The organism is Amycolatopsis circi, assembly GCF_003385235.1.
Lineage (GTDB): Bacteria > Actinomycetota > Actinomycetes > Mycobacteriales > Pseudonocardiaceae > Amycolatopsis > Amycolatopsis circi.
On sequence record NZ_PQIA01000030.1, the window covers coordinates 1 to 54,089 of the forward strand.

The 54,089-nt window shown below is 67.2% G+C and carries 68 protein-coding genes and 1 pseudogene (1 of these 69 running past the window's edge); 14 read left to right on the forward strand and 55 right to left on the reverse strand.

The window, feature by feature from the left end:
* Positions 1-146: 146 nt before the first annotated feature.
* From D0D37_RS15680 to D0D37_RS15725, 9 genes are all read right to left on the reverse strand, one after another.
* Positions 147-1,175, reverse strand: a complete 1,029-nt coding sequence (locus tag D0D37_RS15680) for a VG15 protein (RefSeq protein WP_116201277.1) — start codon at positions 1,173-1,175, stop codon at positions 147-149.
* The gene (locus D0D37_RS15685) at positions 1,153-2,622 is read right to left on the reverse strand and encodes a phage portal protein (protein WP_116201278.1); all 1,470 of its coding nucleotides are present in this window, start codon (positions 2,620-2,622) and stop codon (positions 1,153-1,155) included. The genes D0D37_RS15680 and D0D37_RS15685 overlap by 23 nt, the downstream gene beginning before the upstream one ends.
* On the reverse strand, positions 2,619-4,421 hold the full coding sequence (locus D0D37_RS15690) for a terminase large subunit (RefSeq protein WP_116201279.1): 1,803 nt from the start codon (positions 4,419-4,421) through the stop codon (positions 2,619-2,621). Before D0D37_RS15690 ends, D0D37_RS15685 begins: the two co-directional genes overlap by 4 nt.
* Positions 4,393-4,875: a phage terminase small subunit P27 family gene (locus D0D37_RS15695; RefSeq protein WP_116201280.1), complete on the reverse strand. Its 483-nt coding sequence runs from the start codon at positions 4,873-4,875 to the stop codon at positions 4,393-4,395. The genes D0D37_RS15690 and D0D37_RS15695 overlap by 29 nt, the downstream gene beginning before the upstream one ends.
* An 18-nt stretch (positions 4,876-4,893) precedes the next feature.
* Entirely contained in the window at positions 4,894-5,079 is a 186-nt protein-coding gene (locus D0D37_RS15700) for a hypothetical protein (RefSeq protein ID WP_116201281.1), read from the reverse strand.
* Between the two features lie 209 nt (positions 5,080-5,288).
* A complete protein-coding gene (locus D0D37_RS15705) occupies positions 5,289-5,540 on the reverse strand; it encodes a hypothetical protein (RefSeq protein WP_162834256.1) in 252 nt (83 codons plus the stop codon).
* A 408-nt stretch (positions 5,541-5,948) separates the two neighbouring features.
* Positions 5,949-6,158, reverse strand: a complete 210-nt coding sequence (locus tag D0D37_RS15715; RefSeq protein WP_116201284.1) for a hypothetical protein — start codon at positions 6,156-6,158, stop codon at positions 5,949-5,951.
* A 376-nt stretch (positions 6,159-6,534) separates the two neighbouring features.
* Positions 6,535-7,092, reverse strand: coding sequence for a hypothetical protein (locus tag D0D37_RS15720; RefSeq protein WP_116201285.1), 558 nt, complete (start codon positions 7,090-7,092; stop codon positions 6,535-6,537).
* Positions 7,092-7,490 carry a hypothetical protein gene (locus tag D0D37_RS15725; RefSeq protein WP_116201286.1) on the reverse strand — a complete coding sequence of 133 codons (399 nt, stop codon included), beginning with the start codon at positions 7,488-7,490 and terminating at the stop codon, positions 7,092-7,094. Before D0D37_RS15725 ends, D0D37_RS15720 begins: the two co-directional genes overlap by 1 nt.
* A gap of 177 nt (positions 7,491-7,667) precedes the next feature.
* Here D0D37_RS15725 and D0D37_RS15730 point away from each other — a divergent pair, with 177 nt between their 5' ends.
* On the forward strand, positions 7,668-8,267 hold the full coding sequence (locus D0D37_RS15730; protein ID WP_162834257.1) for a GNAT family N-acetyltransferase: 600 nt from the start codon (positions 7,668-7,670) through the stop codon (positions 8,265-8,267).
* 6 nt (positions 8,268-8,273) lie between these two features.
* Here the strand turns inward: D0D37_RS15730 and D0D37_RS15735 are convergent, their stop codons facing one another.
* The 35 genes from D0D37_RS15735 to D0D37_RS15895 form a co-directional block, all read right to left on the reverse strand.
* Positions 8,274-8,645, reverse strand: coding sequence for a hypothetical protein (locus D0D37_RS15735; RefSeq protein ID WP_116201288.1), 372 nt, complete (start codon positions 8,643-8,645; stop codon positions 8,274-8,276).
* Between the two features lie 55 nt (positions 8,646-8,700).
* Positions 8,701-9,162 (reverse strand): hypothetical protein, encoded by a 462-nt coding sequence (locus D0D37_RS15740; protein WP_208719971.1) that lies wholly within the window; start codon positions 9,160-9,162, stop codon positions 8,701-8,703.
* A gap of 98 nt (positions 9,163-9,260) precedes the next feature.
* On the reverse strand, positions 9,261-9,569 hold the full coding sequence (locus D0D37_RS15745) for a hypothetical protein (protein WP_116201290.1): 309 nt from the start codon (positions 9,567-9,569) through the stop codon (positions 9,261-9,263).
* Positions 9,562-9,741 (reverse strand): hypothetical protein, encoded by a 180-nt coding sequence (locus D0D37_RS15750; protein WP_116201291.1) that lies wholly within the window; start codon positions 9,739-9,741, stop codon positions 9,562-9,564. The genes D0D37_RS15745 and D0D37_RS15750 overlap by 8 nt, the downstream gene beginning before the upstream one ends.
* The gene (locus tag D0D37_RS15755; protein WP_116201292.1) at positions 9,734-10,432 is read right to left on the reverse strand and encodes a FliH/SctL family protein; all 699 of its coding nucleotides are present in this window, start codon (positions 10,430-10,432) and stop codon (positions 9,734-9,736) included. The genes D0D37_RS15750 and D0D37_RS15755 overlap by 8 nt, the downstream gene beginning before the upstream one ends.
* Positions 10,429-11,442, reverse strand: coding sequence for a DNA-methyltransferase (locus tag D0D37_RS15760; RefSeq protein ID WP_162834259.1), 1,014 nt, complete (start codon positions 11,440-11,442; stop codon positions 10,429-10,431). Before D0D37_RS15760 ends, D0D37_RS15755 begins: the two co-directional genes overlap by 4 nt.
* Entirely contained in the window at positions 11,435-12,451 is a 1,017-nt protein-coding gene (locus D0D37_RS46620; protein WP_162834260.1) for a hypothetical protein, read from the reverse strand. Before D0D37_RS46620 ends, D0D37_RS15760 begins: the two co-directional genes overlap by 8 nt.
* Positions 12,448-13,320 (reverse strand): hypothetical protein, encoded by an 873-nt coding sequence (locus tag D0D37_RS15765; RefSeq protein ID WP_116201294.1) that lies wholly within the window; start codon positions 13,318-13,320, stop codon positions 12,448-12,450. Before D0D37_RS15765 ends, D0D37_RS46620 begins: the two co-directional genes overlap by 4 nt.
* Positions 13,317-13,538: a DUF6011 domain-containing protein gene (locus tag D0D37_RS48820; RefSeq protein ID WP_116201295.1), complete on the reverse strand. Its 222-nt coding sequence runs from the start codon at positions 13,536-13,538 to the stop codon at positions 13,317-13,319. Before D0D37_RS48820 ends, D0D37_RS15765 begins: the two co-directional genes overlap by 4 nt.
* Positions 13,535-15,430 carry a DNA cytosine methyltransferase gene (locus D0D37_RS15775; RefSeq protein ID WP_116201296.1) on the reverse strand — a complete coding sequence of 632 codons (1,896 nt, stop codon included), beginning with the start codon at positions 15,428-15,430 and terminating at the stop codon, positions 13,535-13,537. The genes D0D37_RS48820 and D0D37_RS15775 overlap by 4 nt, the downstream gene beginning before the upstream one ends.
* Entirely contained in the window at positions 15,427-15,804 is a 378-nt protein-coding gene (locus D0D37_RS15780) for a hypothetical protein (RefSeq protein ID WP_116201297.1), read from the reverse strand. Before D0D37_RS15780 ends, D0D37_RS15775 begins: the two co-directional genes overlap by 4 nt.
* 155 nt (positions 15,805-15,959) lie before the next feature.
* Positions 15,960-16,343 carry a hypothetical protein gene (locus tag D0D37_RS15785; protein ID WP_116201298.1) on the reverse strand — a complete coding sequence of 128 codons (384 nt, stop codon included), beginning with the start codon at positions 16,341-16,343 and terminating at the stop codon, positions 15,960-15,962.
* Positions 16,340-16,633: a hypothetical protein gene (locus D0D37_RS15790; protein ID WP_116201299.1), complete on the reverse strand. Its 294-nt coding sequence runs from the start codon at positions 16,631-16,633 to the stop codon at positions 16,340-16,342. Before D0D37_RS15790 ends, D0D37_RS15785 begins: the two co-directional genes overlap by 4 nt.
* A complete protein-coding gene (locus tag D0D37_RS15795; protein ID WP_116201300.1) occupies positions 16,630-17,433 on the reverse strand; it encodes a hypothetical protein in 804 nt (267 codons plus the stop codon). The genes D0D37_RS15790 and D0D37_RS15795 overlap by 4 nt, the downstream gene beginning before the upstream one ends.
* On the reverse strand, positions 17,430-17,681 hold the full coding sequence (locus tag D0D37_RS15800; protein ID WP_116201301.1) for a hypothetical protein: 252 nt from the start codon (positions 17,679-17,681) through the stop codon (positions 17,430-17,432). Before D0D37_RS15800 ends, D0D37_RS15795 begins: the two co-directional genes overlap by 4 nt.
* Positions 17,678-17,890 (reverse strand): hypothetical protein, encoded by a 213-nt coding sequence (locus tag D0D37_RS15805; protein WP_116201302.1) that lies wholly within the window; start codon positions 17,888-17,890, stop codon positions 17,678-17,680. Before D0D37_RS15805 ends, D0D37_RS15800 begins: the two co-directional genes overlap by 4 nt.
* Positions 17,887-18,693 (reverse strand): hypothetical protein, encoded by an 807-nt coding sequence (locus D0D37_RS15810; RefSeq protein WP_116201303.1) that lies wholly within the window; start codon positions 18,691-18,693, stop codon positions 17,887-17,889. The genes D0D37_RS15805 and D0D37_RS15810 overlap by 4 nt, the downstream gene beginning before the upstream one ends.
* Entirely contained in the window at positions 18,694-19,047 is a 354-nt protein-coding gene (locus D0D37_RS15815) for a hypothetical protein (protein ID WP_116201304.1), read from the reverse strand.
* Between the two features lie 134 nt (positions 19,048-19,181).
* Positions 19,182-19,457 carry a hypothetical protein gene (locus tag D0D37_RS15820; protein ID WP_116201305.1) on the reverse strand — a complete coding sequence of 92 codons (276 nt, stop codon included), beginning with the start codon at positions 19,455-19,457 and terminating at the stop codon, positions 19,182-19,184.
* The gene (locus D0D37_RS15825) at positions 19,457-20,020 is read right to left on the reverse strand and encodes a hypothetical protein (RefSeq protein WP_208719972.1); all 564 of its coding nucleotides are present in this window, start codon (positions 20,018-20,020) and stop codon (positions 19,457-19,459) included. The genes D0D37_RS15820 and D0D37_RS15825 overlap by 1 nt, the downstream gene beginning before the upstream one ends.
* The gene (locus tag D0D37_RS15830; protein ID WP_116201306.1) at positions 20,021-20,698 is read right to left on the reverse strand and encodes a lambda exonuclease family protein; all 678 of its coding nucleotides are present in this window, start codon (positions 20,696-20,698) and stop codon (positions 20,021-20,023) included.
* Positions 20,695-21,054 carry a response regulator transcription factor gene (locus tag D0D37_RS48825; protein ID WP_116201307.1) on the reverse strand — a complete coding sequence of 120 codons (360 nt, stop codon included), beginning with the start codon at positions 21,052-21,054 and terminating at the stop codon, positions 20,695-20,697. Before D0D37_RS48825 ends, D0D37_RS15830 begins: the two co-directional genes overlap by 4 nt.
* Positions 21,051-21,269 carry a hypothetical protein gene (locus D0D37_RS15840; protein ID WP_116201308.1) on the reverse strand — a complete coding sequence of 73 codons (219 nt, stop codon included), beginning with the start codon at positions 21,267-21,269 and terminating at the stop codon, positions 21,051-21,053. Before D0D37_RS15840 ends, D0D37_RS48825 begins: the two co-directional genes overlap by 4 nt.
* Positions 21,266-21,895 carry a hypothetical protein gene (locus D0D37_RS15845; protein WP_116201309.1) on the reverse strand — a complete coding sequence of 210 codons (630 nt, stop codon included), beginning with the start codon at positions 21,893-21,895 and terminating at the stop codon, positions 21,266-21,268. The genes D0D37_RS15840 and D0D37_RS15845 overlap by 4 nt, the downstream gene beginning before the upstream one ends.
* A complete protein-coding gene (locus D0D37_RS15850) occupies positions 21,895-22,899 on the reverse strand; it encodes a DUF5131 family protein (RefSeq protein ID WP_116201310.1) in 1,005 nt (334 codons plus the stop codon). Before D0D37_RS15850 ends, D0D37_RS15845 begins: the two co-directional genes overlap by 1 nt.
* The gene (locus D0D37_RS15855) at positions 22,896-23,153 is read right to left on the reverse strand and encodes a hypothetical protein (protein WP_116201311.1); all 258 of its coding nucleotides are present in this window, start codon (positions 23,151-23,153) and stop codon (positions 22,896-22,898) included. The genes D0D37_RS15850 and D0D37_RS15855 overlap by 4 nt, the downstream gene beginning before the upstream one ends.
* On the reverse strand, positions 23,153-23,929 hold the full coding sequence (locus D0D37_RS15860; RefSeq protein ID WP_116201312.1) for a hypothetical protein: 777 nt from the start codon (positions 23,927-23,929) through the stop codon (positions 23,153-23,155). The genes D0D37_RS15855 and D0D37_RS15860 overlap by 1 nt, the downstream gene beginning before the upstream one ends.
* The gene (locus D0D37_RS15865; RefSeq protein WP_116201313.1) at positions 23,929-24,366 is read right to left on the reverse strand and encodes a hypothetical protein; all 438 of its coding nucleotides are present in this window, start codon (positions 24,364-24,366) and stop codon (positions 23,929-23,931) included. The genes D0D37_RS15860 and D0D37_RS15865 overlap by 1 nt, the downstream gene beginning before the upstream one ends.
* On the reverse strand, positions 24,363-24,500 hold the full coding sequence (locus D0D37_RS46625; protein WP_162834261.1) for a hypothetical protein: 138 nt from the start codon (positions 24,498-24,500) through the stop codon (positions 24,363-24,365). The genes D0D37_RS15865 and D0D37_RS46625 overlap by 4 nt, the downstream gene beginning before the upstream one ends.
* Positions 24,500-24,871, reverse strand: coding sequence for a hypothetical protein (locus tag D0D37_RS15870; protein WP_162834262.1), 372 nt, complete (start codon positions 24,869-24,871; stop codon positions 24,500-24,502). Before D0D37_RS15870 ends, D0D37_RS46625 begins: the two co-directional genes overlap by 1 nt.
* Positions 24,868-25,173, reverse strand: a complete 306-nt coding sequence (locus D0D37_RS15875; protein WP_116201315.1) for a hypothetical protein — start codon at positions 25,171-25,173, stop codon at positions 24,868-24,870. The genes D0D37_RS15870 and D0D37_RS15875 overlap by 4 nt, the downstream gene beginning before the upstream one ends.
* Entirely contained in the window at positions 25,170-25,472 is a 303-nt protein-coding gene (locus D0D37_RS15880) for a hypothetical protein (protein ID WP_116201316.1), read from the reverse strand. Before D0D37_RS15880 ends, D0D37_RS15875 begins: the two co-directional genes overlap by 4 nt.
* 262 nt (positions 25,473-25,734) lie before the next feature.
* The gene (locus tag D0D37_RS15885; protein ID WP_116201317.1) at positions 25,735-26,472 is read right to left on the reverse strand and encodes a phage antirepressor; all 738 of its coding nucleotides are present in this window, start codon (positions 26,470-26,472) and stop codon (positions 25,735-25,737) included.
* A gap of 15 nt (positions 26,473-26,487) precedes the next feature.
* Positions 26,488-26,739 (reverse strand): excisionase family DNA-binding protein, encoded by a 252-nt coding sequence (locus D0D37_RS15890; protein ID WP_116201318.1) that lies wholly within the window; start codon positions 26,737-26,739, stop codon positions 26,488-26,490.
* Positions 26,736-27,068: a helix-turn-helix domain-containing protein gene (locus D0D37_RS15895; protein WP_162834263.1), complete on the reverse strand. Its 333-nt coding sequence runs from the start codon at positions 27,066-27,068 to the stop codon at positions 26,736-26,738. The genes D0D37_RS15890 and D0D37_RS15895 overlap by 4 nt, the downstream gene beginning before the upstream one ends.
* Positions 27,069-27,277: 209 nt before the next feature.
* On the opposite strand from D0D37_RS15895, the gene D0D37_RS15900 reads away from it, so the two are divergent.
* The 3 genes from D0D37_RS15900 (at position 27,278) to D0D37_RS15910 (ending at position 29,525) form a co-directional block, all read left to right on the forward strand.
* Positions 27,278-27,703: a helix-turn-helix domain-containing protein gene (locus D0D37_RS15900; protein ID WP_162834264.1), complete on the forward strand. Its 426-nt coding sequence runs from the start codon at positions 27,278-27,280 to the stop codon at positions 27,701-27,703.
* A gap of 135 nt (positions 27,704-27,838) precedes the next feature.
* Positions 27,839-28,246, forward strand: a complete 408-nt coding sequence (locus D0D37_RS15905; protein ID WP_116201321.1) for a hypothetical protein — start codon at positions 27,839-27,841, stop codon at positions 28,244-28,246.
* 31 nt (positions 28,247-28,277) lie between these two features.
* On the forward strand, positions 28,278-29,525 hold the full coding sequence (locus D0D37_RS15910) for a site-specific integrase (protein WP_116201322.1): 1,248 nt from the start codon (positions 28,278-28,280) through the stop codon (positions 29,523-29,525).
* A 1,849-nt stretch (positions 29,526-31,374) separates the two neighbouring features.
* Here D0D37_RS15910 and D0D37_RS15920 read toward each other — a convergent pair.
* On the reverse strand, positions 31,375-31,983 hold the full coding sequence (locus tag D0D37_RS15920; protein ID WP_116201324.1) for a DUF3558 domain-containing protein: 609 nt from the start codon (positions 31,981-31,983) through the stop codon (positions 31,375-31,377).
* A gap of 495 nt (positions 31,984-32,478) precedes the next feature.
* On the opposite strand from D0D37_RS15920, the gene D0D37_RS46630 reads away from it, so the two are divergent.
* The gene (locus D0D37_RS46630; protein ID WP_162834266.1) at positions 32,479-32,688 is read left to right on the forward strand and encodes a hypothetical protein; all 210 of its coding nucleotides are present in this window, start codon (positions 32,479-32,481) and stop codon (positions 32,686-32,688) included.
* A gap of 78 nt (positions 32,689-32,766) precedes the next feature.
* On the opposite strand, the gene D0D37_RS15930 is transcribed toward D0D37_RS46630, so the two are convergent.
* Positions 32,767-33,744, reverse strand: a complete 978-nt coding sequence (locus D0D37_RS15930; RefSeq protein ID WP_116201326.1) for an amidohydrolase family protein — start codon at positions 33,742-33,744, stop codon at positions 32,767-32,769.
* A 70-nt stretch (positions 33,745-33,814) separates the two neighbouring features.
* Between D0D37_RS15930 and D0D37_RS15935 the strand changes: the two genes are divergently transcribed.
* Positions 33,815-34,735 carry a LysR family transcriptional regulator gene (locus D0D37_RS15935; protein WP_116201327.1) on the forward strand — a complete coding sequence of 307 codons (921 nt, stop codon included), beginning with the start codon at positions 33,815-33,817 and terminating at the stop codon, positions 34,733-34,735.
* Between the two features lie 37 nt (positions 34,736-34,772).
* On the opposite strand, the gene D0D37_RS15940 is transcribed toward D0D37_RS15935, so the two are convergent.
* The 3 genes from D0D37_RS15940 to D0D37_RS15950 all read right to left on the reverse strand — a co-directional run bounded on the left by D0D37_RS15940 (position 34,773) and on the right by D0D37_RS15950 (position 39,703).
* Positions 34,773-36,242, reverse strand: coding sequence for an aldehyde dehydrogenase family protein (locus tag D0D37_RS15940; RefSeq protein WP_116201328.1), 1,470 nt, complete (start codon positions 36,240-36,242; stop codon positions 34,773-34,775).
* The gene (locus D0D37_RS15945; protein WP_116201329.1) at positions 36,242-37,306 is read right to left on the reverse strand and encodes an amidohydrolase family protein; all 1,065 of its coding nucleotides are present in this window, start codon (positions 37,304-37,306) and stop codon (positions 36,242-36,244) included. The genes D0D37_RS15940 and D0D37_RS15945 overlap by 1 nt, the downstream gene beginning before the upstream one ends.
* A gap of 1,197 nt (positions 37,307-38,503) precedes the next feature.
* A complete protein-coding gene (locus D0D37_RS15950) occupies positions 38,504-39,703 on the reverse strand; it encodes a citrate/2-methylcitrate synthase (RefSeq protein ID WP_116201330.1) in 1,200 nt (399 codons plus the stop codon).
* Between the two features lie 64 nt (positions 39,704-39,767).
* Here D0D37_RS15950 and D0D37_RS15955 point away from each other — a divergent pair, with 64 nt between their 5' ends.
* A complete protein-coding gene (locus D0D37_RS15955; RefSeq protein ID WP_116201331.1) occupies positions 39,768-40,976 on the forward strand; it encodes an MFS transporter in 1,209 nt (402 codons plus the stop codon).
* A gap of 399 nt (positions 40,977-41,375) precedes the next feature.
* Here D0D37_RS15955 and D0D37_RS15960 read toward each other — a convergent pair whose 3' ends face one another.
* Positions 41,376-42,674, reverse strand: a complete 1,299-nt coding sequence (locus tag D0D37_RS15960) for an exonuclease domain-containing protein (protein WP_116201363.1) — start codon at positions 42,672-42,674, stop codon at positions 41,376-41,378.
* A 421-nt stretch (positions 42,675-43,095) separates the two neighbouring features.
* On the opposite strand from D0D37_RS15960, the pseudogene D0D37_RS48830 reads away from it, so the two are divergent.
* The 3 genes and pseudogenes from D0D37_RS48830 to D0D37_RS15970 all read left to right on the forward strand — a co-directional run.
* Positions 43,096-43,272, forward strand: a pseudogene (locus D0D37_RS48830) (helix-turn-helix domain-containing protein); the annotation flags it as partial.
* 69 nt (positions 43,273-43,341) lie between these two features.
* Positions 43,342-44,034, forward strand: coding sequence for a DUF4291 domain-containing protein (locus tag D0D37_RS47925; RefSeq protein WP_425266943.1), 693 nt, complete (start codon positions 43,342-43,344; stop codon positions 44,032-44,034).
* A 367-nt stretch (positions 44,035-44,401) separates the two neighbouring features.
* The gene (locus D0D37_RS15970) at positions 44,402-44,827 is read left to right on the forward strand and encodes a hypothetical protein (protein ID WP_116201333.1); all 426 of its coding nucleotides are present in this window, start codon (positions 44,402-44,404) and stop codon (positions 44,825-44,827) included.
* 49 nt (positions 44,828-44,876) lie between these two features.
* Here D0D37_RS15970 and D0D37_RS15975 read toward each other — a convergent pair whose 3' ends face one another.
* Entirely contained in the window at positions 44,877-45,770 is an 894-nt protein-coding gene (locus D0D37_RS15975) for an NADP-dependent oxidoreductase (protein WP_116201334.1), read from the reverse strand.
* Positions 45,771-45,862: 92 nt separating this feature from the next.
* Here D0D37_RS15975 and D0D37_RS15980 point away from each other — a divergent pair, with 92 nt between their 5' ends.
* Together D0D37_RS15980 and D0D37_RS15985 are read left to right on the forward strand one after the other, a co-directional pair.
* Positions 45,863-47,572: a CocE/NonD family hydrolase gene (locus D0D37_RS15980; RefSeq protein WP_162834267.1), complete on the forward strand. Its 1,710-nt coding sequence runs from the start codon at positions 45,863-45,865 to the stop codon at positions 47,570-47,572.
* Between the two features lie 17 nt (positions 47,573-47,589).
* Positions 47,590-47,925: a putative quinol monooxygenase gene (locus tag D0D37_RS15985; protein WP_162834268.1), complete on the forward strand. Its 336-nt coding sequence runs from the start codon at positions 47,590-47,592 to the stop codon at positions 47,923-47,925.
* A gap of 88 nt (positions 47,926-48,013) precedes the next feature.
* Here the strand turns inward: D0D37_RS15985 and D0D37_RS15990 are convergent, their stop codons facing one another.
* The 4 genes from D0D37_RS15990 to D0D37_RS16005 are packed head-to-tail and all read right to left on the reverse strand — an operon-like array spanning position 48,014 to position 51,434.
* Entirely contained in the window at positions 48,014-49,072 is a 1,059-nt protein-coding gene (locus D0D37_RS15990) for an alpha/beta hydrolase (RefSeq protein WP_208719974.1), read from the reverse strand.
* Between the two features lie 56 nt (positions 49,073-49,128).
* A complete protein-coding gene (locus D0D37_RS15995; RefSeq protein WP_116201338.1) occupies positions 49,129-49,980 on the reverse strand; it encodes a hypothetical protein in 852 nt (283 codons plus the stop codon).
* Between the two features lie 23 nt (positions 49,981-50,003).
* Positions 50,004-51,164 carry a serine hydrolase domain-containing protein gene (locus D0D37_RS16000; RefSeq protein ID WP_244223527.1) on the reverse strand — a complete coding sequence of 387 codons (1,161 nt, stop codon included), beginning with the start codon at positions 51,162-51,164 and terminating at the stop codon, positions 50,004-50,006.
* A 30-nt stretch (positions 51,165-51,194) separates the two neighbouring features.
* A complete protein-coding gene (locus D0D37_RS16005) occupies positions 51,195-51,434 on the reverse strand; it encodes a hypothetical protein (protein WP_116201339.1) in 240 nt (79 codons plus the stop codon).
* 169 nt (positions 51,435-51,603) lie between these two features.
* On the opposite strand from D0D37_RS16005, the gene D0D37_RS16010 reads away from it, so the two are divergent.
* Together D0D37_RS16010 and D0D37_RS47930 are read left to right on the forward strand one after the other, a co-directional pair.
* The gene (locus D0D37_RS16010) at positions 51,604-53,859 is read left to right on the forward strand and encodes a helix-turn-helix domain-containing protein (protein WP_116201340.1); all 2,256 of its coding nucleotides are present in this window, start codon (positions 51,604-51,606) and stop codon (positions 53,857-53,859) included.
* A gap of 18 nt (positions 53,860-53,877) precedes the next feature.
* On the forward strand, positions 53,878-54,089 hold the 5' portion of the coding sequence (locus D0D37_RS47930; protein ID WP_116201365.1) for an ankyrin repeat domain-containing protein. It continues 730 nt past the right edge of the window; 212 of the gene's 942 nt are visible here — the first part of the coding sequence; it begins with the start codon at positions 53,878-53,880; its stop codon lies off the right edge, out of view.

Genomic DNA, 54,089 nt, shown 5'->3' on the forward strand with positions numbered 1-54,089 from the left:
GACGATGCCGACAGCACGCAGCGGATCGCCCGTCCGCGGGTCGACGATGCTCGGGTGGGTGGGCAGGGTGTTCGTGCGCATCGCGCGGTCCTCCGGTGGTCGTCCTCGCGCGTCGCGCGTCGAGGATGCGCCCTGCACGTCGCATGTCAGAGCAGGTAGGCGAAGCGCCGCAACTGGCGCAGCACTTCCGCCCGGTCCCAGCCGAATTCCTCGGCCAGGCGGTAAATCTCGTCCGGCATAAGCCGGGGAGCTTTCGGCCGCCAATAGCGGCTTCCGCGGTCGCCTTCCCGGACCTTGCGGCGCAACTCGCTGTCCGCGCGCTTCCGGAACCGGCCGTCCTCGAGGACTTCGTAACCGCCGAACACGGCGCGCCGGGTCGTCCCGACGGTCGTGACCTGGACTTCGCGGCCGTAGGCCATGCCGCTGGTGACGCCTTGGCGGACGTTGACGACCTGCGAGATGTCCGCGCCGTCGCGAATCGCCTGCGCGCCCGCGGCGGTGAACACCCGGTTCTGGGCCTCTGTGGACAGCGACCGGAAGTAGTCCTTCGGGTCGACCGCCCAGCTTTCGGCCGGTTCCTCCGCGGCGGGCACCATCCGGCAGTCGCACCGCGGATGCCGCTGGAACGCCGACACCCGGTACCGGCGGCCGGCGAGGACCGCGCATCGGGCGCAGGTGACGCCGTTCAGCACACGCACGTAGTGAAGCGCGCCCTGCGACCACATTGCTGCGCCGATCGCGGCCCTGCCGGTGTCGCGGATCCCGGACAACACGATCGACGTCGCGACCAGCTGCGCCCGCCGTTGCGCCTCGACGACACCAAGGCTGCGGTTCGCCGCCCGCGTCGAGATCGGCGCGTAGATCAGGTTCCGCATCCACGACCCGCCGCCGTCGGTGAGGTCGGCGAACCCCGCCGCATTCACCTCGACGGCACCCGCCGCGGGCCCGGCACCTTGTGCCTTCAACGCTTTCGCGACGTAGGTGTCCGCGACCCCGGCCACATCAGTCTGGAGCTGCAGCAACTCCGGTGCGATTTTCGCGATGGCGTCCCGCCACGCCTCCGGCGAGACCGTTCCGCGAGTGGTGTCGGCTACCGCGGCGAGAGCGGCGCGGGTCGCGTTGTCGGTGACGGCCCCGTACCGGTTCGCGAGGTCAGAGAGCGGGGACGGGAGCACTGGGCACCGCCGGGTTCACGCCGGCACCGCCGCCGACGTCGAGGTTGCGCAGGTCGTTTGCGGTCTGGACGAACGTGGTCCGGTTCAGGCCCATGCGTTCGCGAAGACGCTTCTGCCGTTGGGGCGAGAATCCGAGGATGTCCCAGGCTTCTTCGGCGTCGAAGATGTTGCCCTGCACGCCCTTCACGGCCGCGTCCATCGCGGACGCGATCGTCGGCATCGCCGCGGACTTCCACTTCGATTCCATGCCGATGAGCTGCTTCGGGTCCTTGCCCATGATCGCCCATGCAAGGCGGGCCGATCGCTGGGCCGATCCGCCGTACCAGGTGTGGTGTGCCTCGGTACGCAGGATCAACCGCTCCAGCGAATAAAGGATCGACTCCGCAGACGGCGGGTTGTCCGAGCTGTAGCCCATGTACGCCGGCGGCATCCCGTACTTCGACGCGACGAACTGCGCGAGAGTTTTCAGGCTCTCGTGGAAGTTCCGCAGGTCACTGGCCGCGAACTGCCCGACCTGAGTCGGCGGCACGCTCTGGTTCGGTTTCGACGGCTGGTTCGGGATCGCCCACACATCGCCCATGGCGACTTTCCACAGCGGGATCTGATTCCCGTTCTCGTCCTTGAAGTCGCTGGCGGTCGCGCCGACGATCCACTTGCGGCCGACCGCGTGGTGCTCGCCAGCACCCATCAGGTTAGTCGCGAACTGGTTGGCGCCGTCGACCAAGTGCTTCGCCTGCTTGAGATCGGAGCAGCCGACACCGCGGCGCGGACGGGTCAGGATCGGCACGAACGGCACCGACGGCAGACTTGGGTCGTTCGCGATCTCAGCCGACCATTTCTCCAGCCTGCGGAATCTCACGAGTTCGCCGTTCTCGAACTCGTAGACAGTACCGAGACCGAACTTGCGATCGGTAACCCCGGGCCAGCCGGGCAAGTAGAGCGCACCGTGCGTGGTTTCGCTGGTGTCGCTCTCTTCCTCTTTCCACAGTTTCAGCCCCGCGAGAGGCTGCCGAGTCCGCGGATCGAGTTCCACCGCGACCTGGTCTGCGTACTCGGTCGTCAGCATCGGCATCCCGGCCGGACCGTCCGGCCCGACCATGAAGAAATGCTCGCCTCCGACGCTGGCCGCCGTCCATGCTTCGGGCGAATCCTCCGGCATGTTGTTCGCCGTCCACCACGTGCCGAGTTCGTCGACCGGGTTCTCGTCGGCCAGCAAAAACGCTTCGAGCTTCATCCGCTCGACGACGGTTTCGACGATGAGTTCCGGCCACGGCAGCAGCAGCGGCGGGAACCGGTCGTCCTGCTCGGCGAGGATCCGTGCCACGTAGATGAGCGGCTGATCGAGATCCATGTACTGCCACCAGTCGAGAGCCTTGTCCCGCTGGCGACCGGTCTTCGCGGCGAGCCGGTCGTACCACTGCTTCGGGGTGAGGTCGGAGAGCTTCACGCGGTCCTCCCTCGACTCGACACGACGATCTGGGCTTTCTGCGGTTCTTCGTCCTCGACCGGTGCGCGGAGCATCGCGTTGCACGCCATTGCCATCGCAGGCACGGCGTCGATCCGGCGCCCGGTCCGGTCACGGGCAGGTTTGTCCGGCCGGATCAATTCCGGGTCGTACGGCGCTTTCCGCACCTCGACGTTGTCGAAACAGAATTCGGCGACCGGATTCCCGTGATGCAACAGACGGCCCTTTTTCACGAGCCCCATCAGCTCGTTCATGCCGAGCGTCATCGACTGGAAGTCGTTCTTGTACGACTCGATGTTCCAGTACCCGGTTTCGTTCTCGATGCGTTGGATCACCGGCGGCGCGGACCACCTGTCCGCATCGACCGCGAGGAGGTCGAAGTCGGCGATTTCCTCGGCGACGTCGCTATAGAGCCGTTCGTAGTCGACGACCGGGCCCTCAGTGGCGACGATCCAGCCTTCCTTGACCCAGCGGGAGAACTTGCCGTCGTTCTGCTTGTCCAACTCACGCAGCGCGGGCTCCGGGATCCAAAACCGCCACAGCGCATGTACCCACCGGTCTTCGGGGATGAGTGTGCACCAGGCGGTGAGGTCGGAGTGCGACGCGAGGTCCATCCCGGCCCACGCTTGCCGACCGAGGAGCCGGTCGCGGTGGTAGTCCGGGCGCAACCAGACGTCGTTGGCGTCGCCGCCGCTCGCCCGGTACAGGTGCATCGGCATCCACCGGAACTTCTGCTGCACCCGCTGGTTCATCTGGAACTGCTTGAAGCCGTTTTCCTTGGCCGGGTCGTTTTTCGCGTCCAGCGCTTGCCGTCGCAACGCGTCGCGAGACTTGAACTGGTCGAGCGCCGGGTTGGGCCACTTCCAGTTCCGCTCGTCGAACGCGTCCAGGTTGACCGGCAGGTGCGGGTGGCCGGGGAACGTCGAGCGCAGCCGCTCGAGTTCGTCGTCCGAGTTCGGCAGCTTCCGCACGAACGAAAACACGTGCGGCGCCCGGCTCGGATCCTCCTGCGTCTTCTCCGCTTCGTCGATCAGGTCCGCGCCGAACGAGCTGTCGTCGTCGGTTTCGGTCGTCGTGGCGTACATCAGTTCCTGCAGCCTCGCGCCGGCCGCGGTCGTCATGGCTTCCCACATCGACCCGTCCGGCTGCGACAGCACCTCGTCGAGGTTGAACGCATGCGGGTTGTGCCCCAACTCGCCCTCGGCGTCCGCGGTGAGGATCTCGTAGTGCGACCCGGACTGTTCGTCCACGAGGCGACGCGCGTTCTTGATGTGCTTGAGCCGTTTGGAAAGCCTCGGCGACAGCTGCACCATCCGCAGCGCGGGCTCGAACACTTTCCCTGCCTGCTTGGTGTCCTTGGCCGCGCAGTAGATCTCGGCGCTCTCCTCGTCGTCGCCGACGAGCATGTACAGCTGGATCGCCGCCGCGATCTCGGACTTGCCGTTCTTGCGGGCGACGACGATGTAGGCGATGCGGTAGCGGCGCGCGTACGTGCCCCACTCGCTCGACCACTGCACTTCCCCGAACAGTGGCCGGATGATCTCGAATTCCTGCCAGTCGAGCAGCAGGAACGGGGTGCGCTTCAGCGGGCCTTTGACGTGGACCAGCATCCGCGCGAAGAACGTGACGACGCGGTCGGCGCGCGGCTCGCAGTAGTGCGCACCGTTTTTCGGGCACTGCTTGCCGCGGAACGTGTACCCGCAGAGCGGGCCCGAATCGTCGTCCGGGCGCCAGCGTGTTTCGAGGTCGTAGTCAGCCGGTGAGGAGGTCGTCGTCTGCATCGCGGGACGCCTCCCCGATGGACAGGCCAGCCCGGTCGGACGGCGTCAATCCAAAGCGGGCGGCGTACTTCTGGACCTGCGCGTCGGCTTCGTTGAGCACGAGCGTCCACGGGTTCTTGCCGATCCGGAACCCGGCCTGCTCGCCGTTCTTGTTGAACACCGGCAGCTCGATCACTTCGCCTTCGACCTGCAGCCGCTTCGAGGCGTGGCGGCGGCGGACGACGGCGTCGCACCAGGCGGCGAACGCTTCGCAGTCCCACGCGGTCAGCACGCCCTTGGCCTTCAGGTCGGGGGCGAGGTGGTTCCACACCTCGATGGCCTGCTCGCCGAGCCACGACGGCGGCTCAACAACTAGAGCGGACGGCTTCGGCTCGGAGGTGTTGATCCGGTCCTTGCGGTCGCCGTGCAGGACGGCGATGTTCGTCGGCTTCTTCGGCCGGCCAGTGGTGCCCATGCGATCGCCACCTCCGAGCTACTCGCGGCCGTCCCAGGCGTGGTGAACCACCATCCAGCCCGCCGAGCTATCGCCCGGCACGAACTCGACGTACGGCAGACAGGCGCAGTCATCGCCAGGCGTGTGGCCGACGACGTCGTCGATCGGCGTGACTTCGGAACCGGTCTCGGTCGGGCCGACGAGCCAACCAGCTCGAACTGCCATGAGCGCCCTCCGCGTCCTGCCCGTGGACGGGCCTGGGCCGAGGGCTGTACCGGGCTCCGTCCGGCACCCGATCATGGCCCGGTTACGACAACCCTGGAGTTTCGTCCGCGCGCGATCCGGCCTTGCCCGGGGCGAGGAGCGCGTTGACCGGGGGGTGGGGGCTCTCCCCGGGGTGGTTGATCATGCACATGTTGATCACTTGTTGATCTTTATGTGATCGACTTCTGATGATCGACGACGCTGGTGGTGCCTGCCTGTGCCCTGCTGTCCTGCTCGGCCCTGGTTGCTGGTCGGCGGATGATCTCGTACGCGTCGCCGTGCTGGTCGACCACGTGCAGGATGTCGTCGCCCTGGTCGTCGCAGCTGGGCGTGTAGCCGGTGACGCGGTACGTGACCGTGTCGGCCTCGCCGGTCTCGCGGTTGATGGTGACCATCGCGAGGTGTCCGTCGGTGGTGATCACTGTCAGCTCCTCCGTCAGCATGCGGCCTTGCGTCCGTTGCAGGATCGGCAGAGGACGGCGAGCGGGCCGTCGGGTGGGCCGTGTCGTGCGACTGGGGTGACGTGGTCGGCGGTGAGGTCGGTGGCCGCGTGGGCTGGCACGAGGTAGCCGGGGCACCAGTCGCCGTGCTGTTCGCGCCAGGCTCGGACGGCCGCGCGTCGCCGGTTGGTCTCGGTCCAGTCGCGGGTGCGTTTGGTGGGGATGGTTCGTGCGCGGTGGCGTTGGTCTTGCTGGGTGTGGCGTTGGCAGGGGCCGCGGCGTCCGGGTGTGGCGGATGGCTGAGGGCAGCCTGGTCGGGTGCAGGTCCAGGTCGGCATGGGGTGGGCCTGTTCCGGATGGGGTGGGGGTTCCTGGAATCGGCCAGGGGGGTCAGGCTTCGCGGTCGGTTGCCAGCTGCCGTGAGATGCGGCGGATCGTGGCGAGTCCGTTGCGTCGGGTCGCGATGAGGATGGGCCAGCGTCCGGTGCTGCGGCGCATGGCACAGGCGTCGACCAGGGTGTCGCGCTGCCACGGCGTGAGCTGGATGTCGAGGTTGGCTGCGAATTGGTCGACGTCGGCTGCGGTGATCGGTGCGGGCATGGGGCGAACTCCGTTCGGGGCGGGAGTGTCGCGGTGGTGGTGGGAGCTACTGCTCGACCGACCCACTGATCCGCATGATGACAAATCATTGCGTTCGCGCTGGTCGAGCGCAATCACCCGAGGTGATGATCTCTCGGCGGGCTGGGCTCGTGTGCGGGCGTCGCGCGCTCGCGTACGCGTGTGGGCGTGCGTGTGCGCGACCCAGAAACTCAACCATCTACGAGACGTAAGAGAACCACTTCCCCTACCACTACCACTCAGGGTTCGCCGAATCCTTCCAACGGGTGACGAAATCGAAGGGTTCGGCGAAGGGTTCGCCATACCCTTCGCGTAGGGTCCGCGAAGGGTTCGACACCACAATATGTTGTGGTCAGGGTCACCCGTCCGAAGGATTCCCGGAAGGGTTCGGCGAAGGGTTCGCGAAAGGGTTCCGCAACTTCGCCGGGTCCATCGTCGAGTTCGGGTCCGCGAGCATGACCGCGGCATCGATATCCGCGAATCTGGCGTCCAGCATGGCCATCCTGCGCGTTGCGTCTCGGAGATGCCCGACTTCGACCGGACGCCTGCGATACGGCCGATCGGGTTTTCCCTGCCTGCCCTTGCGCGGCATGACCCCAAAGCTCCGCACGTATTCTCCAGTGTCTGGATTGATCAACGCTTCAGGAGTCGCGTGCAGAATCTGGTTTCGCTCCTCATCGAGCGCCGTCTCAGCGTCGTGCAGCCACGTCAACACCTCGGTAAGGTCAGCGCTCGACGGCCAGCCCTTGAGGACATCTCGCGCCTCCGCTAGGTACTGCGACACCAGCCCTCCGGAGATCAGCGGCCCCGGGGCGATCACTCGACACAGGCTGATGACTGCGTCCTCGAGCAACATTGCCGCCCAGGTGAATCTACCGAGTTCGCGCAAGGTGTGGTTGTCAGGTGCGTACACCATCACTTACCCACCTTGCAGGTCGCCCGGGACATCGCGGCAAGCCCGGTCGTCCCGGCTGCGGGCAGTCCGCCGTCCTCGGCGACCACCTTCCCGCTCACGTCCTTGATCACGCAGGATGCGCCGTTCGGCAGCGTCGACTCGACGTTCACAGTGATGCTGGAGCCGTGGACGGTCTCCGTGGCGGTGGCGGTGCTGATGTCGAGGTCGTGGGTCTTCGCGGTCTCGTCGTACCAGGACGCGGAGACGTTGCCGTAGACGGTGACCTGGTAGTCGGTGGGCGCGGGGTCGCTGTTGGCGCGGACGAGCCAGATGACGCCGGCGACGGCGGCGAGGACGATTACGGCGGTCGCGGCGATGATCGGCTTGCTGAGCGCGGGTTTGCCGGTGGTCTCGGTCATGCGTCTGTCCCCTCGGCGTGAGTCTGGGGGTTGAGTCGCGGGGGTGGTTGCGGCTGTTACCGCAGTGTCCGGATTGTGATGGGGTGTCGGGCCCGCCTCGGGGTTGGAGCAGACCCGACTCACCCGAACGTAGAACATGTGTTCGACTGTTGGCAACCTGTCAGGCATACTCCGAACGTGCACGACCGCCCCAACGCACCAGCTGCCTCGCGCCTTGACCTGCCCGTTCGTCCTGCGCGACGGCACGAGTACTGCCTGAACGGCCACCGGCTCGACGTAGCCGGCCGGAACTCTTCGTTCAACCCAGACCTGTGGACGCACCACCACTCGTGCAACCTCTGCGGCGAGCTGCGGCTGCCCCGATCGATGTGGATCGACGTCGACCTAGCCCTGCGGCACGAGCAGGTCACGAAAGGCGAGTCGCGGCTGCACCTGACCGCTCGGCCGCCGTCCACTCCGGCCGGTGTCGGGCAAATCGTGCTCGAGGTACGCGGCCAACCGGTGGGCGACGTGGATGTGCAGATGTGCGCCGCGGACCGGCTTGGGGTGATCGAGCAGGTGCGGGTCGATGAGGACTGCATGCGGCTCGGCGTGGGTTCGCTGCTGGTGGAGGCGGCGTTGTCGCGCGGCCCGGGCTATCGCTGGTCGACGACGAAGGTGGAACAGACGGTGCGGGCGCGCGCGTTCTGGGCTTCTCTGAGGACCGAGGTGCCGCTGCGGTTGGGTGAGCCGGAGTACTGCGGGCACATGCTCGACGCGAGCAGCCTGGACGTGTAGGCGCGGCTACCGGTAGTTCCAGTTTGGGTCGTAGTCGGGGTGGGTGCACCATGCGCGGGCGAGGAGGAACGGGAGCCGGGTGTAGAGCGGGTCGGGCTGGTCGCGGTGCCAGCGGTTCGCTTGCCACACTTCGATGAGTGAGCGGCGGCCTTCGAGGTCGCGGTATCCCTCGGGTACGGACGCTGTTGGTCCGGCTTCGTTGATGCGGGCGAGGGTGAACCGGGCGGCTGCGGCGAGGTCGTCGCCGGGGTCGTCGGGTTCTGGCGGTTCGCCTTCGTCGTCGACTCCGCTGGCTTTTCGCCCGCTGGGGAGCGTGAGACCGTTTTTGATGGTGGTGTTGGCGAGCAACTGCCGGACTGCGTCGTCTTGATCGTCCACCGGGCCGATCGTGCCAGTCAGCCCGGTGGACGCGCATCAGCTCAAGGCGTGAACCTTATGGTCGCTCGCCCCGTTTTGAAGGGCGAGGATCGATGAGTTTCCAGAGCCACAGGATCAGTCTTCCGATCCGGTTGATCGGGTGCTCTGAGCCGATTTCAACTCGCGCGATGTTCTGGAACTTGTTCATCGGTGCTCGGAAATCGCCGATGGTGCCGCCATCGACCCAGTCTTCCAATCCTTCGGCTACATCGTTGAACGCATTCGCAGCTCGACGACCGCCGAACATTTCGATACGACCGAGCGCCGTAAGAATCTCGCGGTATGCCTCGCGCCTGTTCTCATTCTCTGCGTACAGGATGCCAACCATGGCGGCAATCGCCGACGCATAGGCGTCTCGCTTCAGTTCATGCAACTTGGCACGCCGACCCTGCCAACTTGTAACAATTGGCACCACGAGTGTGCCGCTGAGCCCGATCCCAGCACCAATCAGTGCCGCACTAGCCGCGTCCACGAACACCTTCCAATGGCCAGATCCGTACCGATTGAAAGGTCAGTCGTTCTTCGTTGGCGCAACGTTACGTGCGTCTTCGCAGCGCCGTGGAGGTGATACCGGTTTCAGGCACGGTTGGTCTCCTCATCGCCGAACTCGCGGAACGGTTTAGCTGTCGGCGAGGTCCAGAGGTAGCCGTTCCCAGCAGCCATGCCGGTCTCCATCACACGGACCACCTGAACCGGGTAGGTGTTTAGCCGGATCTTGGCCAGGATGGTCAGCGGCGGACGCTTCCGGTCTGATCCAGTGGCGGTCCAGATTGTTTGACGGACCGCGCATTCGGCGACGTGCGCGGCGTCGAGCGCGTCGACTCCGGCAGCGGTGACGAACACGGTGATCGCGACGCGGTGCTCAGGCAACGGTTCGTCAGCCACGGCCGGCCTCCTCGCCGCGCAGTTCCTTCCACACCTCGGCCGTTAACCGCCGTTCGACGTACGCGCTGGTGTCGGTGTGCCGCCATGCACCGGCCGCGAGCCCGCATTTGCAGAACCCGGGGTCGCGATCGTCGGCGTCGTGCTGGTGCCGTTTGGCGTAGGTGTCAGCCACGGTCGCCCTCCTCCGGCTGGTGCTCGACGACCTGGCCGTGAGCGTGGTAGCGGAGGAATCCGCTGACGGCCCAGGGCGTGACGACTCGTCCGCTTCCCACGCGCGGCATGTGCTTGAAGCACCAGAGCGTGTGCGTGCCAGGCGCAACCTCGAACGTCATCACGTGGTCGGGCACGATCCAGCCGAGCAGCGTGCGCGGTGCGGGGGCGGGTTGAAGGGCGGTTGGCCCGCATGCCACGCCTTCGGGGTGGCAGTGGCCGGTGGCGTAGCAGTCCTCGCACGGGTAGCCGCTGGGAACGGTTCCCCCGCCGTTGCAAGCGGTGCAGCACCCCGGTTCCTCGCGGCCCGGCTCGCGGTCGAGGATGGCGCGGATGAGATCGAGCTTCACGAGCATGATCTCGGCGCCGTCCAGCACGGCGCGGATGTCCACGCGCAGCTTGTCGAGTTCGGCGCGGGTCTCCTCCCAGCCCTTCGCGTAACCGACGTCCCAACCGTTGTTGTAGCCCGTGTCGCGCGCGGCCTCGACGTCGCCGAGCTTCACGGCGTCGGCGGGCTGGTCGAGGATCATCATGATGACCTTCATCCGGCGCGCCGCCTCGGGGTGATGCCTGGCCACCGCCTCTGCGTAGCCACGGGCTTTGCGGACGTGCTCGCGCAGGTCTGGCACGCGCGGGGTGTCGGCGTCGGTCATGCTGCGCCTCCGAACAGGTCGGGTTGATCGGGTTGTGGGACCGTGACTTTCGTGGGGTCGGTGCCAGCGGCCCGTGCCCGCTCCTTCGGGTCGTTGGCCCGCCAAGTGGCGAGGCGGCAGTAATCCGCGGAGAGGTCGACGCTGAGACCGCGACGGCCGAGCATGGCCGCGACGAGAGCAGTCGTGCCAGTGCCGCCGAACGGGTCAAGTACCGTGCCACCGGGCGGGCACCAACCGGTGATCAGGCGGCGGGGCCATTCCATCGGGAACGCCGCGTAGTGGTCGACCCCGAGCGAAGCAGGAGCGTTGAACGGCTGGGTCGGGATCTCCCAGACCGAGCCCGGGACACGACCGCGCGGGTTGACTGTGTCGAGCATCTTCCGGGCCTTCTGTCCGCCGCGCGGCTCACGACCCGCGCCGTTCGGCCGGGCATATCCGGACGCCGGCTCGCGAATGTCGTCGATCGCCGAGTAGTACCGCGGCTGCTTGGTCAGGTGCACCCAGTCCTCGTGCGATCGGCGCACGCGGTCGGTGACCGATTCGGGCAGGCTGTTCGGCTTGGCCCACACGATCACGGCGCGGGCGATCAGGCCGAGTTCGTCGACGCACCGGATCCGGTAGCGCTCCGGCATCAGCATCAGCGACTTGTTCGGGATGCCGGTCCGCCGCGGGTCGGTCTGCCGCCACGTCGCGGCCGAATCGGATACGTGCCGGCGTCCGTTGATCCCGGTCTGCGTCTGCCCCTGCGCACCGGAGTACTTGTCACCCAGGTTGATGAAGACGCTGCCGTTCGGTTTGAGCACGCGAACCATCTCGCGGGTGCATTCGATGAGCGCGTCGACGAACTCGCTCGGCGAGGCCTCCGCGCCGAGCTGCCCGGTGTAGTGCTCGCCGCCGTCCCGATAGGACCGCAACCCGAAGTACGGCGGGGAGGTGACGACGAGGTCGACCGACTCGTCCGGCAACGGCAGCGACCGCGCGTCGGCTCGTAGGATCAGCGACTCAGCCATCGCGGTCCGGCTTCGTCTCGCTGGCCGGTTCCTCGCTGGCCGTGGGTGGCGGGCAGCCTGGGCCGCGCTCATGCGTCGGCACGGAGCCGCTGCGCCAGTTCCGGAACTGGCAGCTTTCGGAGCGGCACCAGATGTCCTGCGCTGGTTTCTCGTGGTCTTCGCTGATGCGGTAGGAGTCCGCTTCGACGTCCCAGCCGCTCGCCGGTTCCTCGCGGTCCGTGACGGGCTCGACGATGGCGCGAATACGCTCCAGCGCGCAGCCTTCGCACTCATCGAGGCAGTCACCCTCTTCGCCTTCGCCGTCGACCGTCACGTGGTGGATGACCTGCGCGGGATCGATGTCAGCCAGTTCGGCGCGCACCTGGTCGAGCTTCGCCAGAGCCTCGTCACGCTCGCGTTCGACGGTGACGACCCGTCGAGCCTGGTCGTTCTCCAACAGCGTCCACTCTTCGAGCTTCGCCTCCGCAGCCTCGGCGCGGGCGGACTGTTCGGCGAGCTTGTCGGCCAACGGCCGGGCTCCGGCGTTAGCGCGACGCATCCACTCGTTGCGGTCCAACTCGGCGGCGTCGGCCCGGTCGTGTTCGCGCCAGAACGCGCCGTACCAGCCGCACGGCGTTTCCGGGCCCGCATTCGGCCGCTCACTGGCGGGCAGCGTGATCTCTTTGCCCTCAGCGACTTCCTGCCGCCACTGCCAGACCATTTCGCCCGCGCCGCCGTCCTCGAACATCTCGTCGAACCACCGCGTCAGCTCGTCAGCACGGCACGGGTCCTGGCGGCGGATCGTCTCCAGCAGCGTCACGAGAGTGAAGAAATGGATCAGGTTCATTGACGATTGGTGCTGCTCCTCCTTGCTGCTGGACAGGTCGTGCATACGGTCCCAGTTCCGTTGGAACCGTTCGAGCGAGTCCGCGATCACGGCTTGCGCCGTTCCGCCCGGCTGAGCGGGCCGCTCGCTGGCGTTCTCGAGCTGTTCAGGCATCTCGTTCCCCTCCTGGTCGTTCGTGGTCATGACGCCTCCGGAAGCAGTTGCGCGGCAAGCAGATCCAGCACGTCACCCACCCGGTACCGCGGTGCACGACGACCGCGCGGTACCTCGTCGAGCAACGGGTCCTCCGACGCTGCATCCGAATGCGGCAGCAACCGGCCACGCGCCGCGTAGCCGCGGATCATCGACGCCGTAACAGGTTTGTCGTCCGGCCGATCCAGATACGTCGGCAGCGCCCGCGACAGTTCGGTCGCGGTCAGCAGTTGGTCCTCCATCGCTTTGAGCATCCAGGCCCGCCGCTCCTGGATGTCCCACTCCCAGCCGCACGCGCACGCGACGAACGCCCGATCCGGCAGCCCGTACAGGTCCCGGTCGCAATGCTCAAGCGGCTCGCCGTTCTCATCGCCACCGACCATCAGATCCGCCGAGCAGATCCCGAGATACAAGCGATCACGCGGCCCCAGCACCGTGTTCCAGGCACGCTTCACCCGCGACGTGATCTCGTTGAACAGGTCCGCGGCATACGAGCAGCCAGCCATCCACGACGGGTGCCGCAACAGCCAGCGCGCCAACGGCCACGGGTGAATCACGATGTCCAGCGGGGCACGGTCCACCGAGTAGTCGTTCCACAGGTTCTGCACCCAGCCGGCGAGGTTGTCGCGGAGGTCGTCTGCCACCTTCGACGCTCCGAGGTTCGATGGTGTCGAGGATTCGCTGCCACCGGTGACGAACCCGACGCCGCCGCGCTTCGTCTTGGCCTGACGGGTGATCGTGACGTCGAGTTCGGGGTACAGCCATTCGACTTCCCGCAACGCCTTGGTCAGGTCGTCGAGGCAGGTGCGGCACAGCGCGGTGTCGGTCGGGCGGCCACAGCCGGTGGCGCACGTGTTCATCGGCTCCTCCTCGCATCATCCACGGCGGAAACGTTCAGCGGCAACGGAATCTGGTCAGGGTCCTCCGGCCACGGGCCGCCCTCCCGAAACATTTGGCGACGTTCCCTGCGACGGTCGCCGATCTTGCGACGCCAGCACACCGGGCCGTAGCCGCGCCGCTTTGATGCTTCCGTTCGCAGCGGGCGGCCACACTTCGCGGCCTTGCAGCGGGCGGTCATGCGGCGTACTCCGCGCGATGCAGAATGGCGCGCAACCGGCCGCCGATCCAGGCACCGACGTTCGGGGAGACGGCGTTGCCGAACCCGTCCGTCTGCTCGCGGGCCGAGCCCCAGACGATGAAGCTTCCCTTGTAGCCGTAGCCCGGGAAGTCGACATCGAATCCGCAGCCCGCGCCGATCTCGTGCGCAGCCATCATCCGGAAGAAGCAGTCCTCAAGGGACAGTTCGGCCAGAGCCGCGCGCCACTCGGCCGCCAGGATCGCGGTCGTGTCGCGCGCGGTGAGCGTGCCGAGCGGATCAGTCAGCGGGTGCGGCGCAGTCTCGCTGCCGGAGCTACCGTTCTGCTTGTACCAGCCGGAGAACAGCAGCGACTGGCCACCGGACGACACCACCGTCCCGAGCGGGTCACTGACCGGATGAGCGCGATAGCCAGCCTCGTGAATCGCACCGTTGTTCTTGATCGTCCCGGCAGCCGTCAGCAATCCCGGCATCTGGTCGGACGTCACGGTCGGCATTGCTTCGGTGTGCACGGTCGGGACGGTGTTGCGCCGGAACGGCACCACCCCGGCCGACAGCAGGCCGAGCGTCTCAGACCCGCCCTGAGTCGGCAGCGGTTCAGCCGCGGACCGAGGCGCGCCCTGGTAGTTGTCGACCGCGAGCAGGATCGCCTTCTCATGCGTCGAAGTCACGGTGTCCATCGGCCGCGTGATGTGCTGCCCGTCGCCGTTGTGCCGGTGCGCAGCAACGACCGCTCCGGTCGCGATCGTGACATCGCCGGTAGACACGATCGCCGTCTCCTGCTGACTGGTCTGGGTCGACATCGGCTGCCACAGGTGCTTTTCCGTGCCATGCTCGGCTTTGGCGGGCATGAGCACCGCAGGGAAGTCCGCGAACTTCTGGCGGCACCGCTCGGCGCGAGCCATCGTCGCCGCGGCCAGCGGTCCAGTGCTGCCGTCGCGGTGCTTCTTGACCGGCTTGTCGCCGATCCGGGTGCCGAGTTTGGTGAGGTCGAGCGCAGCGACCGACGGCGTCATCGGCGGGACCACCGGGCGTCGGCAGGCCGGGCACGTGTAGTGGTACTGCTTGCCGTACCGCATCGAGCCGGTCGGCGGGACGCCTGTCTTCCACGTCCACACCGCCTGGACGATTGTGGAGCAGCGATCGCACCAGGACTCCGGCCGGTGTTCCAGGTCGGGGGCCGGAAGCCGCTTGTCCCAGAATGCCCAGTAGCCGCGGTCCCGCGACTGTGGCACGCCGAAGAACATGCTGTTGAGGTACAGCACCTTGTATTCGTAGCCGAGGTTCTTGAACTGCTGCAGCCACCACCGGTACGTCGAGCCGTCACCGACCTTCGGTCGGTCGACCAGAGCCGGGCCCCACGAAGCTAGTTCGGTCGTGCACTCGACGAGGATCAGGCGCGGGTGGTGTTCGGCTGCGTAGTGCAGCACGCAGTTCGCGGTCGCGCGATCCCGCTCAGAGCGCGTGACCCGCGCGTCGAAGTCCGGGTCGTCGAGGTCGAACAAGCTCATGCCCTGCTCGTACGCCTTCTGCGTGTTCGCCTGCGAATGGTTCACGCAGCTCACGCCGGCGACAAGGATGTCCCCGGCCGGGAGGTCGCGCGCCGAGTGGTAGTCCGAGGCCTCCTTGTTGACGAGGTCGGCGATCCAGTGCTCGGCGCCCGGGTGGTTCGCCTCGTGGACCTCGACTTTGTACTCGTTGTGGTTCGCGGCCATGATCGTGGTGAACCCGGCCATCTCGATGCCGCGGGTGAGTCCGCCGAAACCGGAGAACAGGTCGACCGCGACGAGGTCGTCGTGGCGGAACCGGCGGCGGCGTTTCGCCGGGCGGTGCGTTGCGGTGCGGCCTTCGAGGCGCGCAGCGGCGCGGCTCATTCCTTGCCTCCCAGCGGTCTCTGGCCAGTGAGCAGCGCGACCAGATCGGCGACCGTCCCGGTGACGTACTGGCGCGCCGGGTCCGCCGTGCCGACTCGCTTGTGGACGACGAAGCCGGCGATCGCGTCGTCGTTGCCGCGTTCGATCTCGGCTTCGGCGGTCCAGCCCGCAAGGTTGGTGCGGGCGACGTCTTTGCATTCGAGGACGATCCGGCCGCCGCCGGGTGCGCGGACGCCGCTGATGTCGCCGCGGTCTTTCCCGCCGTTGCGTGCACGGCGTTCGATGCGGTCGTCGACCTGGTCGGCGAGGTAGCCGGCGATGCTGGTCTCGAAGCGAGTACCGGCCGCCTTGGCTGAGGCGCGGTTTCGGGTCATGCTGCTGCTCGTTTCGGGTTCGGGGCGCGGCGCGCAGTAGCGGCATTCCGGTGGTTGCTCGGCTCGGACGGTGAGGCCGCGTTGCCCGCAGTCGGGGCATGGAAGCATCGGGGTCGGCGCGGGGCCGGGTCCGATGAGCGGCCTCGTCCGGACGGTCATGGCACGGTCTCGATGCAGCATGGTCCGGCGTATTGCTTGTCGCCGACGCGTTCGACGGTGTCGCCGGGGTGGTACTTCTCGTCGCACCGTGCGCACCGGCCGGGGTAGGACGCGGTGAAGATGGTCGGGCGTCCGTCGATGGTGGCGGGCCGCCGGTTGCCGCCGGGACGGCAGTGCGAGCATTGATCCTTCGGAAGCTCGGTGAGGCCACAGCGTTCGACGGTGGGTGCGGGTTCGGCCGCGCGGAGTCGGGCGGCGAGTTGTTCGATCTCGACGCGGTCGGCTGCGGTGAGCGGGATGATGCGGCCGGTGACGGCGTCGCGGCGCTGGTTGGTGCTGCGCCACTGCTTCTCGGCCCGCTCGTAGAACTGGTCGGTCATGAGATCACCTCGTCGAGGCTGCGCTTCAGCTGCATGTGAACCCAGCCGTCCTGATCGGGCCCGAACTCGGCGACGTAGCCGTGTTTCATCGCGATCCGGTCGGCCTGCGGGGCGCAGTCGGCGCGGATCATGTCGTTCCACGCGTCCGGGTAGGTGGCTTCGAGGCGGGTGTCGAGCGCGCCCATCGCCCAGCCGGCGACGTACGACTGGTCGTCGTGCGGGCCGCCTTTGCTGGTGACGGTGACGAACGGCATCACCAGCCCGTATTCGGTTTCCTCGGGCTCGCTCACGTGGTGCTCCTGTGCAGGCTTTCGATGGTGGTCCAGGTCGGGCAGGGCGCGGTCGGCCAGTAGAGGGCGTCGCAGCCGTCTTCGTCGCAGCCGTCGACCTGCGCGCAGCCACGGCATTCGAGGCGCTTCTCGCCGTTGAGCTTGGGTGCGTGGTCGCGGATCAACGCGCGAACGACGCTGTTCTGCGGGATGTCCGGGATGGTCGCGAGGAGGTCGGCGTGCCTGGCGAGGACGAGTTGCCGTTCGATCTCTTCCCGTGCCTCGCGTTCCTCGGCGCGGGTGCGGCGCTCGGCGAGTTCTTCCGGCGTCGGGTTGAACATCTTCCGGATGATCTCCGCGCCACGGCCGGACGAGTCCGGGATGAACGCTTCAGGGTCGTCCCGCTGGTCGCCGAGCACGCGGAAGTTCGGGACGGAGACCTCAGCGACGGCGGGTCGCGGGTCAGCGATCGCGAGGACGTTGGGGATGGTGGGCGGGTCGAAGTAGTACGGCCCGGACCGGCCGGGCGCGGCGTCGGTGTCGTCAGTCGGCCACTGCTCGACCGGCGGTGCGACCTCGCAGCCCTTGTGCATCCAGCCTTGCCCGGCGGCGGCGTGCGCCTGGCAGCCGACACCAGCGTCGATGCACGCGGGGCAGAGCAGACGCGGGTCGTCTTCGCCGCCGGGGATGGTTTCGAGGTGCGTGGTGGCGGGTTCCTCGCGGCCGCTGAAGCCCTGCCCGCACGTGGCGCAGGTGCGCCACGCGTCACCGCGGACGACGGCGACAGCGTGCTGCAGTGAGCGGCGCAGCCCGGCGGTCACTGTCTCTTGCCCTTCTGGTCCGCGAGGTGAGTGCACAGGCCGCCCAGCGTCCAGCACCACGAGCAGTACGGACCTGTACCGTCACCGTTCACCTCGAACACGAGAGACGCGTTCTCCGCGCCGATTCGCTCGATCTCCGCGACGACAAAGTCAGCGATCCTTTCGGAGAACTCGCGGCTCACGCCAAGCTTCTGCTCCACTTCATGGACGTAGTCCCGTTTCGCGATCAAGTCCTTAGTGGTGCTCATGCTTCCTCGTTTCGTTGGTGGCGCTCGCTTTCCTCGCGAGCGCTGTCCTCGTACGGTCCGAACGTCTTCTGCCGGAGCAGGTGCGGCGCGAGCTTCGGGCGGCAGATCAGGCACGGACGCAGCGGCGGATCCGCGTTGCGGTCCTCGAAACCGCCGTCGCACTCGTGCTCGTCCTCGACGACCTCATCTCCAGTCCGGTCCAGAGTCACGACGCCCTCCTAGGTCTCAGCGTCCGAGGCTGGTGATCACACAAAGCCGTCCCCGCGTAGCCGTCCGCGTCGCAGCGGTCGCACCCGTCGACCGCTGCACGCCGCGCCGCCGCCTTCGCATGCGCCTCCGCGGTGCGCGCCGCGTCCTGCGCCCGGGACTGCTCGACCTCCCACTCCCGGGCCTTGTCCCGCGCCGAACCGCACGCCCGGCACGCCCGTGTCGTCGGCTTCTCCAGGTGCTTCGGGCAGCGGGATGGCGGCCGGCCAGCCACCGGACGCGGTTCCTCAACCGCCACACGGCCAGCGATGTCCTCGTCCAGATCGACGCGGCCGCCGTCGAGCGCGTCCGCCGTGGCCGGGACCTCGTTCGCGAGAACTTCCCACGTCAGCCCGTCGACATCGCCGACGTGCTCGTCGTGGATCCGCCGCAACTCGGTCGCCAGTTCGTGCCGCAGCCGCGGCGACTCGATCTGCCGCGCGGCCTTCAACCCGCCGCGCAGCACCTGCGGTTGCCGCCACACCTCATCGGAGCGAATGAACGACCGGAGCAGGAACTCGTCGGTCTCCCAGTCGATCAACACCTTGCGTTTCTTGTCCAGCTCGTCGAGCGCGTCCCGCAACGCCTGCTCGTCCGGCCACCCGAGGTTCTTCAGCCACCGGCCAAACCTCACCGGGCCGCTGCCGCACTGGGTGGTGTGCGGTTCCGTCATCACCGCGAAGTAGACGAGTTTCGCGGCGTCACTGTCCACATCCGACAGTCCCTGCCAGATCGTGAACAACAGACGGGCGTGCGAGCGAGCCATTCAGGCTGTCCTCCGATGCGGTCTACGGATCGGAGCGATCTGCGCAGCGAGTTCCGCAGCTTCCTTCGCGGGCACACCGGCAGCCCGATGACGTCGGTACTCGTCGGGGTTCGCGCGCCACCGCAGAAGTTCGGCGGCGGTCCGGTCGTCCGGGACCATCGCGGCGAGCAGTACGACTAAGGCGTGCGCACCCGTCAACGCGTCTTCGTACACCATTTCGGCGTCGGCGAGCATCGCCTCGACGAACATCGTGTCGTCGCGGCGCACGGCGGCAACGAGCTTCTCGGCGGAGGGGACGAGGGTCTCGAGGTAGCGGTCGCCGGTCAGCGGCGAGTCGGGGGGTCGGCGCGTCATCTCGCCTCCTTTCATTTGTCGTGCACGGTGTCTGTCATCTTTTGCGGACACCGAACCGGCAGCGGATCTTCGTTGGGTGGTGGCCGGGCGGGGCTTCTGGAGGCAGGGGGGTGAGCCCGCCCCACCCGGCCACGTCAGTGCCGAACTCCGGTGTGGTCTTCCGCAGCGGACGGCACTGGGCTCTGGGCGCCGAGTATCACTTTGGCCGGAGGCCACAAGCCCGCCAGCGCGGCGTGCGCACGCGACAGGCCGATCGCGACCTCGGCCTTGCGCAGCAACGAAACGTCGCGCGGATCCTGGTCGGCATCGAACTGCTCGTACGCGGACTCGGCGCGCTCCAACCAGTCCTGCGACTTCTCGTAGTGCGACTGCTCCTCAGCCACACGCAACGCGATCTCCTCGGCCGACATCACGCGTCACCGCCCGCAGTGAGGTCCGGGTCGTCCGGCAACGTCGGGTCCGCCGGATCGACACCCCCGGCGGAGCCCGGGTTCGTCAACGCACCGACCTCTCGCTCGATGACCTTGCGCCGCTCGGGAGTGGCGGTCTTCCACTCGCGCTTGAACTCCGCCACGCGATCCTCAGTCGACTCGACCAACGGCTGCACAACGAAGATCGCCGACTTGCCGCGCGTCACCAGCAGCGGCACCTGCCGCGGCTTGTCGAGGCCGCTGAGGTGGCTGATGCGGGTCCCGCCGACAGCCTGCCCGCCGAACCGGACTTCGGGATCGCAGTACAGGGTCACCCGGCGACCGACGTAGGTGGACGCATCCGGTCCCCAGCACGCGACGAGCACGCGACGCATGCTCTTCCCCGGGCGCCACAATCGCGGGAACTCGGTGAGCTTGATGTTGACGGGCTGCTCGGCGTTGCCCTTGGAAACCTTCTCAATGGTGAAGGTCCGCGGTCCGCCGAGAAGGTCGACCGCGTCGAGCTGATCGCTCGTGGGCGCGATGCTGTCGGTGAGGTCCATCTAGATCGTCATCTCCATCTCGGTCGTCCGCTCGGTGACGGGCAAGCCAACGGTTTTCGCCAAGTAGTCAGCAGTCATCTCCGCAGCGGAGACCTCGAACCGTTCAGCGACGGCGACGATCGCTTCCTGCCACTCCGGATCCGGGAACACTCGCTTGTGCCACATCGGCATCCCGCCCGAGTAGCTGATGAAGTCCAGCCACTCACGGCCGCTGACGAGCAGCCCGGCCTGGCACTGCGCCATGAACTCGACGGGCACCTCGCTGGCGAGGATCGTTCGCAGGTGAAGCTTGGAGCGGCGTGACTTCACCTCGATCAGGCCGTCCTCGCCGACAAGACCATCGGGCGAGTACCCGAGCTGCCAGGTTTCCTCCTTGCGGAGAAGGAAACCGACCTGCCGGACCTGGCGGTCGTAGACCTTGGCGTACAGGTCGCGCGCGGTCAGCTCTTCCTCGATGCCGCGGAGCATGTCGTCCCCGACGTAGGTCGGGTCCGTGTGGCCGGTGATGCGTTCGGCTACGAGCTGCGCCGTGAGGCCGCGGCTCTGATCGTTGGCGGCGGGCTTCCGTGTCTTCGGCGTGATGAGCTGCCCCACGACGGACGCGGTGATGATCCCTCGACGTTGGTCGTGCCACTCGTCGGAGCCTTGGATCACGTCCGGAAATTCAGTGAGGGTCACTGGGCACCGCCGAGGATTCCTTGCTGGTAGCCGACCGCGACAGCTTCGGCCCGGTCGCCGACGCCGAGCTTTTTGAACAGGCGGCGCGCGTGAGACTTGATGGTGTCCGGCGACAGGAACAACTCGGACGCGATCTTCGCGTTCGACTGCCCGCCCGCCATGCCTTGCAACACCTGCAGTTCACGTTCGGATAGGCCGCCGTTGAGCGGCTCGGGTTTGGTGAGCCGGTGGTGTGGCGTCTGGGTCGGCCCGGTCGGCACGGTGTCGATGGCGAACCCGCCGCGAGCGACGTGCGCCGCGAACGACGGCCAGTCAGCGGCCGACACCGTGACGGCGTGGATGGTGGGGGCGGTCATCGTGGGGCCTTTCGGTAGAGCCTGGATTCGGCGGCGATCCGCTCATCGGTGATCTGGTTGAGGTCGCCGTCGGCGAGCCACGGGCCGCCGGTGTGCGGCGGTTCGGGCTTGTCGTCGAGGTGCCGGAGCGGGTAGCGCTTGTCGACCGCGAGGACGATCGCGAGCACGACGAGGACCAGGCCGACACCGCCGATCGCTTGCTGCAGCACGGTCACGCGATCACCCCCGCCCGCTTCAACAGCTGGCGTGCCGCGTCGACCCGCGCCCAAGCGGTCGGGTCGCCGCCGACGTCCGGGTGCGCGAGCCGGGTGGCGAGGCGAAGAAGAACCGGCAATGCGGTGTGCCTGCTGCGTTCGGTGAACTCGGCCAGCCACCGCACCGCGTCGTCCACCGAACCGAACCCGACAGGCGCGGTGGATTCGATGGCGCGCCAGCCGGCGTACTGCTCGCCGCGGGCGGCGACGCCGTACCGGTCGAGGGCGCGGAGGTGCTGCAACCCGAGCGCGATGGCGCGGAGGTTGACCTGCCAGTCGGGGTCTCCGTAGTAGCGGCCTTTGAACGCGTCGCACGGGTAGGTGAGTGCGCCGAGCTTCGCGGAGGTGAAGGAGATCGCGACGCCGGGGTGCCGGACTTCTGCGCGGGCGCGAAGCATCCCGTCACGTCGAACGTCGGCCTCGGCAGCGACGACCCGCACCGCGACCGCGCCTTCGACCTTGAGGTGGTCGAGTTCGTCGGCGAGCAGTTCGAGGGTGGCGTCGAACTTCGCACGGAACGGGTTCCACCGGCGCGACTTCGTTTCCGGGTAGGGCCAGCGGGGCATGGGCTCGATCTGCCACTGCATCACGCGACCCCCGTCGGGTACTGGTCCCAGGTGCGCCCGTCAAGTTCACGCCCGGCGCGTTTCTTGCCCCAGCGCCGAATCGGTGCTTGGTGGGCGTCGAGATGGTCATCTCGTTCGAGGGACCACGGTTTCGCGATCGGCTTGTACGGTTCGTGGCCGTACTGGTGAGCCCAGGAGGCGTAGGCGTGCGTGGCACCGCGCGCCTCCGCGTCGCCTTTCGCGGCGGCCAACTCGTCGTCGGTGCCCAGCCAGCCGACGGCAGGGTCGCAGAGCCGAATGCTCCAGGGCGCGGGCCCCCACTCGCCCCACTGCTTGAACAGGAACGGCACGCCGACCTCGACGCATTGGTCCCGGAGGGACCGCGCCCACTCGGGATGCATCGGCCGAGCGGCCCGGCCGGACTCGCCACCGACAACTACCCAGTCGAGGCGGCGAGCGCTCCAGCCTCGGTGAAGGTCGATCGGTCCGAGCAGCGGTTCGGCGGAGATCCACCGAACCGCCGCCGGGGTGTCGAGCAGCGCCGGGATCCGGATGTCCGCCCAACGCTGGTCCTCAGTGGACACACCTAGCCACACGTTCGGCAGCGGCCAGCCTTCTCCGAGCACGTCGCCCTGGTCCAGGTTGTTCGCGAGGAACACCTGCTCGCGGAATCCGTCGTCGCTGAGCAGCGACCGCATCCGACCGTGGCGCTTGGTCAGAACCTGGAACGTGTGGTGCGAGGCCGCCGCCATCACGCCGAATACCTTGGCGATGTACTCGTCCGGCACGTCGTCGTGGAACAGGTCGCTCATCGAGTTCACGAACACTCGCCGCGGCTTCCGCCACCGCAACGGCACGTCCAACCGCGCCGGATGCAACGTCACCGTCGCGAACGATCCCTTGCCGTGGAAGCGTTCGTGCAGCGTTTCCGCGTAGCAGTGATCGCAACCCGGCGACACCTTCGTGCACCCGGTCGCCGGGTTCCAAGTCGCGTCCGTCCATTCGATTTTGCTGGCGTCGCTCACGATCCACCGTCCAGACGCTCCAGAAGATGAGGGCCACCGTGGTGAGCGAGAAGCTTCAACGCGGCACGGCCGCCGTTGTGGCGGGCGATCTGTGCCGTGAGCTTCCCGCCGACCTCGATGTGTTCGCACAGCGGCGACCCGCCGTTGAACAGGTGCGCGAGACGCGACACGTCATGCGTGCCCGACACCACGAGCACGACGACAGGTTCCGGCCCAAACTCGGTCGGCCGGTCGTAAGCGCGGGACTCGTACATCACGCACCTCCGCCCGGCTTCGGCACGCGCGGCGCGACTTCCCACGCGTCGAGGACGATCGGACCCAACTCCGTGACCCTGCCCTCGTCCACGAACACCGCCAGCCCATACGGCACCTTCGGATCCGACCGAACGGACGTCACCGTCCGCACGGCACCGTCATGCAGCCGACGAAGCCGCATCCCCTCACGAGGCTCGAACGACAGCTTCCGCACAGGATTCGAGTGCACGAGCTGGTCCGCGTGGAACCGGCGAAACCCAGGCTCGGCAGTCGGCGGCCACGGTTCCCGGCCCTGCCCGCGCAACACCCGGAACCCCGCCGCTGCGACCGCGGTGAGCGTCTTCTCCGCGCGCGCCCGCGCCGCTTCCTTCGTCCACTCCGGCGGTGCCGAATCCGTGAGCACGTCGGCGAGCAGGTCTCCGTCAACGAACCCGGGTACCGCCTGCCGTTCCTGCGCACGCTCCAACGCCAACCGCGCAACCGTCGCACGCAACTCGCCGATCGTCGCGGAAGCCTTGCCGTACGCACGATTCCGGTCCCGCAGCTCGCGGGTGAGCTTCTCCTCCTGGGTCGGTTCGGAGAGATGCTGCGTCTTCGACTGCAGAATCCCTCGGCCGATGTGCTTGCGGTGCTCTTCCCACGCAGCCAGGGTCTCGACCTTCAGCCCGCACCCGCACACCCCGTGGTCCAGCTTGTTGTGCGGCTCGGGGAACAGCGGGAGCGGCGGAACGATGACAACGCCGTTCTTCTGGTACTCGACAGCAGCCTTGCTCATCACGCACCGAGCCCTTCGACCGTGCCAGCCGCCACGTACTCGGTCAACCGAGCGAGCGTGATCTCGGTCCGCGCGTACTTCCCGCCGGTCCGCCAGCGATGCAAATCGCCGCCCTCGGTGTCCCAAACCCGCGCGGTGTAGCCGCCGAGCGTCGCCTCGACCTCGACCGTCACCGTGCGCGCTTCTTCGTCATGCCACCGCAGAGAGATCGTCGGGTGGTCGAAGGACTTCGCCCACGCCAGCAACGCCTGCACGCCGTCCACCTCGCCCAGGTAGCCGTAAGCGGCGATCTGCATGACGAATCCGGACGGGTCCTTCGCCGAGCGAGCATCCACGTTGACCGATGGCAGGTGAGGGTTCCTGCGGAGGTGCTCGGCGACCGCGGTGAGCTTCTCGGCCAGTTCAGCGGCCGGGGTTTTGATCGTCGTCTCGGTCATCGCGGCGTGTCCTTCGGCTGTTCGGTCTTGTTGGCCTCGTTGGTTTTCTGCTGCCGCGTCGCGGTCTTCTCCCGGGCGACGTCGTCCTTCGCCCGCTCCACCGTGCGGTTGATCAACCGGTCTCCCCACGCCATCACGCACCCGCTTTCGCGGGCGCAAGAACCCGCTGTCGAGTCGCGGCCACCGCGACAAAGTCCTCAATGGACAAACCATCGTGGGCAACGAACTCCGGGACCAGGCTGGAAAGCACGGTCATAACGACTGAGATCGGTTTCCCGCACAAGATCAGGCCAGACACCGTGATCAGGGAAAGCGAGGCACCGCGCTCTACCTGCATCCGCTTCTGCGACAGATGCTCGACCCACGAAGCAAACGCGGACACATCGTCATCGTGCAGCCGCACAACCGGTTGCCCTGCAAGACGCACCGACAGGAGCCGATGATCGTCCAGTCGCCACGCCTCTGCGTGAGCAACGATCCGCCCCAGCGTGTCGAAGTCGTTCACGACCACACCCCCGCACCAGCCGCGACACCCAACGCGCCCGCCGTCGCGAAACAACCCATCGCCACACCAGCCGCACCAACCGTCGACACCCAACGCACCACCGCCGCCGCACGCGGAAACCGCGGTGCCACAACACGAAACGTCGGCTGCGTCGGCATGTACTCCACCGACACCGGCTCACGCACCACCGGCAACGGCGCGGTCACGACGCCGTCCCGCCAGCAGCGCAACATCGCGCCCAGCACATCCGGCTCAGCCAGCACACCCTCAACCGTCAACACCTGCGTCGCCTCGGCGCTCATCGGTTGATCACCTCAGCAGCCGCCTCCTGCAACGACGTCCGGTAACCCTCAAGCAGAACCACCGCGTTGCCGATCTGCTCCACCGCAGCACGGATCGCGCCCTGCACGTCCTCCGCGTTCTGCCGCAAACGCTCATTGAGCTGCGACTGCTCACCCAACACAGCCACAACCCCCGCAGCAGCCTCGTCCTGCGCGGCGTGAAGCTGCTCCGCCAGCTCCTTCACCTGCACGGCCTGCGCGACCGGCACCTGACCGCCGACCGCCATCAACTGGGCAGCCACCTCCGCCTGAGTGCTCATCGCGCACACCGCCAAACCGCGCGCACCACACCGAACACAGCCGCCGTCGACAACCAACCACGCTCACGCCGGTAAATCCGGCACACGTCCACCAAACCCACACGCGACCGGCAATGCCGCCCCGGTCTGGCAGAATGCTTCCTGGTCATGAGGGACCACTCCTCTTGATCTGGGCCCGGTGTTCACAGCACCGGGCCGACTAATTTGCTGGCTTGGGAATCCGGCGAGCCGAGGCGCTGGGGTCACCCGGCCCGCCGGAAAATCAGGCAGCGAGCAGCAACGGGCCGGACCCGCCGAGCCGCTTGTGCAACTCGTGCACGCCCTTCACCGTGATCCGGATCTGCCGGGTCACGACCTGCTCGCGGGTCCGCGGATGCTCATAGGACGACGCGCGCACCGCCAGCCGGCGAAGCTCCACCTGACGCTGAAACGGCATCCCGCCCGCATCGACCCAGCCGATCCCGCGCAGGTACTTCGCCAGCCGGTTCTGGCCGGTCGCGATCGCCGGGTCCCGGTCGAGGATCTGCGCTGCCTCCCGCAGCGAGTAATCCCCGACCGCCTCGGCCAAGTCGCCCCACGACCGCGCGGCCGGCTCCAGTTCCGCGTTCCGCTTGAGGGCCGCGACGTACCGCTCGGCCATCTCCAGCTCCGACATCGGCTTCTGCCGCGTGTCGACCACGCCGGTCTCCCGCAGCTCGCGGAGGATCGCCTTCACCCGACCCTTGAGTGACTTCGCCGACGGGAGCGTCGAGCGGAAGATCAGTTCCCAGATGCCGTCCTCGAAGATGACGGTCATGCGCTGGTCGCCGCCGGGGGTGCGGCAAATCGCCGTACCCTTCTCGGCTTCGTCGAGCATCTTGAGCGCATCGCTCGTGCGGGAGTAGTTGAGTGCCCGGGCGAATGCGGGAGCCTGGACGAACGGGGTGCCGTCCTCAGCGATCCCGAAGTGCTCGACAGTCAGGCCGTCACCGGCCGCGCCGAAGATGTCCAACTCAGACACGGTGATCCCTTCCGATCAAGCGGCGGTGATGCCGCGGGAAAGCCAGCGCTGCAGCTCGGCGTCCGGCACGACGTGCATTCGTCCTGCAGGGACGTATCCGATTTCGCCCGCGTGGATCAGGTCGAGCACGGTGTCGTAGCTGACGCCGGTGAGCTTGGAGACCTCGCTCGGCTTCCATGCCTGGCGAGGCGGTGCGGACGCGGCTTTCTCGAGGCGCTTCACGCGGTCGAGAAGCTCGTTGAGCAAGCCCAGGATCTCGGCGTTCATGCCGCACCGGCTTCGGGTTGGATGCGGCCAGGCGACTTCGTGTCGGACTGTTCGCGCTTCGGCGGTCCGGTCGTGGTGGGCTTCGGTTGTACCGGCGGCTTGCTCGGCTTTCCCTTCGCCGCGGGGAGAAGCTCGCTGACTTCGCACTCGAACGCCTTGGCCAGCAGCAGTGCCATCTCTTCAGAGCCGGGCTGGCTGCCCTGCTCGACGTTGTAGTAGTGGCTGGGGGTCATTCCGATCTGCTCCGCGATCTCGCGGGCGGTGATCTTTCGACCCCTCTTGACGGTCAGTGCCAGTCGCTTGGCTCTGACGTTGCGGAGGATCGGCATAACCACAGAATACGTAAAATACGTAAGTTGGCAAGCAGTAAGCCGCAAGTCAGGTGACATCAGGTTGAACCTTGCCAGTTCAGGCAACGACAGGTAACTTGGGCAACATGCGGATCTTACGTACGGAACGTCTCCGCCGAAGACCTCTGACCGGCTGGCGACCAGGCGAACGAGTGGCCCCGTGCACACCGAAACGTCATGCTCGCCCCATGGAGACGCAGAAGACGCAAGCGCGCACGCAACTAGGCGCGCTGATCAAGCGCACGCGCCGCCAAAAGGGGATGCGAAAGCAGGACGACCTCGCCGCTGCGACCGGGCTATCCGTCAGCGTCGTTAGCCTCGCCGAGCGCGGAGCCAAAGTTGAACCCAACACTCTGACCCAGATCGAAACGGCCCTGGGATTTCCGACCGGCTCATTCGAGGCCTTCCTTGCCGGCCGCGGCCCGCTCCCCGAGTTGATCGCAGCCACTGACGTGCCGTCCGTGTTGACCATGAACCGAATGGAGCTGGCCAACACTGCAGTGATCGTCGAAGAGGTCTGGGGGTCCGACGAGGGTGATCGATTCCTCCAAGACGCACTCGCGATGCGGCGCGCGAAGGCTAATCGAACAGACGATCGAAAACAAGCAGGTTAGACCATCCGGGTTTGGTCACTCGGCGTATCGCTCGTCTAGGCGAGTGACGCTGCCAAAACGGACGTAACATTAAGCTGCTTTATGTTGGTATTACCTGCGATTGGGGTAGTCGCCTAGACCGCAGGAGGGGTACCAGTGACCCAACAGCTTTACCAGTCGAGCACAGTCCGTAACGACAGGTCCGTCCGCCTGGCCGTGATGCTGTCACTGATAGGTGCCGTCGTGGCGACCGCAGCCAATGGGCTGATCGGGTGGGCAAGCAACGCATACGACTGGCACCCGCCGACCTTCATCTTCACCAACGGCGTCATGGTGCTCAGCTGGGTGACGTTCGTGGCGGTCGTCCATCACGAAGCAGGTCGCCGGCGCGCCGAGATTGACCGCGAGCAGTTGCGCGCGGACCTCCGCGCGGATGTCCATGCGGAAGCTGCCGCACTGAAACAGAGCGTCCGCGACCTGTTGCGCGAGCACACACCGCGGAGTTCTGCCCGCGCCCCGGAGACGGACCGGTACCTGCAGCTCATCGACCAATCAGAGTCATAGGCGCGCGTCTGCGCGCGGAAGGAGTCCTCCGATGGGAAGACCCCGCGCGGACCTCGGGTACGTCAGCGAGATCACCTACAGACTGATCCGTGACGACCCGGAACTTTGGGAGGCTCGGGTGCGCATCCGGTTGCGCAGCGGCCGATCTGCGCGCCCGAGCGCCCGCGGCGCGACCGAGAGAGCGGCAAGGAACGCCCTCAAGAAGCGCGTCGTGAAGATCTCCGACCGTGTGGTCGGATCGATCCTAAGCAGCGAGAGCCGTTTCGGCCTGGTGATGGACAAATGGCTCGCCGAGTTCAAGAAGAAGGTCGACCGCGGCGAACGGGCGGAGAAGTCGTACTACGACTACCGCGACACCGTCGCACAGCTGAAGGCCCGCATGGGCGAGCTGGCGTGCTGGGAGGCCGAAAACCCGGGCCTGTGTGACGAGGTCCTGAAAGCCATCCGCGACGAAGCGGCGAAAAGCAAGCGTTCCAAGGGCGACGGATACGCCGCGGCGAAGCGAGCCAGGACTGTGTTGTCCAACGTGTGCGGCTACGCGATGCGGCACAACGCGATGACAACGAACCCGGCCAAAGCGGTCGAGATGATCGAGCAGATCATCAAGGAAGACGTGCGCGCGTTGGAACCGCACGAGCGCGCGGACTTCATGGCGAAGGTGCGAGCGTTCTGCACGGAGAGGGTGCAGGAGAGCAAACGCGGCGACGCCGGAGCCCAGGCGTGGCTGGACATGCCGGACATCGTCGAGGCGATGCTTGCGACCGGCGCCCGCCCTGGAGAGATCCTGGCGGCGATCGGATCGGGAGTCGTGCCGTCCGAGCGCACCATCCTTCTCGACCATCACCTCGTGCGTGTCGAGGGCGTCGGGCTGGTGCGCAAGCCGCGGCGGAAGGGCGGTCACCGGACCGGCGGTACACCCATCAAGCCGATGTATCCGAGTTGGTCCGCGCCGATGTTCACCCGGCGCAAGCTCGCCGCCGGGGACCGAAACCCGTTGTTCGTCACGTGGAACGGGCAATGGGTCGACCCTGCGAATTTCCAGAAGCGGTTTCGCCGGATGTGCGACGCGATCGGTTACGGCTGGGTGGCGGCGCGGATGCTTCGGCACACGGTTGGTACTCACATCGTCGACGCGGGAGGCACCAACGAGGACGCGGCCGACCAGCTCGGCAACACGCCAGCGGTCGTGCAGAAGCACTACCGGCGCCCTCGGAAGACGAACCCTGCCAACGCGGCGAAGCTGGAGACGATGTTCGACCACCCGGATACGGGTTCATGATCGGGACTCCCGTCCAAAAACCGTCCACAAACAACCCGTACCAACGCGGGCAACACCGCCATTTCTGGTAGAGAAATCGCAGGTCAGCGACTAACGCGGACAACGCCATCATGTTCCTGCGACTCTCTAGGTCGCAGGTTCGAGTCCTGCCGGGGGCACCACCAGGGGCAACGCTGTGCGCGTGACAAGCACAGCGTTGCCCGAGCAAGAGACAGTGCTCCAGGTCACCGGTTCGAGCCCAGCGGGGCACCTCAGCCCCCGGCGCTCACAGGGGTCGGCAGCCGCACGACGCACACGCGGCTCACCAGGCCCCGCCTTCGCACTGCCGAGCACCTCGCATCTCCCCAAGCCCGGGCCAGCCACGGCACGCCCTGCCGTCCAGGTCCCGGACGCCCATGCGCTGTTGCCCGCGCCTCAACTGGCTCGAGACGTACTCGTGATCCCTTCTGCTCGCCCTAGCCCTGGAACCGCCATGACCCACGACTCGCCCAGCCGCCTGGCACAGAACCAAGCCGCCCGCGCGCTCTTCGAGAAAGGCCGTCGCGCCGGCCTCGTCCAACGGCACCTCCGCAAACTCCACCACCTGGCCCGGCACCGAACCCCACCGACCGCGGACACACCGCCACCGTCCGCCGCCCCTCTCACCACGGCGACAGCTCACTCGGCCACGGGGTCAACACACCCCAGCCAACCGACACGACCGCGCGGACGAAGGCACTCACCGCAACCACAGCAACTCGCCCTCGACACCGATATCGCCTACCGGCCTCCAACATCGCCGCGCCGACCGTCCACAGAGTCCTGCACGTCGGGCGAAGCCGCGTAGCCGCCAGCCAGAACGAAGCTGGGTCGTAGACAGCCCAAGTGTGGAAGCGGTCCCGGAGATCCGCTGAGAATCGGGCCGCTTGCACCACGCGACCGCCTCTGAACGACGGGCGGCCCGTGGGACGGACCGATGAGCCACCCGGCAGGCATCGACGAACCAGACCTCGCAGGACAGCCAGTCACGGCTGATCACGACGGCAGGTGGCCAGGTCCAGACTGACTGCTTCATTGCAATCTCCGCACACAAACCACGCCGCCGAGAGCTCCGACAGACCCGGCTTCCGGCAGATTGCGACCATTCCGCTCGCACGACCGCTCCGGCGAACCTTCGCGGATCGACCGGGATACCGCCCACCCAACCGCGGCCCGGGCAAGGTCGTTCTACGACAGCGGTTCCGTCACGCAGCCACCCCGCGTCACCACGCCGCAGGGAATACGTCGAGCCAGCAACAACACCGACGAGGTGCCGGACCTGCGTTCACGAATCACTTCGATACTCGGTTACCGCAACACCCGGTATCCTCACTATTCGTTCCCAGGAGTCGAGCAAGAAGTGATATACGGCCAGACTGGCTTGTCACCGAGCTGCACGCGGCGGGCGCTGGCGTGCGCCGCGAGGCGTTCGCCGTCATCCTCGACCGCACCGAGAGCACGCCGAGGCTCGACGTGGCCGGCGGCGACGTGTTCGGCGTCGACCTCGACCCGGCCAACGGCTGGAGCCTCTCGATGTACGGCCGCTATCGCATCTCCGGCTGCTTCGGGGCCGTTCCCCTCGTCGTCGGCTGCATTCCCGCGCGATGCCGCCCTCGCGCGGCTTCTGATCGACATCAGCAACGGCGAGCAGAACATCTCGAACATCGAGAACGACCGGGATGTTCGGGTAGCTGGTCGAATCAGCGAACCGGGGCAACCAGAAGACGCCTGCCGCCGAGCGGGAGGCGTAGCCGCTGGAGCCCCTCAGACCGGGTCACGGACAATACACGCTGAGCTTCCCGCTTGAGCCCGCGCAGAGGTCGAGTGACGATCACGACGCCCCCTGGAGATGTCCGACCATCGCGGTGGCGAACTTCTTCGCGATGCTGCAGGGGTCCTTTTTGTTCGAGCCCATGCTGATGTTCGGGAGGACCGAGACGGCGAGCTGATCGGTGACGCCGACCCAGAGGGTGCAGATGCCGTTCGAGCGGCTGTCCTCGGTACCGGCGAAGACGGCCGGGTAGCCGTAGACCGTGGTGGGTTCGAAGTAGGCCTGCTTGGCCTTCTGGTCGTAGATGTCGCTGATCCCGTGCTTGTTCTGCTCGATCGGCGTGTTGTTGACGAAGTTCAGGTTGCTTCCGGAGGAAGTCCAGCGGCAACCGTTCAGCACGCCGGTGCTTTTCTCGCCGGGATACTTGAGGCCGACCTGTTCTGCCTCCGAGGCGTTGAGCACGCTGCACGGGTTGGCGAGCAAGTCCTTGGCAGGCAGTGGGGACGGAACCTTGGGTCCCGAGCCGCCGCTGTCGGCCGGAGCGCTTGAGCCTGCCGGCGGCTGAGCAGTTCCTCCGGACCCGCCGGTCTCGCCGCCGCAGGCGGAGGCGGCGAGCAAGCCGATCGTGGCGACGGCAGCTGTGGCGAGTCGGACGGTGCGGTGCGGCATCTGGTGCTCAGACGCCCTTTGCCTGCTGGTTCATCTTGTCGCGGTTATCTTGCTCCGCCCAGCTTCGGTGCTGTGCGGCCGGGATCCGGGTTCCTTGACGGCGAGCAAAATCTCCGTGATCACCATCGAGATGGTGCCCGCCCTTTACGCAAGGCACGACCTGCCGCGCCGATATCGTCGAGACCCGCCGGGGCTGGCTAGGCCGGTCAGGTCCGGCACCCATGGTTGGTTCCTCTCGTTCGGGGCGTGTCGTGTGCAGGACTGCGCACCTTCCGCGGACAGGATTCGCGCCAGCAGAAGCTCCGGCCGCTGCGAGCGCTCAAGGCAGACGGTCTGTCTGCCTTGAGCGCAACCGCCAGACGGCAGTTCAATCCGGGAAGCTGCGCGAACTTGCTGTGCCGAAACGACGTCCTGCCTTCGAACGACGCTCTGTCGAACCACGCAACCTGGCGGAATATCGCGCTGAACTCGGCGACCCCTCCGAACCTCGCCCACGTGAACGAGGCACACCCGGAGAACACCGTCGCCGTGAAAGCGGCCGCGGCGATTCCCGCCTCGGCGAAAGACGCATCGCCCTCGAACACCGAGCATCTGACGCTGAACTTCCCTCCCATCCTCGCCTTTGCGAAGTTGCCGCCACCTCTGAACACAGCGAACTCGAAGTTGGCTTCCTTGGCGAAGCGAGCCTCCTCGAAGTCGGCCTGATCTTTAAAGAAGACATGTTCGAATGTGACGTTCTCGGCGAACGGGGAGGCTGGGTGAACGTTGCCGAAGGTCGGTGGGCTACGCCGTGACCTCCGCTGATTGGGCGCCGTCGAGGCGGGCCGCGGCGCTGGGGAACAGGGCGGTGGCGTTGCGGCCGATGTCCTGGCGTTGCCGGGGTGTCAGGCCGTCGAATTCGAGCAGGGATTTCCGGTTGGCTTCGATGGTTTCTTCGGTGCTGCAAGGCACGCCGGAGTCCGAGCCGTAGACGAGGTGGTCGGGCGTGGTCATCGTGAGCGCTGCCGTCAGGCTGGACGGGAACCCGGTCGCGGCGGTGTCGAGATAGAGCCGCTGCAGCTGGACGCGGATTTCGTCGGTGCTCAGGCCGTTCGGGTTGGGGACCCAGGCTTGGGCGCCGAGCAGGCCGAGCCGGCCCGACATGGCGGGCAGTGCGCCCCCGCCGCCGCAGTGGGCGACGATCAGCTTCACGTTCGGGTATGTGCGGAACACGCCCGCGTACAGCAGGTCGACAATCGTCCGCGTGGTCTCGAAACCGACCTCCAGCAACGGTGCCGGGCGGCCCTGCACGCCGTCGGCGTACGCGTCGGGATGCGCGAACACCGTGGCGCCGCGGCGATCGATCTCCGCCCACATCGGTTCCAGGCTCGGGTCGGAGAGGTACACGCCGTTGCGTCGGCACGTCACCGCGAAGCCGTCGGCGCCCAGTTCCGCCGCTCGGTCGAGTTCGGCCATTGTCGCGGCGATGTCGTCGGTGGGCAGGGCGGCGAGCAGGCCGAAGCGGTCCGGGTGGCACCGCACCAGGTCGGCCCCGTAGTCGTTGGACACGCGCAGTGCCTCGGTCGTGGCGGGCTGGTTGCTCAGCATCTGCATGCCGATGCCGGACCGGTCCATCTGCTCAAGCGTCTGCTCGACGGTCCAGTGGTAGGGCTCCGGGGCCAGGAAACAGGCGGCGCGCATCGACCGCCAGGCAGCCTCCCGCTGTTCGGGGGTGGTCGGCGGGGTGTAGTGGGCGTGCACGTCGATCCAGGCATCGGTCATGGTGCCAGCGTGCGCGCACCAGCGCCCCCAAGGAACCGCATACGCTCCATGGCCGCTATAGAGTCGGTCTATGCCCCTCGGGAACCGGCTGCACGGCCTCGACAACAATCATCTGTACGCGCTTCACGGGCTGCTGACCGAGCGAACCGTCACCGGCGCCGCCGCCCGGCTCGCGCGCACGCAGCCGACGCTGTCGGCCGCGCTGGCCAAGCTGCGCCGCCACTTCGGCGACGAACTGCTCACCCGCGTCGGCAACCACTACCAGCTCACCCCGTTCGCCGAACAGCTGCAGCCGTTGGCGAGCGTCGCGGTCGCCGCGGTCGAGCGGGTGTTCTCGGCGCAGTCGGAGTTCGACCCGGCGGGTTCCGACCGCGTGTTCACGATCGTGTCCTCGGACTACGGGACGAGCGTCGCCGGAGCCCGGCTGGTCGCGCTGCTCGAAGAACGCGCGCCGAACGTGAGCGTCCGCTTCAGCCCGGTCACCGCCGAAGCGCTCGGCCGCGACGGGGAGTTCGCCCGCGCGGTGGACGGGATCTTCATGCCGCACGGCTACCTGGACCTGCCGCGCTCGCTGGACCTGTTCCGCGACCGCTGGGTCTGCGTGGTCGCGGCCGACAACCCGGACGTCGGCGAGCAATTGACGATGACGGACCTGTCGCGGCTTCCGTGGGTCACCACGTTCGGCGACCCGCTCGGAAGAGCACCCGCGTGGCGGCAGATGGAACTGCTGGGCGTCGTGCCGCGGGTCCGCGCGATCGCCGATTCGTTCCTGGCCATGCCGCACCTGGTCCGCCGCGGCGGCGGGATCGCGTTCATGCAGCAGCGGCTGGCCCGGGAACTCGCCGGGGCACTCGGCGTGCGGATCGTCGACGCGCCGTTCGACGCGGTGCCGATCGTCGAGGCGTTCTGGTGGCATCCGATGCACGACGCGGACTCCGGCCACACGTGGCTGCGCGGGCTGCTCGCCGAGGCCGCGTCGCACATCGACTGAGGCAGGCTCTCCTGACCAGCCGCCAGGCGAGCGTCGCTTACTGCGTCACCTCCAGCGACGGCGACCAGCGCGGAATCTCCGCCACGCCCGACGGCAACCGCAGGCTCTTGCTGTAGCCGAATTCGTGCAGGGTTTCCAGCGCGTGCTCCCGGCCGTAGCCGCTCGCGCCGACCCCGCCGAACGGTGTGCCCGTGAACGCGCGGTGGTAGTGGTTCACGAAGACCATCCCGGCCCGGATCGCGCGGCTGACCCGCAGCGCTCGCCCGGAGTCGGCGGTGAACACCCCGGCCACCAGGCCGAACTCGGTGCCGTTGGCGATGCTGACCGCCTCGGCCTCGTCGCGGAACGGGATCAGCGCGACGACGGGGCCGAAGATCTCCTCGTTGGCGATGCGCATGTCGCGCGTGACGCCGGTGAACAATGTCGGCCGCACGTAGTAGCCGCCCGCCAGCGCCGGGTCGGCAGGCAGGTCGGCCTGCGCGGCGATCCGGGCCCCTTCCGCGACGCCGATGTCGAGGTATTCGAGCACTCGGTTGCGGTGGGCCTCGGTGACCATCGGGCCGACGTGGGTTCCGGCCTCGGCCCCGTTGCCGACGCGGAGTCTCCGCACCGCGGCGGCCAGCCGGGCGGCGACCTCGTCGTGAACGTCGGCGTGGACCAGGACCCGGGAGGCGGCGGTGCACGCCTCGCCCTGGTTGAAGAAACCGCCTTCGACAGCCCACGGGATCGCCGAGCCGAGGTCGGCGTCCTCGAAGATCAGGAACGGGTTCTTGCCGCCCAGTTCCATCAGTGTGGGGGTCAGATTGTCCGCGGCGGTCCTGAGGACGGCCGCGCCGGTCGTCGGCGCTCCGGTGAAGGAGATCTTCCCGACGAGCCGATGCCCCGCCAGAAGCGCGCCGACCCGGCCGGTGCCGGGCACGGCGTGCACCACGTCGTCGGGCAGCACGGACTGGGCCAGCTCGATCACTTTCAGCACCGACAGCGGTGCCTGCTCCGGCGGTTTGACGACGACTGCGTTGCCGACAGCCAGTGCGGGCGCGAACTTCCCGGCGGCGTGAAGGGGCGGCCAGTTGAACGGGACGATCGCCGCGACGACGCCGAAGGGTTCGAGCGTGGTGATGTCGAGCGTGCTGCCGGCGTCCCTGACCTGACCGGGCATCGCCTCGCACAGCCCCGCGAACAGGTCGAAGATCGCACTGCACGCCTCGACGTCGAAATTGCGAGACTGGCTCAGCGGTTTTCCGTTGTCGCTGGATTCCAGCGCCGCGATCTCGTCGGCGTTCGCGCGCACGGTGTCGGCGATCTTGCGCAGCCAGCGTCCGCGTTCACGCGGAGTGCGGGCTTTCCATGCGAAATGCGCGTCGTGGGCGACGCGGACGGCTTGATCGACTTCCTTCTCGCCCCCGCCTTGAATGACGGCCAGTGGTGCGCCGGTGGCGGGGTTGTCCACGGTGAAACGGTCCGCGTCTTCCTCGGAGGACCAACGGGTTCGCACTATTTCAGACATCACAACACGCTCCGATCCGGACGAGCCGAACCTGGCTCGGCCACGGCGGGCGCCAAACCCAGTGCCGCCGCGTTGCGGCCCCGAATCGCCGCGGTGACAGCGGGATCCAGCCCGGCTTGTTCCAGGCGCTCCGTCGGGTCTTCCACGCCCATGTCGAACGGGTAGTCCGAGCCGAGGACCACCCGTTCGGCCCCGACAGCCGTGACGAGCGTGCGCAACGCGGCCGGGGTGTAAACGAGCGAGTCGAACCACATTCGACGCAGGTAGGCGCTCGGCGGTTCGGCGCAGCCGCGGGCGTCCGGCCGGTTGCGCCAGGCGAAGTCGGCACGCCCGATGTGCGCCGGGAGGTAACCGCCGCCGTGTCCGACAAGCACCCGCAGCCGCGCAAAACGGTCCAGCACTCCGGAAAAGATGAGATGGGACAGTGCGACAGCGTGTTCCACGGGCTGTCCGACCGAATTGGACAGGTACCAGCGGTCGAGCCGGGCATCGAGTGTGCAACCCCACGGGTGCAGGAACACCACCGCGCCCAGTTCCTCGGCACGGCTCCAGAACGCATCCAGCCGGCGATCGGACAGATCGACGGTCCGGCCGCCCGCCGGATCGACGGCGTGGGACGAGATCTCCACTCCGCGCAGGCCCAGCCGCATCGCGTGGTCGATGCTCTCGACGGCGAGGGCCGGATGCCGGATCGGCGCCACCCCGAACCCGGTCAGCCGGGCGGGGCTGGCAGCGCAGTGCCTGGCCACGCTTTCATTCGTCGCCTGGGCGAGGTCTCGGGCCCGGGCGCCGTCGGCCCAGGAGTGGTACTGCGTCGGTGCGACCGAGACCACTTGCACGTCGACACCGGAGGCATCCATCGCGGCCAGTCGCGCGCCGGGATCGACCAGCCGCGCACCGCGCGCCTCGACGCTGCCCGCGCTGACCGCCGCAGACTCGCAGCCGGCTCGTAACAACTCGAGGGCGAGATAGTCCGCATACTCCGGTCGGGTCTTCGCGAGGGACTCCACCTCAGACAGCCACACGTGCGCGTGCGCGTCGATTGCCGAACTGCTCGATGACATGACCTCATCGTGAACCCGGCTTGCGTCACCAAGGAAGCCAATCTCGGCGATCATCGGTATAGATGGATTGAACCCCAATGCGCTTGTCCTCGGCAGAAGAGGGCGTTCGCGGCACGAGAAGGCTGACGCGCGGGCACCGTCATCGAGAACGTGCTCTGGCAACGACGCCGAGTTGCAAGATGGTCCTATCGCTGGCAACACGGTGGTCCCACAAGGTCCTCAACTGACGGATCCCTGTGCCACCGCGTTGCGCCGTGCTGGAGGTCGAGGCGGAGCAAAGTCGCGGCATGACTGACGCGGCCGCGGCGCGGACGAAAATGCTGCGATCACTGACCGTGCAACTGTCTGCCGGCGGGAAATCGAACTGGCTGTCCATGAGCGGCCGTCCACGCGGAATTCCGGCTGACCGCTGACGTTCGGCATCACTCGACACCAGCCGATACGTCGAGCAGCGAACCCTTGACCAGCAGGGGCGGGATTCAGACCGAAACGCATTCGTGGTCTTGCCCTCAGCCAGCCCACGCCAGGGACATCTATGCCCGACCAACCGCACCACAGCCGACTGTCGCGGAACGAAGCCGCCCGGGCCCTCTTCGAGGAAGCCCGTCGCGCCGGACTCGTCCAACGACATCTCCACAAACTCCACCGCCTCGCCCGACACCCGCACTCACCGACGGCAAGTACGCCGCACCCAACCGCGACCGGACCTGCTGTCGAGGAGCCAACGCACCACGACAGGCTGACTCGATCACACCGACGAAGACGCCAGCCAGCACAGCAACTCACGCTCGACATCGACCTCACTCACTGGCCGACGACACCGCCGCCCCGACCGTCCACAGAGGCCGCCGCATCGGACGAAACCGCCTAGCCGCCGCACAAACGAAGCCAGTTCACCTCCAGTCCCGGCGTGGCTCCGACCCTGGCGTCAAAATCAGCAGCGATGCTGGTCAGGTCAACAGCTACGGCAAGGGAGGAATTACCGATCCCTGAATCGCTTGTTTCCTCGCCGCAGCCTTCGGGACTCGTCCGCACAGGACACTTCCCGCTCATTCGCGAAGCATGCCGGAACCTGAACCTCGACCCTCATTTTCCGGAGAGTCGCTCGGGTGTATCCGCATATTCATGGTTTTGCGGGACGAGTGTTCACTGTCCCAGCGCAGCGAAATCCCCTTTACTACCGCACGGAATACCGGCTCAGCGACGACTGGATCGCGGTCCGAGGTAAACCGCGCGGGGCCGGATCCGCGACGGCCGCTCGTAGGCTTCGGCCGCGTGTGCGAGCCAGCCTGCCGTCCTGGCCACGACCACCAGCCCCAGCGAAGCTTCTTCCGGCCAGCCGTGGAGCCAAGTCAGAGCACCGAGCGCAAAGTCGATGTTGGGTTTGGGCAGGCCGCGCAGGGTGGCCGACTCCAGTACCGACTGCACGAGGTCCAGGCGATCGCTCCCCGCGTGGACCCTTTCAAGAGCGGCCAGCAGATGCGGAGCCCGGGGATCGAAGTCGGTGTACACCGGGTGCCCGAATCCCGGTGGCACAACCGTGAGTCGACCGCCTGAGGCCACAGTGGACAGTCCTTCTTCCGCGCCCCGTTGCAGCATTCGGTGGACGTCGCGGGCGGTCCCACCGTGACCGGTCGCTCGCATGGTTTCAATTCCGATGTTCACGACGGAATAGGGATCAGCCCCGGTGGTGGCGGCGATCCGAGACGCGAAGGTGGACGCCGCGAGTTCGTGATCGGCCAGCAGGCACAGGGCAAGGTCGACCGGTGCCGAAGGAAGGGTGTCATCACGGGCGAGCCTGTCGGTGATGATGGCCGCGACCGATCCTGGTAGCGGGTGCGGGTCCGGGTGCGCCGAGATCGCTGAGGCCATCGCCGGGATAAGTCGCCTGCCGACGTCGGCGGCAGCACCCGGGCCGAGATCCTGTCGGCCTGGATCCACCATGCCCAGGACCGACACCACCGCGCTCATCCGGTCAAGCACTCCTGCAGTCTCGGGAAACGCGGCGAGCACGCGCGCGATCTCCCGCCGATTCGCGCTTGGCCAGAAAACCTGGCCAGCGGGCAAATCCTCGGTCCAGAGCAACTCAGCGACGTCCTCGAAACTCCGGTCCAGCAGGTCCTCGATCGGGTAACCGCGAAACGCCAGCGTGCCTGCGGGCCTCAGGTCGGTGACAGTGGTCTCGACGCGGATCTCGACCTGACCGGCTCGTTGTCGTTTCGCCGTCCGGTCGGCGAGTGCCTCGACCTGTGCTCGTTCGTACTGGGACCGACGGCCGCCACCGCCGCGCACGGGCCGAGCGGTCAGGACACCCCGACTCGCGTAGGCGTAGAGGGTGCGCACGGTGACGCCTAGCCGATCCGCTGCCTCGGCTGCGGTCATCCACTCGCCGTCCATACCCGGACCATAGTGAACTCAATCAACGTTGACAACGTTGATTTCCGCAGGTCAGAGTCGATCCATGGCCAAAACGAACGGGAGCAGAGGCGGGCTCGGCCCACGTTTCCTTGGCTTGTGGTGCTCGACCGCGCTCTCCGACACCGGCAACGGCATTTTCCTTATCGGCGCGACGCTCCTCGCCATCCACACCCTGGAAAGTCCTGCACTGGTCGGGCTCTTGCTCACCCTCGCGACCATTCCCTGGCTTGTCGCGGCCATCCCCGCAGGAATCATCGTGGACCGCCTGGACGGGCACCGCGTGATCCAGATCGCCAACCTCGCGCGTGCGGGGACGATGCTCGCCGTCGGCGGAATCAGCGCTGCTGGACACATTTCCGCCGTTGTTCTCGTCGTGGCCGTCTTCGCCGCAGGGGTACTCCAGACCTTCGTCGACGGTGCGGCAGAAGCACTTGTTCCCGAACTCATCGACCGCGACCGGCTTTCGGACGCGAACGGTGCGCTGTCAGTGTCGACGCGAGTCTTCTACCAGTTCCTCGGGCCCCCGATCGCGGGTCTGACCTACGCACTCTGGCCGTCGGCACCATCTCTGCTCTCCGGTTTGCTCTGCGGCGCATCGACGTTGTGCATCGCCGCGGTACGGCAGCCGTGGCCCCACCGACGCGGCGGGCGGGGCAAGGTCGACCTCCGGAGCGGCTTGCGTGTCGTGGGCCGAAACCGGATTCTCAAAGCCGCTATCGCCATCAGTTGCCTCACCAGCATCGCCAATGGCATCTATCTGACCGTCTTTGCCGTCTACGCCAACTCCGGCACCGGCCTCGCCCTCACCCCGACGACCTACGGCATGCTCACCGGCCTCGTCGGCGCCGGCGCAGGTGCGGGGGCCTACCTGACTGGCCGGGCCGAACGGCTATTCGGAGAGATCGTCACCATGCGACTTACCCGAGTCGGCTGGGCTTTGCTGTTTCTCAGCCCCATGCTGCGTTCTCCCTGGCTGATCGCACCCGTCATGGTTATGGGAAGCGCATTCGGGGCGATGTGGGCCGTCCAGGCGATGAATTTGCGCCAGCGCGCCACCAGTCCCGGCCAACGGGCCCAAGTCCTGGGCGTCTTTCGAGCGCTGTCCTACGGAGCCACACCGCTCGGGAGCCTCACTGCCACCGCATTTCAAGGCACTGTCAGCAGTCAGATCCTGCTTGGCGCAGCAGCGGCTCTCACAGCTGCCACCATCGCCCTTGTCCCTGCCCGCGAAAGCCTCCGAGGATCAAGCTGATCGCTCAGACTTCGCTCGCCGGAACAGTTCCGCAGCAGCCCGAAGCGGTGAAGCCGGTATACATGCCAGCCCGGCACGGAAGCGCGCGGAGGAGCCGTTTCACATCCACGTCGTGACTTTCCGCCGCAGCGACACATGCGATCACCTACGAAAGCGAGCCGAGTTCCTCGTAGCGGGTAGTCATCTCGGACTCGCCCAGACTCCCCTGCCTGGCCATATCTCATCACATTAAGGACATTTAACAATCTCGACGGCGAACCGGGTCGTCCTGACTTTCCAGAGGTTCGCTTGATGACATCTCGTGCATTCCATGCATCGTCCTCCGTGCGCGCTCAGTATGGAGATGTCTTCCAATTTCCTGCAGCCGGGCCCTCAACACCAAGGCCCTGATCCACACCGTCATAGGATCTCGCAGGACAGCTCTCCTCCGTTGACGGTCGCAGCTGACGCTGAAATCGGCCCGGCCAACCGGTCGAGGGCCGTGAGGAAAGCATCTTCCGACACAACCGGAACGCCGAGTTCACGCGCCTTGCGTGCCTTGCCCGACAACGAGTCCGGGTCCGCAGCCACCACCACGCGAGTCTGCCGGCTGACGCTCCCGGTCACCCTGACTCCGGTGGACGCAGCCTGCGCGACGATCTCTTCGCGTCCCCGCACCATGCTTCCGGTCAACACCACCTTGTCCCCCGGCCTCAGCTCGAGCCCACCGAGTCTGCCGCAGGAGGGGGCAGCCAGCGACGCGACAGCGGCAACACGTTCTTCGTCGAGGATTTCGTCCACCAGTGCGCAATCGAGTGCGAGAAGCGTCGCGACCGTCAGCAAGTCGTGTCGCTCCGCATCGGTGACAATCTCGTCAGCCCACGCTTCCCGGGCAAGATCGCGCACATAGCTCAGGTGCAGTGCGACCAACTCGTTCCGGTGCAGTCCGAGGTCATGCGCGAGATCGACGAGCATGTCGCCTTCTGTCACCGAGATGTCCCGATCTAGCAGGGCCGCGTCGAGCATCGCCAGGTACGCGTCGACAGCGGGCTCTTCGTCCCGAGGCATCCGCTCGACCAGTCGCGCGAGAAAATGCGGTTCCGCGTGCCCTGGTTCGCTGCGCCTCACCGCTGCCGCAGTGCCAACCGGAATCCGCGGCCAGTCCCACAGCGCGGCGCCCGCCTGTTCTTCGGTGAGCGCCACCGCGTCCGGCGCGCACCGGATGAAGTAACCAAGAAGCTCGGCTGCCGCCATCGCGTCGTCACGCGCGCTGTGCCACGAACGTTCGGGCACGCCTGCCGCCGCGCAGCAGTCGGCCAAAGAACGTCGCGAACCCAGCCGGATCCGGCCTGCCGCTCGCATCGTGCACACGCCCGACGAAGCTTCGAACGGAGTCTCGATGCCCAGGCGGTCGAATTCGGACCGCAGGTGCATGGCGTCGAACGACCAGTTGTGCGCGACCGGCACTCGTCCGCGCAACCGCGCGAAGAGATCGCCGGCCAGTTCGCCGAACACCGGGGCGCGCCGCGCGTCGACGGCGCGGATGCCATGCACGTTCCGCGGCCCCAGATCACGCTCCGGATTGACCAAGGTCGACCACTCGTCGGTGATCGCGCCGTCCGGACTGACGTGGACAACGGCGATCTCAACGATCCGGTGCCGCCATCCGCCGGCGAGGATTCCGGTGGTCTCAGTGTCGATGACGGCGTAGCCGTGCATGGCCTTCACCGCGGCAACCGCGTCGCACCGGCGACCCGCCGCAGATCCTCGAAGCTGCCGACCTCAACGCTTTCCGGCAATTTGTGCACCCCCTCCAGATCAGCGGTCGCCCTGTTCCGCATACGTTCCTCTTGGACTGTGCCCACCTAAGCACCTCCGCGACCGGCGAGACCCAAGCTCCAGTCAGCGCATCCGCTCCTCTTCCGACAACAACAGGTCGTCGCAGCAGAGAATCCGTTACAGACGATGCTGACGTGCCACGGCAATCGACTCCACACCGTTGTCTCCGAGTGCCTGGATCGACACGCTGTCGAGGAAGCCGTTGCAGGCCGCTGCCGACTAGTTAGCGCCAATTTTCAAGCGACACAGCCATCGCGGCGAGGCACAATGAGTCTCACGTTACGACAGCGGAGGCAACTACGTGCCTGGTCAGTTCATTCCCAACCAGCTTCGCCACCTGCGGACCCAGGCTGGCCTGACCCAGGCAGAACTCGCAGAGAAAATCAGCAGCGACGCCAGTAAGGTCGACAGCTACGAAAAGGGAGAGGAGACACCGAGTCACGAAGCGGTCGATTTCCTCGCCGAGGCCCTCAACACGACCGTCGATCACCTCGTCAGGAACGGCGAGACAGGCAGGCCCGCAACAGCCCCTTCGGGAACCGGTTCGCTGACAGCGAACGCGCCACAGGCATCGTCACGGCTCGCTTCGTCACCGGCGAAGCAACCCGATGATCGACGAAGCACGCCGCGCCGTGATGTACGGGCCAGCTTCACAGACCAGACCATCACCGTCTACCAGGCGTACTCGCGGGAAATTGCCGACGTGGCAGTCGAATCCCAGACGTTCGCGGCACCGTTCAAGCGCGAGCGGATGACCTGGATCAAGCCCTCGTTCCTGTGGATGATGTACCGGTCCGGGTGGGCGACCAAACCTGGCCAGGAACGCGTTCTCGAAATCCAGATCACCAGGGACGGCTTCGAGTGGGCGCTCGCGCACGCTGCCCTCAGCAGCCACGAATCCGGCACCTACGCCAGCCAGCAGCACTGGGCTGAGCGCAAGCGCACCACCCCGGTCCGCATCCAATGGGATCCTGACCGTTCGGCACTGCTCGACCCGCTCAACCGGCGCGCCATCCAGATCGGGCTCTCCGGCGAGGCGGTCGACCGTTACCTCGACCAGTGGATCACCAAGATCACCGACATCACCCCGTTCGCCGCACGTGTCCATCGCGACGTCAGCTCCGGCCGTCTCGACGCCGTCCGGGAAGAACTCCCGGTCGAACGCGTCTATCCCGTGCCCGCGCCTCTTCTCGGTCTCATCGGCGCCAGCGAGCCGCAGTCCAGCGAATCCTCCGCGTGAACGACTTCAACGACTGGGGCGAGCGGAAGCGAAGGTCGACGAGGCGACACTGGCAACCGAATGTCAGACGCCGTTGAACCTGTTCAGGACAATCACCTCCCGGACGCCTGGCTCCATCCCGTTGGCTGGTTGAACCAGCGGCTCTGCGACAGCGACCTGTTCCGTTGCGGCGGGCGGGCCTCAGGACCCCGGCCGGTATCGGAGCGCCCCTGGGCGAACACGCCCTCCAGCATTGGCCGTGGCACGGGTGCGGGATTCGGCTGCGCTGGGCTTCTCGATCGGGGGAGGCTGCGACCTCAGCGGCGCGGGGACCGAACCGGCTGGACCACTAGAATCGGCTCGCGGCCAGGGAAGGAAGCGGACCGGGATGACCGACACCAGCGAGCGGCGGCTGCTGAATCCGCGGCAGCTCGAGTGGGGCGCGCGCCGGAAACTGCGCATAACCCGTCGCGAAGGGCGGACGGGGTTGCTGGCCTATTCGGTCATTCCGTCGAACAACCGGAACGGACACAGGTACTTCCGATCTGTCGTTATTCGCGAGGGGCCGCGCGAGTTGTACGCCGGCGAGCCGGACGACCGGTCGGTGCGCTGGGTCGACCTTCCGCCCGGTAGACATCGGCTCAGCTTCGTGGTCAGCGACATGGGCAAGGAGAGCGCGCTGAGCCAGGAGTTCGCTCTCCAGCCTCAGCAGATCATCGCGGTGTGGTGCGCCACGACTTTTTCCCTGAAGCCGTTCTCCGCGGCCCAATCGGTGGCACATCGGCGTTCTGGACGGTGCGTCCGAGGAACTTGAAAAGCCGCGAAGGGGGTGCCGCCGGTGGGGCCGAGCGGCACCCCTCTGGTCAGACCAGCAAAACCCGGCGCCCACGCGTATGCCCAGCCTGGCTGTCCGCATGCGCGGCCGAAGCTTCAGCCAACGGATACGACTTCTCGACCGGGATCTCGAGTTTTCCTTGCGAGATCAGGTCTACCGTTTCCGCCAGCGCCTCCTTCATATCGCCGCCGACGCCCGCGAAGCGGATGCCCAGCATCGGGGCCTCCAAGTCGGCGATGGTGATCACTCGCGAAGGGTCCCCGGTCAGGTCCAGCAAGCCGCGGATTACTCCCTTGCCGTTGAGGTCCAGGGCGGCGTCGATCTGGCCCAACTGGCGGACCCGGTCGACCCAGCCCTCGCCGTAGGTGGTTGCGATCGCGCCGAGGCTTCGCACGTAGTCCTGGTTCGCGGGGCTGGCCGTGCCGATGACCTTGATTCCCCGATCACGGGCGATCTGCAGGACCGCTGAGCCGACGCCACCCGCGGCACCGCTCACTAGCAATGTCTGTCCAGTTTGGACACCGACCAGGCGGAGGACACGGAGGGCGGTTTCGACGACCGACGGGTACCCGGCTGCTTCGGCGAAGGTCAGGCCCGAAGGCACCCGCGCCCAGGACGACAGCACGGCGAACTCGGCATAGGTGTTCGAGCCTCGGCCCAGGACCACGTCCCCTACCGCGACATCGGTGACGTTCTCGCCGACCTCGTCGACTACGCCGGAAGCGTCTTGGCCGACGCCGGAGGGCAGGTCGATTGGGCGGATCCGCTGGAACTGGCCTTCTCGGGTGCGCCAATCGTGCGGGTTCACGCCTGCCGCTCGCACGGCGACGCGGATCTGGCCGGGGCCGGCGTGGGGTTCGGGCACTTCTGCCAGTTCAAGGACCTCGGGGCCGCCGTAGGCGGCGAAGCGCACTGCTTTCATGCCGCCAACTTAACAACAACGGTTAGTGTTTTGCAACGGTTAGTGTTACGGTCGATCGCATCGAGCTAGCTCCTCTCCGGATGGGAGTAACCGTGTATCCACCGCGCATCGACGCTGGTGTCCGGATGAAGACCCGGGACGGCGTCACCCTCGTCGGCGACCTGTACCGACCGGCCGCGGGCGGGCGGTGGCCGGTGTTGCTCCACCGGACGCCTTACGACCGCACGGGTGTTTTCCGGGTTTCGGGGCTCGTCGCCGATCCGGTGTGGCTGGCTCGCCAGGGCTTCGCGGTGCTGGTGCAGGACAGCCGCGGGCGGTTCGGGTCCGGCGGCGAGTTCGACTTCGTCTCGCAGGAGTACAACGACTCCTTCGACGCGATCGACTGGGCCGCGGAGCAGCCCTGGAGCGACGGCAACGTCGGGATTTACGGCTCGTCCTACCTCGGCATGACCGTGCTGCAAGCCGTCGCTGCCCGGAATCCGCATCTCAAGGCGGCGGTCGGGATGATCGGAACTGCCGACATGCGGCACACCGCGCGTCCGGGCGGGCTGTTCGAGCTGGGATTTCTGACGCTGTACGCGCTGGGGATGGCGCAGGAAGGTCTGGACCACACCTCGTTGAGTGCGGCTGAACAGGAACGGGTGCGCAAACAGTTGAGCGAGGCCTTCGCTGACCGGCGTGCGGCGGTGAGCCAGTTGCCGTTGACCGGCATCGCCCCGCTTGCCGACCGCCGGGTCGCACCATTTTGGACGGATTGGCTGCGTTCGCCGCACGATCCGTTTTGGGACCGGCCTACCCTGCTCACCGAGCCGGAGCGGGTGGACATTCCGTTTCTGCAGATCAGCGGGTACCGGGACTTCACGAGTCCTACCCAGTTCCGGCTCGCGACCCGGTTGGCGGGCAACGAAAAGGCCGGCCTGATCGCGGGGCCGTGGACTCACGCGGGCACTTACAGCGCGTTCGGCGACGTCGGTGCGCGGGTGTTGCCGAACGCGGCGGCGGGGGTGCCGACGTGGAGTCCGGTGCTCGCCGCGTTCTTCGACCGGCATCTGCGCGGCGGCGACGGCTCGGATTACCCTTCAGCTCAACCGCATCTGGCCGAAAGGGTCAGCTATTTCGTTGGCGGATCCAATACTTGGGCGCACGCACCCGTTTGGCCGCCCGTCTCGACGGTCGAGGAATGGGCGCTCTCCTCTGGCGACCTGTTGACCAGAGAGGGAGGACGCGGTTCGAGCACGTTTACTGCCGATCCGCGTAATCCGTTTCCGACCCACGGCGGGGCAATCGCGTTCGAGGGCGATCCGGCAGCGGTGCCAGGCGGCATTCAGGACCAGCGTGCGGTCGATAGGCGCGAGGACGTGCTCATCTATACGAGCGCACCGCTGGCCGAGGACGTGACGATCGCCGGGCAAGCCGAACTGATCGTGTATGTGACCAGCACCGCGCCGGACGCCGATGTGTGCGTCACGCTGGTGGACGTCGAGCCCGACGGATTCGCGCTCAATGTCGCCGAGGGTGCGCAACGGGCCCGGTATCGCGACGGCGGCGACACTGATTGGCTTGACCCCGAAGAACCCAGCCTGGTGACGGTTTCGCTGCACGATGTCGCGCATCGGTTCGGCCGAGGGCACCGTATTCGGGTGCAGATCGCCGGGTTCAGTTTTCCGCGTTTCAGCCGGAATCTGCACACTCGCACGGTGCCGGAGTTCGGCACGCTCGACGAGGCGGTCGTCGCGCAGCACACCTTGCACCACAACGAAGTTTACCCCTCCGCGCTACGCCTTCCGGTGCTTGGCGCCTGATCAATCAGGAGATTTCCTTGTCTGAGATCGTTGTCATCGCCCGTCTCCGGGCCAAGCCGGGCCGCAGTGCTGAAATGCTCGCGCTGTTTTCCGAATTGGTTCCCGAGGTGCTGCGCAATGAGCCTGAGACGCTGCGGTATGCCTTCTACGTGGAACAGGATCCGTCGCGGGTGACGGTGGTCGAGAAGTATCCCTCGCGAGCTGCCGCCGACGCACACAACACCGGCGTGCTGACCAAGTACCTGTCCCGGCTGCTCGAATTGCTCGACGGCGCACCGGAAACGGTCGAGCTGCGACCGGCGGAGCTGGCGGTCTCGGTCAGCGCGGACGACGCCGCCCGGCTGAGTCTCTAGCGTCATCAGACGAGTGCTGGGTGAGGCCGCCCGGAACAAGCAAGCGCCCCGGACGGATCGGCTCCGTCCGGGGCGCCCCGGCATTTCCTTAAGCAGCGGCGAAAACTTGCTCCAGCCGCGGCAGGTAGTCCACCAGATCCTGTCCCCAGCATCCGGCAGCGTGTTTGCCCTGGCAGTTCGGTCCCCAGGTCTTGCCGTTGCCGTAATCCACGGCGTAGTAAGGATGTCCGGCCTTGTCCAGGGCTGCCTTCAGGTTCTGCTGGGCGGCCTCGGTGACCGACTCGGCGAACGCCGGTTCGTCGAGAAGGACGTTGATCGGGTTCCCGTTGCCGGAGCCGGTGTAGAGCGAAACACCGACGCCTGCGAGTTTCCCGGCGTTCACGACCGGGCCGTGGGCCAGCGCCGCGGACATGTCGCCGGCCTCGTTGAGCGACCCGAAGGCGGAGTCGGTCGGCACTGCCGGGCCGAATCCGCTGCCGCCAGTGCCCTCGCCGGAGCCGGACGTGCCCGACATGGCGAAACCGACGTTCGACAACGTGCCCCGGATCGCGGTCCGGACCCAGTACAGGTTGAAATCGATCGCGCCGGACAGCGAAACGGCCTGCGTGAACAACTCGGGACGGTCCTCGGCGTAGTGCAGCGCGCCGAAACCGCCCATCGACAGTCCCCCGATGGCCCGGCCCGGTTTGGCGGCGATGGTGCGGAAGTTGGCGTCGACGAACGGGATCACCTGGTTGAGGTGGAAGGTTTCCCAGTTCTGCGCCCCGACTGCGGTGTCCTGGCGCACCCAGTCGGTGTACCAGCCGCGGAGCCCGCCGTCCGGAATCACGGTGATCATCTTCTGGCTGGCCAGCATCGCGGGATACGCCAGGTACGGGTTGCTCGGGTTGTCGCCGACGCCGTGCAGGAAGTAGAACACCGGGTAGCGCTTGGCGGTGTCGGTGTAGTAGCTGCTCGGGACGATGACGCGGATGTGATGCTGTCCCGCGACCGCCGGAGTCGTCACGGTGATGACGAAGTTGGTCGCGGTGCCTTGAGCGGTGCCGACTTGGGTGAGGCCGTAGCCGTCGGTCAAGGTCGGCACAGCGGGGGTATCGGCGTGGGCGACCGGGCTGGTGAAGGCCAGCATTGCCACAGCGGCGGACACTATGGCGCGCGTACGCGTAAACAGCGGTCTCATAGTCACTTTCTCGGTAGCGGGGGTCACGGGTTCTGGGTCACGTGGAAACCGGCGCCGTAGGTGCCGGGGTGTGCGGCGTCGCGGGCGCGCAGGTCGGCGAGGATGTTCGCCGAGCTGGTGTAGACGTACTGCGGGACGCCCAGGATGATCGCCTTGGTGATGCCCGCCCACGGACCCGCGGCCTGGAAGTTGTTGCCCTGCCCCGGGTATTCGGTGCCGGGCACGTGCCAGATCGCCGGACCGCCGGAATCGTTCGCCTGGTGCTTGGCCCAGGACTGGTAGACGCCGTTGGAGTTGCTGGTGACGCGGCCGTACCAAACGCCGAGCTGACCCGACACCACAAGTTCGTTGTTGTTGCTCAGCGCGGCCCCGAGGAGACGTTCGTTGGCCAGCGGCGGATTCAGCGCGTTGGGGCTGGGCTGCCCGTCGGGGACTTCCAGCTCGCCGGTCTGCTTGAGGTACGGCCCCTGCGAGGACAGCGTCACCGACGGCACCAGCTCGATGATCATGTAGTCCTTGGTCGGGTGGCCCGTCATCGAGCCTTCGCGGTTCTTGAAGTACCGCACGTAGCCCACCGGACCGAATCCGGTGTCGTTGCGGTCGTAGACCGGTTCGATGTTCTCCGGGATGTCGCGATCGGAGTAGTGCTGCCCGGGACCGTCCGTCAGGCAGTGCCCGGCCGAGACGGCGATCTTCCGGTCGTACTTGTCCGTGCCGACCGCCCCGATCGTGCAGAAATGGTCGGGAGTGCTCAGGTCGAACAGGATCTGCATGGAGTTGAAGACCCGTTTCGCGGGCTCGGCCGAGGCGCTGGCCGCACCGGTGACCGTCAGGACGACTGCCGCGATCGCGGCGAGGAAACTTCGGGTGCGCACGCACGCTCCTTGATTCGTAGGGTTCACTGCCTGCTGCCGCAGAGAGCGGAGTCGATCACGTCGAGAGGCGAAGGCCGGATGCTCGTTGCCTCCCACGCGTTGGTCATCATCGAGGCATACCGGCCGTCGTCGGTCGCCGCGGTCCACGAGGTGTAGCCGGAGACCGCGAGACCGTTGTGGAACCACGCTTCGCCGCCGCAGGACAGCGTGATGGCCTGCAGTCCGAGGCCCAGGCCGACGTAGCTCGGATCGTGCACCGGGACCTGGATCGTCCGGCGCATCTCGGCCAGCGCCGCCGGCGAGACGACCTTGCCGTCGAGCAGCGCGCGGTAGAAGGTCGACATGTCGGCGAGCGTCGAAACGATCGCCCCGGCCGAGCTTTCGATCGACGGTTCGGAGACGACCGGAGCCGAGGTCGTCTCGGTCCAGAAGAAGAACGGGCCCGCCCGGACCCCGCGGTACCCGGGGAGATACGGCGCGGGCAGGGACCGGTCGCCCGCGCGCGGGAAACTGGTCTGCGCCAGGCCGAGCCGGTCGATGATCCGGGTGGTGATCGCGTCGCCGACGGACATCCCGGTGACCTGCTCGATCAGCAGGCCGTTGATCAGGTAGCCCAGGTTGGAGTACAGGACGCCGGCGCCGGGCGCGGACGCGGGAGGGAAGTTCCGCAGCCCGACCTGGACCAGGTCGTGCAGGCCGATGCTGCCGTCGGGTTTGACGAACCCGGCGGCTTTCTGGGCCCAGGCCACCACGTCCGGGGACGGGATTCCGGCGGTGTGCTGGAGGAGCTGGCGGACGGTGATCCGGCTGCCGTCGTAGCCGTTGCCGTCGACGAGACCGGGCAGGTACCGCTCGATCGGCGCGTCGAGCACGACCTTGCCCTCGTCGACCAGTTGCAGGACGACCGACGCGGTGAAGGTCTTGGTCTGGCTGGCGATCCGGAAATGCTCGTTCGGCTGCAGGGGACGCGCCGGTCCGGTGATCGTGGCGCTGCCGCTGGACAGGTGCCACGACCCGGACGCGTTGCCCGCGTAGACAGCTGCGCCGGGGCCGGCGTGGGACTGGTAGCCGTTGAGGACTGCTTGGGTGTCGGCGTGGGCGTCGGCCGCTGATGCCGGGGCGGCCAGCGCCACGGCGACGGCGACGCTCGCCAGTACCGAACCGGCCCGTCTCAGTCTGTGCACAAAGTCTCCTTCGCTCAAAGGGTTCTGGAGCTACCTGGTCTGGTACCGGCAGACGGCCACCGCCACCACGATCAGCAGCAGCACGCCCACCAGCACCAGGCACCCGACCCCGCCGCTAGCCGACCGGCGGCGCTCCGCCTGCCCCCTTGGCGGAACGCCGGGATGGCACCGGGCGTAGTGCCGCGCGCGCTGCTCGGCACTCTCCGGCCGGGCGAGCCAGGGCGTCCGATAGCCGCATTCGCCGCACCAGTACCGGTAATCGGCGGCCATACCCGGTTTCCTTCTCTCGTCTGACGAAGTGACCGGGCTGGGGATCCGGTGCCGATCATGGTGGTATTCGCGCAGGTCATCGCGCCAGAGCACAAGCCGGTCAGGCATGACCGGCCAGCGCGGTAAGCTCGTTGCGGGGTAAGCGGACGCATAGTGAGGGGTCTCCGCGGTGACGAGCCGGGCCGGCGTTCTGCTGCGGGAAATGCGGCGTCAGGCGGGGCTGACGCAAGAGCAGCTGGCGGAGCGCTCCGAGGTCAGTGTCAGCACCATCCGGCGGCTGGAGAACGGCAAACCCATCGATCCGCGGATGGGCACCGTGAAACTGCTGGCCGACGTTTTGGGAACCACGACGGCCGAGCGACGCGCGCTGCTGGCCGAGTTCGGCGTCTCCCCTGCCCCGGACGAGATCGAGCCCCCGCGAATCCGGAGCGCGCTGTCCGAGGCCGCGGACCAATTCGCGCAAGTGGTCACCTCTCGCTGGCAGCGCGAGGAAGAGCAACGCCGCGTCCACGATCCCTTCCCGCTGCCGGTCCGATGGCAACTGGCTTCGGAACGGCTGACCGATCGCTGGGACAACGTCCGCGGCGTCCCGCCGGGCGCTTCCGCGGAACCGCTGAAGCTGGACGGCGAACTGGACGACATCGCGGACGTCTACCGGCGGATCCCGTCCGGACGGCTGGTGGTGCTGGGCCGCGCCGGTTCCGGGAAGACGATCCTGACGCTGCGGTTCGTGCTGGGCTTCCTCCGGACGCGCACCGCCGCCGAACCGGTGCCGGCGATCTTCAACCTCAGCGCGTGGGACCCGACGGCCAGCACGCTGCGGGACTGGCTGATCGAACGGCTCCCCCAAGACTATCCCGATTATCCCGGCCTGACCGCTCCCCTGGCCGCCGAGCTGGTCGAAACCGGGTGCATCCTCCCAGTTCTGGACGGCTTCGACGAGATCGCCGCCGGGTTGCACGCCGCCGCGTTGGCCGCGCTCAGTGCCACTTCACTGCCGTTTCTGCTGACCAGCCGTCCCGACGAGTACGCGACAGCAGTCGCCGCGACCGACGTGCCGACTTCGGCCGCGGCCGTGGAACTGCTCGACCTGACCCCGACGGACGTCACCAACTACCTGCCCCGCACGACCGCCCGCGACGGAAATCTGTGGGGTCCGGTGCTCGCCGAACTGCGCGACCATCCGGATGGACACCTCGCTGCCGCGCTGAAAACGCCGTTGATGGTGGTTCTCGCGCGGACCGTCTACAGCGACGTCCCCGGCCGGGATCCCGCGTTTTTGCTGGACACCACCGAGTTCCCGACCTCGCACGCCCTCGAAGACCACCTGCTTGCCAGCTTCGTGCCCACCGTGTACCAGCACCGGCCCCCGCACGTGGCCCGCCCGCTCCGAAGCTGGGATCCCGAACGCGCCCAACGCTGGCTGGGATACCTCGCCCAGCACGTAGGCCAGCTCGACGACCACGACCTGGCGTGGTGGCAGCTGGGCAATTCGCTGCGCCGTTCGTCGCGGATCCTCGCGGTGGTCCTGGCTACGACGCTGGCTATCGCTGTGCTGAACTGGCTTGTCTTCGTTCCGCTCGATGTCATCGACCGCGGGACCGCGTTCACCTTCCGCGCGGGCCTGATGGACGGGCTCCTGATCGGGCCGATGGTCGGCCTGGCCTTCGGACTGGTCCACGGCCTGATGATCGTGTGCGGCGGCAGGACGATCGAGCCGTCGCGCGTCCAGATCCGGCTGCGCGGACGACATCGGACCGGCCGCCAGTTCGTCCGCGCTTACGCCGCCCGGCTCGGCGCCACCCTGCTGGGCGGGTTCGTGATCGGGCTCGGGTACGGGCCGGTGAACACGGCTTTGCACGGGCTGCTCTTCGGATTTCCGCCGGACGGCAAGTCGCTTGCCGAGAAAATGCTCGTCCCGACGCTGGTCTACGGCCTGGTCTTCGGGCTCGCGGCTGGCCTCGTGTTCGGACTCATGGCCGTGCTGGAGATCCCGCTGGACGTCGGCTCGGCCGCCACCCCGCTCGGTCTGCTGGCCACCAACCGCACGACTGCCTTGCGCCAGTTGCTGATTCTGGTGCCGACAGTCGCCCTCGCCATCGCTTTCGGCGGTCGGCTGCTGGTCGACCTCCTGCAAGGTCCGTTCGGCCCGCTCCGCTGGCCGCTGTCGTCCGGCCTGCTCATCGGAGCTGTCGGCGGACTTGGCGGTGGGCTTTCGTATGTGCTGGCGTTTACGGCGTGGGGGCAGTGGGTGCTGCTGGCGCGCATCTGGCTGCCGCTGACCGGCCGTCTGCCTTGGGCGGTCACCGCGTTTCTCGACGACGCGTACCGGCGCGGGGTGTTGCGGCAGGCTGGGGCGGTGTACCAGTTTCGCCATGCGCGGCTTCAGGATCATCTCAGCCGTGCGTACCGCGCGCACTCCTGATCCGGCATGCTGTTCGGCATGAACAGTGATGGGGGATGGCAAGGTTTCGACTGGGAAAGCTGGACGGATCTCGGCGAAGTGCGGGCCCGGCTCAAGGAAGGCGCTGACCCGAATGTCGGCGACCTGTGGCCCGGACCGCCGCTGCACGCCGCGGCCGAGTTCGGCTCACCGGAGGTCGTGGCCGAGCTGGCGCGGCGGGTGGACGACGTGGACGCGATGTCGGCCGGCTG

Bases quoted from the DNA above. Each gene is read 5' to 3' on its own strand.
- D0D37_RS15690 (WP_116201279.1), bottom strand. From the start codon at position 4,421: ATGCAGACGACGACCTCCTCACCGGCTGACTACGACCTCGAAACACGC.
- D0D37_RS15695 (WP_116201280.1), bottom strand. From the start codon at position 4,875: ATGGGCACCACTGGCCGGCCGAAGAAGCCGACGAACATCGCCGTCCTG.
- D0D37_RS15700 (WP_116201281.1), bottom strand. From the start codon at position 5,079: ATGGCAGTTCGAGCTGGTTGGCTCGTCGGCCCGACCGAGACCGGTTCC.
- D0D37_RS15715 (WP_116201284.1), bottom strand. From the start codon at position 6,158: ATGCCCGCACCGATCACCGCAGCCGACGTCGACCAATTCGCAGCCAAC.
- D0D37_RS15720 (WP_116201285.1), bottom strand. From the start codon at position 7,092: ATGGTGTACGCACCTGACAACCACACCTTGCGCGAACTCGGTAGATTC.
- D0D37_RS15725 (WP_116201286.1), bottom strand. From the start codon at position 7,490: ATGACCGAGACCACCGGCAAACCCGCGCTCAGCAAGCCGATCATCGCC.
- D0D37_RS15755 (WP_116201292.1), bottom strand. From the start codon at position 10,432: ATGACCGACGCCGACACCCCGCGCGTGCCAGACCTGCGCGAGCACGTC.
- D0D37_RS15760 (WP_162834259.1), bottom strand. From the start codon at position 11,442: ATGGCTGAGTCGCTGATCCTACGAGCCGACGCGCGGTCGCTGCCGTTG.
- D0D37_RS46620 (WP_162834260.1), bottom strand. From the start codon at position 12,451: ATGACCACGAACGACCAGGAGGGGAACGAGATGCCTGAACAGCTCGAG.
- D0D37_RS15765 (WP_116201294.1), bottom strand. From the start codon at position 13,320: ATGAACACGTGCGCCACCGGCTGTGGCCGCCCGACCGACACCGCGCTG.
- D0D37_RS48820 (WP_116201295.1), bottom strand. From the start codon at position 13,538: ATGACCGCCCGCTGCAAGGCCGCGAAGTGTGGCCGCCCGCTGCGAACG.
- D0D37_RS15775 (WP_116201296.1), bottom strand. From the start codon at position 15,430: ATGAGCCGCGCCGCTGCGCGCCTCGAAGGCCGCACCGCAACGCACCGC.
- D0D37_RS15780 (WP_116201297.1), bottom strand. From the start codon at position 15,804: ATGACCCGAAACCGCGCCTCAGCCAAGGCGGCCGGTACTCGCTTCGAG.
- D0D37_RS15785 (WP_116201298.1), bottom strand. From the start codon at position 16,343: ATGACCGACCAGTTCTACGAGCGGGCCGAGAAGCAGTGGCGCAGCACC.
- D0D37_RS15800 (WP_116201301.1), bottom strand. From the start codon at position 17,681: ATGAGCACCACTAAGGACTTGATCGCGAAACGGGACTACGTCCATGAA.
- D0D37_RS15810 (WP_116201303.1), bottom strand. From the start codon at position 18,693: ATGGCTCGCTCGCACGCCCGTCTGTTGTTCACGATCTGGCAGGGACTG.
- D0D37_RS15815 (WP_116201304.1), bottom strand. From the start codon at position 19,047: ATGACGCGCCGACCCCCCGACTCGCCGCTGACCGGCGACCGCTACCTC.
- D0D37_RS15820 (WP_116201305.1), bottom strand. From the start codon at position 19,457: ATGTCGGCCGAGGAGATCGCGTTGCGTGTGGCTGAGGAGCAGTCGCAC.
- D0D37_RS15825 (WP_208719972.1), bottom strand. From the start codon at position 20,020: ATGGACCTCACCGACAGCATCGCGCCCACGAGCGATCAGCTCGACGCG.
- D0D37_RS48825 (WP_116201307.1), bottom strand. From the start codon at position 21,054: ATGACCGCCCCCACCATCCACGCCGTCACGGTGTCGGCCGCTGACTGG.
- D0D37_RS15845 (WP_116201309.1), bottom strand. From the start codon at position 21,895: ATGCAGTGGCAGATCGAGCCCATGCCCCGCTGGCCCTACCCGGAAACG.
- D0D37_RS15855 (WP_116201311.1), bottom strand. From the start codon at position 23,153: ATGTACGAGTCCCGCGCTTACGACCGGCCGACCGAGTTTGGGCCGGAA.
- D0D37_RS15860 (WP_116201312.1), bottom strand. From the start codon at position 23,929: ATGAGCAAGGCTGCTGTCGAGTACCAGAAGAACGGCGTTGTCATCGTT.
- D0D37_RS15865 (WP_116201313.1), bottom strand. From the start codon at position 24,366: ATGACCGAGACGACGATCAAAACCCCGGCCGCTGAACTGGCCGAGAAG.
- D0D37_RS46625 (WP_162834261.1), bottom strand. From the start codon at position 24,500: ATGGCGTGGGGAGACCGGTTGATCAACCGCACGGTGGAGCGGGCGAAG.
- D0D37_RS15875 (WP_116201315.1), bottom strand. From the start codon at position 25,173: ATGAGCGCCGAGGCGACGCAGGTGTTGACGGTTGAGGGTGTGCTGGCT.
- D0D37_RS15880 (WP_116201316.1), bottom strand. From the start codon at position 25,472: ATGAGCACTCAGGCGGAGGTGGCTGCCCAGTTGATGGCGGTCGGCGGT.
- D0D37_RS15890 (WP_116201318.1), bottom strand. From the start codon at position 26,739: ATGAACGCCGAGATCCTGGGCTTGCTCAACGAGCTTCTCGACCGCGTG.
- D0D37_RS15895 (WP_162834263.1), bottom strand. From the start codon at position 27,068: ATGCCGATCCTCCGCAACGTCAGAGCCAAGCGACTGGCACTGACCGTC.
- D0D37_RS15900 (WP_162834264.1), top strand. From the start codon at position 27,278: ATGGAGACGCAGAAGACGCAAGCGCGCACGCAACTAGGCGCGCTGATC.
- D0D37_RS15910 (WP_116201322.1), top strand. From the start codon at position 28,278: ATGGGAAGACCCCGCGCGGACCTCGGGTACGTCAGCGAGATCACCTAC.
- D0D37_RS15920 (WP_116201324.1), bottom strand. From the start codon at position 31,983: ATGCCGCACCGCACCGTCCGACTCGCCACAGCTGCCGTCGCCACGATC.
- D0D37_RS15930 (WP_116201326.1), bottom strand. From the start codon at position 33,744: ATGACCGATGCCTGGATCGACGTGCACGCCCACTACACCCCGCCGACC.
- D0D37_RS15935 (WP_116201327.1), top strand. From the start codon at position 33,815: ATGCCCCTCGGGAACCGGCTGCACGGCCTCGACAACAATCATCTGTAC.
- D0D37_RS15940 (WP_116201328.1), bottom strand. From the start codon at position 36,242: ATGTCTGAAATAGTGCGAACCCGTTGGTCCTCCGAGGAAGACGCGGAC.
- D0D37_RS15945 (WP_116201329.1), bottom strand. From the start codon at position 37,306: ATGTCATCGAGCAGTTCGGCAATCGACGCGCACGCGCACGTGTGGCTG.
- D0D37_RS15950 (WP_116201330.1), bottom strand. From the start codon at position 39,703: ATGGACGGCGAGTGGATGACCGCAGCCGAGGCAGCGGATCGGCTAGGC.
- D0D37_RS15955 (WP_116201331.1), top strand. From the start codon at position 39,768: ATGGCCAAAACGAACGGGAGCAGAGGCGGGCTCGGCCCACGTTTCCTT.
- D0D37_RS15960 (WP_116201363.1), bottom strand. From the start codon at position 42,674: ATGCACGGCTACGCCGTCATCGACACTGAGACCACCGGAATCCTCGCC.
- D0D37_RS15970 (WP_116201333.1), top strand. From the start codon at position 44,402: ATGACCGACACCAGCGAGCGGCGGCTGCTGAATCCGCGGCAGCTCGAG.
- D0D37_RS15975 (WP_116201334.1), bottom strand. From the start codon at position 45,770: ATGAAAGCAGTGCGCTTCGCCGCCTACGGCGGCCCCGAGGTCCTTGAA.
- D0D37_RS16005 (WP_116201339.1), bottom strand. From the start codon at position 51,434: ATGGCCGCCGATTACCGGTACTGGTGCGGCGAATGCGGCTATCGGACG.